This is a genomic window from Skermania sp. ID1734, assembly GCF_007489285.1.
In the GTDB taxonomy this organism is placed as follows: domain Bacteria; phylum Actinomycetota; class Actinomycetes; order Mycobacteriales; family Mycobacteriaceae; genus ID1734.
Map to the genome: position 1 here is coordinate 1 of NZ_VLIY01000024.1, position 56241 is coordinate 56241.

A 56241-nucleotide genomic window follows, 5' to 3' on the forward strand; every position below is an offset into this window, starting at 1 on the left:
ACTGTCGCACAACGGTTTACACGGATCGATGGGACGTGTCGGTGCGTGCGGCGACAACGCCGCCATGGAATCGTTTTTCGCCCTTCTGCAACGCAACGTGCTCGACCGGCAGCGCTGGTCAACTCGAGCCGAACTTCGCCTGGCGATCGTGTCCTGGATCGAGCGGACCTACCACCGACGCCGTAGGCAACGCGCGCTGGGCAGGCTCACCCCGATAGAGTTCGAACTGCTCCACACAGCAGTCGCAACCGCGGCCTGAAATTCACACCCCGCGAGCCAACTGAACTCGGGGCAGTCCCTTGGCTACTTTTGTTAGCTGTGTGGTCACGGGCGCCATCGTAAGTGAGTTGAAGCCTGACATTCGAGTGTGTTGTTCTTCACGCATACCGGGTCGAAAGTGCGTGAACAACAACACGATCAATCGCTAGTTGCCCTTGTCACCCCACGCGGCCGCTATCCAGATAGCGCGGATTGCATTCATGAGACGGTCGGGAGGCAGCGGCGTCCTGGCCATCCGCTGCTCGTAAAGCGCCCACACCGTCATGCCGACCAATGCGTGCGTAAGGGCCGGGATGTCCCGGCTGGCTGGATCTACCCGACCCGCATCACGCAACCTGGCGATGAAGGCAGCAAGCTTGTCCGACAGCTGCGAAACAAACCTGTCCCAGAGCTCCCGAAGCTGCGGATCGGAGGGCCGAGCCTGCAAGCAGGCATCCAGCAGCGGCGCATGTCGTTGCCATACCGCGATGGCGTTGCCGATCATTCGCTCACTGAAGACCTGCGGCGATTCAGCAAAATCGTATCCGGTCAGGTCCGCTGTGGCAGCGTCGAGTTCACTCCACACTTGCTCCAACGCCGCCGCGACGACGGCATATTTGGACTCGAAATAGAACCCTCGACCTCACGCTGCGCGCCGGCGACAAGCCGTGCCGCACGACTTTGCGCCTGGAAAGACTTGCCCCACACCGCGAGTACACCGTTCTGGGCGCGGTGTCAGACACCGTCACCGCGTCTGCGACCGGGACCGCGATGGTCACGATCGACCTGGGAGACAGAATCGATCTCCGGATCGCGCCGCACTGACCGCCTCACGAGCGCGATGAGAGTCTCGAGCGTTTCCAACTGTTGCTCGAACGGGCCGTCGACCTTTGCCAGCAGCATGTCGATACCCGCGTCCTGGTACAACCGAATTCGTTGCGCAATCAACTCCGGCGTGCCCAATAGATTTGTGTGACTGCCCAATTCGATCGGCACCGCCGCCCGAGCGGCAGTCTTGTCGCCCGCCTGCCAGAGCTCGGCCACCCGCGCAATCGCGTCGCCGAAGCCGAGACGAACAAAGGCGTCGTTGTAGAAGTTGCGTGCGCCGGCGCCCATCGACCCGATGGTGAACGCGTAGCCGTCGGCGTGCCGGCGGGCGGCCGCGGCGGCGTCGTCGGTGATTTCGACCGCGACGGGCGCTACCAACGTCAGGTCATCGAGGCTGCGCCCGGCGCGTTCGGCACCCTCGCGCAGCGGACCAAGAAAGACCTCCGCCGACTCCGGGATGAATGCGTTGCCGAGCCAGCCGTCGGCCACCTCACCGGTCAGACGCAGATTTGCCGGTCCCATCGCGGCGACGTACACCGGAACATGTTGCGGCGCAACCATCGGTCGCAGTGATCGGCCCGCACTGTCCGGCAGTGGCAGCGGATAGATCTCACCATCGTGTACCAACCGTTCGCCGCGGCTGACGGTTCGAGTGATTTCGATCGTTTCCCGCGTGCTCTGCACCGGTTTTCGGAACCGAACACCGTGCCAGCCTTCCATTACCGCAGGACCCGAGACGCCGATGCCCAAACGGAAGCGACCGCCGGAAAGCTGCTGCAGACTCAATGCGGACGTCGCCAGTAAGGCAGGCGAGCGCGAGCCGAGCTGCACCACAAACGTGCCCAACTCGATGGTGCTGGTCCGCGCAGCCAGGAAGGCCAGCCCGGTCAACGCGTCGTAACCCCACACCTCCGGCACCCACAGCGAGTCGACGCCGATTTGTTCTGCTTGCTGAGCGAATTCGACCGCCCCTGGCAGCCGCGGCTCGATGGCAACGCCAACCTTCATTCGACTATGCTAACTGCCATAATTTCCAGATCGGAAGGACCACATGCGCTACCGAGACTGCCCGACGGTGGAAGTGTCCAAGCGGATCGCCGGCGACCCAGCCGAGATCTGGCGCCTGATCACCGACATCACCACACCGACGCGCTTTTCCGCCGAGCTGCAGCGCGTGGAATGGCTTGAAGGCGACCACATCCGCGTCGGCGCGCGCTTCCGCGGCCACAACACGAACCCGGCGATCGGTGAGTGGCAGACCGAATGCGTTGTGACCGAGGTCGAGGACGGTCGCCGCTGGGTCTACGACGTCCAAGGCGGCGACGGCCGGGCCGCCGCGACCTGGGGCTGGGAGATCGATCCGGGACGTGATGCGGTGACGCTCCGGCACTGGGGACGAATGGGCCCAGGATCCTCTGGACTGAGCCACGCAATCGCCTCGATGCCCGAAAAGGAAGGCCGCATCGTGGCCCGACGACTCGGCGAATGGGAGCAGAATATGCGAGCCAACCTCGAAGGGATCGACGCGCTGATCGCGGGCTGATGCATTTCCCCCACAAGCGCCATCATGTGCGGCGGTCGAGCACGTATTCGACCACGGCCCCATAGGCGACGTGTGGAACGACATCAGAGATCCAGTCCTGCAGCCGCCACGTTCTGGGATCGCTGACTCCAAGCGCGGCCATTGGCACATCGGCGGCCGCCATCGCAGCCAGACCGGCACCGAGCGCGCCGGCAACCGTGTTCGGCCGACAGGCGACGCGGCGCGCGACCGCAGCGCCCAAGCCCACAGCCACACCGGCACCGATACCGGCCAGCGCCCCGAGTGCGGACAGGCGGGCCTGCCGAACCTCGCCCTCGCCGGGAATCTCAACGCCGAGTCGCTCGGCTATCGCCTCGACGACCTGCTCGGGTGCGCTGCTCGCCGGTCGGCCGCGAACCGCCATGTCGAGGTACGAGACGAGATTGAGAGCGGTAATACCGGCCGCCCCCGCGGCGAGTCCCGACGTAACTGGCGAGGTCATGGCCATGCTCCAATCCGTGCGACGTGATCTCACTGCAGACTTACCCCGACGACGACATAACTACCTCGGGCGAGTGGCCACAACGGTCTCGCAACGTCAATGAGCAGCAGATCTCCGGTTGCTGAAAGCATCCCTGGCAACGCTGGTTCTGCATTCCTCGAGCACCGCGACCTGCTCGGCTGCCCGACCGATCAACTCATCCAGTTGCTGCACGTCGAGCCGTGGTTCCTCGGCTGCCAACGTTTTCAGCGATCGCCATCCCGCTGCTTTGCCTTCCACGCCGAGCTGCATGCCTTCAAGTTCGATGACAGGGCCCACCTGTGACCGCTGAAACCACGTCTCGTTCGGTTTGACGCGGCCGAGCTTCTCGCCGATCCAGCCGGCGACGACCATGTACCGGCGACGCGGCACCTCGAGGCTCTGCATGATTGCGATGAGAGTTGTTCGGTCCTGGTCTATCTCGACAGCCAGGCGCTCGAGCCGCGCGCCCATATCGCCGTGGTGTCTGCCCGCAATCCGGCGCATGAGTTCTACGCCAGCGGTAGCGCCGGCAAGGTGGTCATTGAGGTAAGCCCCCAACGGGCCCAACGTCGGTAAACGCACAACTGTAGACATGGTGCACTCATTTCATCTGTTCGGTGGGCTATCGGCTCATGCCATGGCTGGCGAGGTACCCGCAGCCGATGCCGAGAAACGCGGTGTACATGTTGCGAACCCAGACCAAGTCACCCGCGAGTCGATGACTAATTTCCCGCTTTTTGGGGAATTAATTCCGGCATAACTGGCACACGCCAGACCCGTTCACCGGAAGGACTCCCCGTGATCATCGTCGGCATTATCTTGCTCATCCTCGGCTTCATCTTCCATATCTACATCCTGTGGATCATCGGGATCATCCTGCTCGTCATAGGGCTGATCTTGGCCCTGCTCGGCGCCATGGGCCGCGCCGTCGGCGGGCGAAGACACTACTTCTGACTTAGCGAAGGGGCGCTCGAAACGCCCCTTCCCCTCGTTTCCTTGTCGAACATCAGAGGGCTCGCCGTGGCGACCCGGCGTCTTCGTTTTGCTTCATGACAAACGATTGATTCGGCTCTCCGCGGGTATGGCTGCGGCTGCATTCGACGCCGACAAGAACAGGAGCTACCAATGGCAACCGGGGAAACGGGTTTCGACGATGTTGCTTTCGACTTGATTTCCGTGCAGTACCACTCGCTCAAAGCGGGCCACGACTACGGTCAGTATGTCCGTGACGCCAAGAACGCCGGACACGACGACATCGCGGCCTTCTTCGAGGAAGTGATGGCGCAAGATGCAGAACGGGCGCGACGTTGTCACGAACTCCTGGGTGCGCTTGCACCAGTCGCCACATCCGGAAGGCAGTGAACACTTAGCCTGAATCACGGAGCGCGGGTAGGCTTTACGGCCGACCCGCGCTTCGTCCGTCGGTTGACCGACGGTTCAGCCGCCGGCTTTGTCCGTCCCCGGCTCGCTCACATCGTGGCCTTTCATGATTCGTTGCCACCAGCTGGCAAGCGGGCTCGGCTCTGGCCAGATCACCGCGCCGTGGCGGCGTGCCGACGGCTGTGGGGAGGCGTCCTTATCGTGCTGGACCATTACGGCACCTTCTGGAGTCAATGGGAAAAATGTCCCGCCACCGCCTACCCCGGGAATCCAGACCGCAAACGCGGAAAGTACCGGTGAGCGGCTAACGCATCGGACGACTTCGAATCGGAATAGGCCCTGATCTGTAATTCACCTGATCTGTAATTCATTCGAGAGATAGTGCTCGCGGCGAGGGCTTATTTAGAGTCGGGCGTTACCGAAACGAAGGCCGAATGTTGCGGAACCGCTACCCCGGTTCGAGCCCTTTCGGCTTCTTTACAGAAAGGCAATCCCCATGTTGTTGTCGAACGTCCGTCGCGCCGCAACTTTTGCGTTGGTGCTCGCTGCCGGCGTAGTTAGCGGAAGCCCAGCGGCGTTTGCCGACAGCGGCAGTAGCAGCGGCAGTGCTGTAATCGATGGCGGCAGCAGCATCGCTCAAGGTTGTGTCCAGGACCCGGGCGGATGCGTAGGCGCAGTTCTCAACGGTGGTAGCAGCGTGCTCGGCACTGGTAGCCAGATTCTCGGCACCGGCAGTTTGTTGCTGCTGGGCTTGGGCGGTCCCGGTCAGAATGCGCCGGCGCAGGGGTGCGGAGCGTCGACCAAGTCCGGCCACGATGGCGTTACCACCACCGTGCACAATATTGGTCGCACCGGGCCCGTTTCGTTCAATTTGACCTATGACACCGAGGACGTCCCCGACCTCATCGATGTGTTCTACGAAGATCGTCAGATCGCCTCGACCGGATGGGTCGGAAATGCGATCAACAACGGTGTGGGCTCGCTGGTCGTACATGTACCGCCGGGTTCTGCCTCGGTGGTGGTTGTGCGGGTGACCGGCGGAACGTCGACGAACTGGGAGTACACCGTGAACTGCCCGTAGCAAGTGTCGCCCGCGCAAACTTCGCTGCGAGTGTTAGCGCCGGACACGACGAAACCTAGGATGACACTATGAGCGTCAAGGTGGATCTTGCACAGCTGGCCGACTCACTCGCCGACTTCGACTACGCGTACTTGGCTACCGTCGGTGACGATTACCGCGTTCACACCGTTGTTGTGAGCCCGGGTTTCACCGACGGAGCCCTCGAGGTCGGCGAGATCGGACGGCACACCCGCAACAACGTGACAAGCCACCGCGACGTCACCCTCATCTGGCCCCCACGTGCACCGGGGGGCTACACGTTGATCGTTGACGGCACCGGCATGCCCGCCGACGATTCGCTGCGAGTCATCCCCACGCGTGCGGTGCTGCACCGCCAGGCGACGGCCGAATCGACGTCGACAAGTGCCAGCTGCCTGCACGACTGTGTGCCTATCGAACAAGCGAAGTAGGACAACGCTTTTCAGCGTCCGACGCTCGCCGGCGCAAGGACGATGTCGAATCGTGCGCGTGACCAGCTGCGGGCACCGAGGTCGCGGTCGTCGGGCGTCGGCGAGCTGGCGGCTTGCCGTTCGAAGTCAGTGATCAGTGAGTCCTTGACACCGAACACGCAGTCACCGATAGCGAGTTGCGGATCGCCGGCGACGAAGATGTGGGTCACCAACGTGCGCAACCCGTCGGCGCTGACCATGAAGTGCAGGTGCGAGGCGCGCATGGGCGAGCGATTGACGGCAGCGAGCAATTTGCCGACGGGGCCGTCATGCGGGATCGGGTACGGCGTCGGGGTCAGCGCCCAGAATCGGTAGGCACCGGCGTCGTCGGTGAACAGGTGCGCGCGGCCCGCGACCCGACCGTCGGGATATTGCACGTCGTATCGGCCGCTCTCATCGGCTTCCCACACCTCGATGCGGGCTCCCGGAACCGGGTTGCCGTCGGTGTCGGTGACGGTGCCCTCGAGCCAGCACGGCTCGCCCGCTGCGCCGCCAGCGATGTCGCCGCCCAGCGGAATGCGCGGAGCGTGGTCGACGAAAAAGGGACCGAACACCGTTGCCTCCGTGGCGCCGCGGTATGCCTGGTTGTTCACGGCGATGGTTTGCATGGACGCACCGAGGACGTCGGAGAGCAAGATGAACTCTTGGCGCTTGTCATCGGTGATATGTCCGCAGGCGGTGAGAAACTCGATCGCGGTGTTCCATTCACCCTCGGTCAGCCGGACCTCGCGGATGAAGGAATGCATATGGCGGACCAGCGATTCCATCACCTCGCGCAGCCGCGGGTCGGGTGTGTTCGCGAAGGACGCGAGCACCGATTCGACCAACTCTCGCTCGATGGCTGTCTGTTCCGGTGTGACGGATTGCGTGGGGTTCGGGTCGTCGGTACAGGTGTGCTTGTTCATGGCTGACTTTCGATGGGCTGACTGATGGTGGCCGGGTCGCTGCCCCGACAGGCGGCGCGCAGCACGTGGCCGAGGTCCTCTGCGGTGACTTGGCGGGGATTGTTGTCGGGCACGCCGGGCAGGATGGCCGCCACGGCCTCGTCAATATCTGACTCCCGGAAACCGTAGTCGCTCAGTGCTTTCGGCGCATCGAGCTGGCGGCGCAGTCGTTGGAGCCCGTCGAGAGCGTCGGAGGCGCCGAGCGCGGCCGCGATCCGACGTTGGATGTGCGGAACCGCGGGCGCGTTGTAGGCGAGCACGTAGGGCAGCACGACCGCGTGGGTCTGCGCGTGGGGCAGGTTGTAGGCCCCGCCGAGGACGTGGCAGATCTTGTGATGCAGACCAGATCCGGCCGACGAGAACGCAGCGGCCGACAGATACGCGGCATACAGCACATGTTCGCGTCCGGCGAGATCGCGTGAATTTGCCGCGACCGCAGGCAGGCCGATCCACAGCGCACGAATCCCCTCCACCGCGAGCGCCTGATCGATCGGGTCGGCACGGGGTCCCCACATACCATCCACGCAGTGCGCCAACGCGTTCAGCCCTGACGCCACGCTCATGGCCACCGGGAGCGAGAGGGTGAGTTCGGCGTCGTAGACGATGGCCCGCGGCAGCACGCGCGCATCCACGCCGGTGGTCTTGCGCCCGTTGTCGGTCATCCCCCAGACGGTGGTCGCTTCGGAACCGGCATAGGTGGTCGGCACGGCAATGATCGGCAGCCCTGTTGCCAACGCGACGGCTTTGGCCAGCCCGATCGCCGAGCCCCCGCCGATGCAGACCAGCGCATCGACGTCGTGCCGGGCGGCGCACGCCCGAGCGTGCTCGGCGGCCTCCACCGGCACGTGCATCCGCACTTCGCTGTGGCGATGCGCGATCGGCAGGCCCGCGGTAATGGATCCGGCGCGTTCAGCCTCACGCGCCGACGCGATCAGCATCACCCGTTCCGCGGCGAGTCGCTCGACTTCGGCGGCGAGCAGCGTGCGGGCGCTACCGGACCCGAAACAGATCCGCTGCGTCAGGTTTTCATGCTCGAAGCGCAACTGGTGCACCCCTTCTCATGTTGCTCACCGAGTCCGCGATGTGTCGGCGGACAGGCGGTCGGCGAACCAGTCGGCAACCAGGTCGTTGCGTTCGTCGGCGTGGTTGTAGATGGTGTGTTCGCCGTCGTCCCAGACATGCAGTGTGGCATCGGTAGAGCCCGCACCGGCGAGGAACGGTTGTTGGTCGTCGAGTTCGACCAGCGGGTCCGCACCGCCGTGCAACACCAGCAGCGGGCAGCGGATCGTGTGCGTGTGCGGGTCGAAGCGCAGGCGGGCGAAGTTGGCGTTGATCGCTCCCTCGTCGGTCGTGCCGAGCATGGCCGCTGCTTGTTCGGTGAAGGTCCGGTACGGCAGCAATCGCGGTGCCGCAAAGGCGCCATTGACACAACACGCGCGAACGTCGGGATCGCGCGCGGCGGTAAGGGCAGCGAACAGTCCACCCACGCTGTTTCCCCAGATCCCGACCGGGGTTCCCGAGGATCCGGCAAACCGGACGAATTCACTGTAGGCGGCAGCAACGTCGACATCGAGGTAAATGCCGTAGCGCAAGCGGCTTTCTCCCTGACCCGGCCCCTCGGCCAGCACGGTAGCCAAGCCGCGCGCTGCCAGCGCATCAGCGTAGCGAAGATAGGTTGCCCCCCAGCCACTTTGGCCGCCGAAGACGATCACCGTGCCCTTCGGTGGGTCCTCGGGCAGCATGTGCCAGCCGACCAGCCGCCCACCGGCGAACGGGATCTCGATTCTGTGTAAACGGTTGGCGGAGACGGCGGCTACCTTCGCGACGGCGAGCGAGAATGCGTCGTACAGTTCGCGTTTGCGGTCGGTGTCGAAGTTGATGGCCATCTGCGCGAACAGGAAGTTCGCTGCGGCGGCGCGGAATACGTCGCACGCGGTGATGGTGTGCCCAGCCGTCAGGGCGGCCTCGGCCGCTGCCATGCGCTCGCGGCCCAGCGCTTCGGCGGCTTGGTCCCACGGCTGACCCGCCGCACTGCTGCGTTGCATCGCAACAATATCCGCATAACGCATCCCGCCATCAAGGAGTCGCGACACTGGCATGGCCCGCCAGTGTGCAGTATTCGCTACTGCCACCGCTTCGTCGGTGACGGTTCGGGCGGTCATTGCGCCACCAGATCCGCGTCCGCTGTCGACTCTTGCTGGAGAAACTCTCGCTGGAAAAACAGTGCGCTCCGCAGCGAGTCGACGAGATCGGGCAGTTGCGACAATGAGCCAGCGCCGTAGAGGTGGAAGTCCGGACGTGCGATGTATACCTCGATGCCGTTGACATTCAAGAACGTTCGGTAAGTATCGGCAACGTCGATGAACGAGCCTGGGCAATCTGGTTCCAGGGTGGCGATGATCGCTCCGAGTTCGGTCAGGAAGGACAGCTGGTCATCATCGAGAACTGTGCGCGGATCGCGCATTGTGACGACTGAGAACCCCCACCCGAGAACATCGTCGAAGCGTCCCACGCGTCCGTCCGCCGAGATGACGCCCTGCGGCGACAACGTTCCGGCCAGCGGCTGTGGCGAGCGGTCCGGTGCGGTGGCGATAACGCCTGCGGTGATCGTGGGAAACGATGGCAGGGGTGGAATCTCACCTCGCTGGAACGCGGCGTCGCGAGCCGCAGCCGCGGCGGGATCTTTGAGGTTTGCCACCTTCCCGAGTTCGACCGCGCAGTGCTGGATGACCTCGACGTGCGGTCGGCGTTCGGCTTCATAGGTGTCGAGTAGTTCATCGCCCGAGCGACCGGTCAACACCAAGTCGAGCTTCCACGCCAAAGTGATGCCGTCACGCATGCCCGAACACGCCCCCTGGCCCATGTACGGCGGCATGGTGTGCGCCGCGTCGCCGGCAAGGAGCACCCGGCCCTGCCGCCACGACTGTGCGGTACGCGCCGAGAACGTATAGATGATTTGCCGCAGAATGCGCAGATCGCTCGGTCCGAGGCCGTGCCGCTCCCGGAACCACTGCCACGCGAAGTCTTCGGTTTCCATTTCGTCGGCGTCGTCATCGGGCAGCACCGCGACCTCGAAACGCTGGCGGCTACGGCCAATTGGCATGAACATATTGGGCCGGGCGGGATCACAGAATTGCCGGGTAACCTCGAAATCCGGTCCGAGCGGGTGCAGGCATTCGGTGTCGAGGTTCAACCAGCGATCGTCGACGCCCAGATCGAGGCGTCCGATTCCGACAGCGTTGCGAACGGAACTGTTGGCGCCGTCAGCGCCTACGACGTATCGTGCGGTCACCTTGCGGTCCTGCGCACCAGCAGACCACTGCTCGTCGCGATCGCGCGACCACGGCCGAATAACCAGCGCGACGTGATCTGGCTCCGTCTCCACGGCCACCACCCCAACGCCCTGATTGATCTCCACGTTGGGGTAGCTGCGGACGCGTTGGTCGATCGCCGACTCGATGTCCGGCTGGTACATCGAGTAGTGCGCCGCGAATCCGCTCGACTCCCCCGACCAATCGACCGCGATCAACAAATCGCCCGCACCGTTGCGCCACTCGTAGCACTCTTTTGCCGACGCATCCCGCAACGCGAACTCCACGTCGCCGCAGGCTTGGACTATGCGCGCTGTTTCGCCGTCGATATGGGTCAACCGCGGCAGGCCGTAGAGACCCGGCCACCGTTCGAACACGGCGACCCGGTGCCCGGCCCTGCCCAGCAGGGATGACAGCACCAGCCCCGTCGGCCCGTACCCCACAACGGCAACATCGAAATCGGTGACCACGCCAGCTCCTTACTCGCAGGAATTTCTCGTGCCCTGACGCTAAGAAGGTGTGATCCACGTCGCTATCCGGGACGCGACAGGCTCAGCCGAAACGCGTCACCAGATTTGCCGGGCCACACGCCCGACCCTCGATGCCCGCCGCGTTACCCTGAAAGTTCCACCGGTCACGTCAGTGGGTGGACAACGTCGGTCGAGGTGGCTATGAGCAGTATCGATGCACAAAAGCACACGGGCAGGCGTTGATGAACAGCCCGTTGGCCGGACACCGGGTGCTTGCCACTGACGATGTCGATGAGTTCCGCCAGCAGGCCTCGAACCTACTGAGCGCGCACCAGATTCAGCCCGCCAGCACAACGGTTGCGGCGTCGTTTCGTGGCCATGTCAATGCCACCCGATTTGGCGACATCGACCTCGTCTACCTCGACCAAGGCGTCGACGTCGACGTCGACATCCTGGATCGCATCGACTACTACGACCTCATGCTGGCAATCGGGGGAACAAACAGGCTGGAGCTGACCGCCGGAGCCGACCACCGACAGGTCAGCAACGAGCGCGCTCGCCTCGACCACGTCACCGGAGCGCTTCTCTCACCGCGAATGCGCGCAGCTATGCACATGGACGCCAGCTACCGGCAGTTGCACCTACGTATCGAAAAGAGTGCTCTCGACCGGCGCGTCGAAGCCATGCTCGGCCGTCCGATACACGGGTCGATCGTCTTCGACCTTGCCGTGGACCTCACTACGCCCGTGATGGCCACCTGGCACTCGTCGCTCGATGTGCTGCTGCGCGATCTGGACAACGGCAGCGGCCTCACCCAACATCCGCTCGCGGCCTCGAGTTGGCAGGACACGCTGCTGACAGGACTGTTGCTTGCTCAACCGCACAACTTCCTGTCAGCACTGCGGGAACCCGCGGCCCCGGTCTACCACTCGACTATGCGGAGAGCGCTCGCTTACATCGACGAAAACCTCGATGCCCCAATAACTGTCGCTGATATCGCACAGCAGGTCGGGACCAGCGTGCGGTCGCTGCAACGAGCGTTCCAAGACAACATCGGCGCTACTCCGAAAGGTTATATTCAGTCACTGCGGCTCACCCGCGTCCGAGATGAACTCCTCGACGCCGGGACAACCGAAACGGTGACCGATATCGCCTACCGATGGGGCTTCGGCCATCTGTCACGCTTCGCCGCCGCATACCGCCACCGATACGGCGAAACACCCTCGCAAACCCGCGAAAGCGCGCTCAGGAGGTAGACGAGACGTTCAATCCGTTAGCGCCGCAACCACTTCGCTGTTGCGGCCGAGGAGCCGGGCGGCGGTAAGCGGGTCCATATAGTCGCGGTAGGAGACGATCTGCCCCTCGCTCACTCGGATCACGCCTACGGCACGGAAGCGGTACGACTCCCCTGTCACCAATGACCTTCCGTGGTGCTCGATTTCGGCAACGACGACTTCTGGATCGGTGGTGTCGTGAACGACAGCCTGCACGTCGACAATGTCGAACAGTTCGCGTGCGGACGGTGCAGCATCGAAATAGCTTCGGATCGCCTTCCGCCCTCTTAGCTCGTGTGGCTGACCAGGCAACGGAAACGGATATTCCAGCGTCCCGTCCTCGGCGAACAAGTCGGCAAAGACGACTCCCTCACCGGCGACCATGCGACACACCTGCTCCACCATCTCGCGTGGGCTGCGCACCATCGCTACCTCCTATAATCGGAACGGTGACTCCGCTTACACAATACGGAACGTGCGCTCCGGTTAGCAATGGTTAGCGACAGACCGCTGCGTGCAGACGCTCGACGCAACCGAGACCGGATTCTGGCCGCCGCTCGTGAGGCTTTCGCCGAATCCGGGTTCGCGGTACCCCTCGACGACATCGCCGCCCGCGCCGGCGTCGGGCCCGGAACTGTGTACCGGCACTTTCCCGACAAAAGCGCGCTGTTCGGGGCCGTCGTGACCGCCCGCGTAAGCGATCTCGTTTCCGAGGCTCGCCACCGCGCGAGCGATGACGAGCCCGGCGCGGCCTTCTTCGGATTCCTCACCCGCGTTGCCCAAGAAGCCGCGGCCAAGCGCGACCTACCCGATGCCATAGCCGTTCCGGGGCCGCTGCGAGAGGCGCTACACGAGGCGATGTCCGTGCTGCTCCACCGAGCGCAAGAGTGCTCGGCAGTACGCGGCGATATCACCACCGACGACCTCATCGCCTTACTCAAAAGCCTCGTGACCGCCGTGGCCGACTCACCGAGTCCGGGTCGTGCTGACCGCATCCTCGCCGTCGTTGTCGACGGGCTCCGCGCGTCTCCGCCCAAAAGATGAGGTGAGGCGTTCTACCACCGCGGCGCGGTTCCGTAGATGCCTCGGTAGTCGGCGGCAAAGGCACGACGGCCGGCAATTCGCCACAGGATCCGAATCGGCAGGGGCAACAAGGCCATGAGCAGTGCGCGCTGGGAGGGTGTAGCCGTGTAGAGCATGTAGCCGAGAAAGACCAGTCGACGGTTCTTCGGGATTGCGGAGTTGCCGCGCTCAGCGAGTGCCTGCCACTCGCCTCTCGTCATGTGGGTTTCGACGATCGGCAGGATGCGTTCTTCCTCCGCACGCAGATGCTCGTCGAGGACGAGATTCAATTCCGTGAGGGAGTTGGCGAGGTCGTCTCCGGCACCCTGGCTTCCGCTGTCAGCGAAGGCAGTCGACTGCTCGCGGACGACCGCCATCAACGACCCGATCCGACCGTGTTGCTCCTCCATCTGCAGGACGAGCGCGGTATCGGCCGGTGCGCGATTGGCCAGGATGGGCCACATGAGTTCGTCTTCTCCGGTGTGGTGATGATGGAGACCGTCGAGCAGTTCGGTCAGCCAGCAAACCAACACCTCTGCGCGCCGGCGATCACCGTCGGCAACGTTGCGAACGAGATTTGGCAATGCGCCGAGGTTGACGCGAAACACGTTGTGCACGATCACCATTTCGTCGGTGTCGGGCCGGCTTTGCGCTGTCAGTGTCATGGTCGCTCCAGTGTCTTGGCGTTCTTGGACGATTCACTCTGATCGACGCCACTTGGAAATCACTTGGAGCGGCCGTACCCGCTAGCTTGAGGCGAATTGCACGAAATGTCCTAAACTCGCCAGCGTCATGGTGCACCTGCGGATCCTTGGACCCTTCGACGCTGTTGACGTCGACGGGCGGTTCTTGGATCTCGGCGGCCCAAAGCAGCGTGCGGTTCTCGCGTTGCTGCTGGTAGCCCAAGGCCAAGTGGTGTCGGTCGATCGATTGTGCGAGGACCTCTGGGACGGTGAGCCACCGCGACGAGCCCTGGTTGCACTGCAGGCCTACGTCTCCAATCTCAGGAAGATTCTCGAACCGCATCGGCCGCCCAGGTCCCCCGCCACGGTCTTGGTCAGCCGGGCGCCCGGGTATGCGATCACGGCGTCGGCCGCCGACGTCAACGCCTGGCGGTTCGAGCAGATGGTCAGCGTCGCTACCGAAATCGCGGACCCTGCCAGTCGACGAAATCACCTTCGTGAAGCGATGACGCTGTGGCGTGGGCACGCTTTGGCCGACTTCGCTTCCACATCCTGGGCCGCGGCGGAGGCAGCCCGGCTGGAGGAGCTTCGCGTCGTCGCCAGCGAGCGACTCGTCCAGGCACTACTCGACTGCGACGAGGCACCTGAAGCGGTACTCGTCGGCCATCGATTGTGCAACGAACATCCGCTACGCGAGGAGTCGTGGCGGCTTTTTGCGCTCGCTCTTTACGCGAGCGGACGCCAGGGCGATGCGCTTGCCGCGATCCGGCGGGCACGCAACACGCTCGCCGACGAACTGGGCATCGATCCGGGGCCGGCATTGGCCCAACTCGAGGCAGATGTTCTGGCGCAGCGGATTCCGATTCGCGTTCGACAGAGCCCGATCACCACAGCCGACGGCAATGCCCCGCAGCCCCACCGCACCGACGGTCGAGCGCAGTTGCTCGGCCGTGCGGAACACATTGGTGCAGTGCTCAATTTGGCGGAACGTCGGCGTTCAAGCGTGTGTCTGATCAGCGGCTCGGCGGGTGTCGGAAAATCGGCCTTGCTCGCGCACCTGGCTGAATTCCTCACGGCACCGGCTCGACCGGCCCACGGCGAGGACTGGCTGGTAGCAACGGGACAATGTCCAGAGGACGATGGCGCCCCGGCCGCCTGGGCGTGGGTACAGGTAATTCGTAGCCTGTCCGCCACGCAGGTCGGCTTCGGCGCCGGACTCGACGTCTTCGTCGACAATGCGGTGACACCTCCGCTGCGTCAAGAAACGGACGAGTCACGGTTTCTGCTGCACCAGCGTCTTGTCCAGGATCTCGCCGACCTCGCGCGCATCCAACAGGTGGCGGTTTTCATCGACGATGCGCACCGAGCAGACGCCGAGACGCTCACCCTACTGACGACAGTGGCTTCGACGGCGCCAGTGCTGGTCGTGGTGTCGTATCGGCCCGAGGAGATTGGCAGGCACTTTGCGGGCGCCCTCGCGACGCTGGCGCCATTGGATCCATTGCGCATTGAACTGTCGGGTTTGCCCGTCGAGGACGCGACGCGGTTGGTGCAAGCGGAGTCAGGGGTCACCCCTGCCCCAGCAATCATGGAAACTTTGCTGGACCGCACCGGCGGCAATCCGTTCTACCTCCGGGAAAGCGCACGCCTGATGCGCAGCGAGGGCGCCCTGGTCGCGACATCGGCGGTACCCGCCGGCGTACGAGACGTCCTGCGCAGGCGGTTCCATCGACTGCCGGACATCGCTGTGTCGATTCTGCGCCTGACCGCACTGATCGGCCGCACGGCAGACATCGAGGTGGTGCTGCACGCAGCCGAGGTGAACGAAGAAGTCGTTTTCGACGCTCTCGACGCGGGCATGCTTGCCGGGTTGCTCGACATCTCCGACACCACTGTCACATTCACCCACTCGCTCGTGCGAGAGACATTGGTCGACGATATTCCCCGATTGCGCCGTATGCGTTGGCACCGTCGAATAGCCGACGCCGTGCACGCTGTGCATCCCGACGACGTGAGCGCGCTGGCTCATCATCACGGCCAGGCACTGACCCCCGTAAACGCCGAACAAGCCGTCGAATATGCGCTGGCGGCAGCCGATCTCGCGGCTACCAGATTCTCGCACGACGTCATCGCGGAGAATCTGCAGATCGCCGACCGCGCGCTTGCCCGAATGCCAGCAGCCGACACGGCAGCGCGCGTTCGGGTGCTGTGTCGGCTGAGCAGCGCACGGTTGGCCGATGGTTCACTCGAGGAGGCGCGTGCGACCCGTTTGCAGGCATTGAGCTTGGCCCGCGCGGCGGACCGCGCAGACCTGGTTGTCGAGGCTCTTCTTGCCTGGGAAACACCAACTCCGTGGATAACTCGGAGGTACGGAACCGTCGACGAATTCGTCGTCGATGCCGTGCAAGAATGCCTAGCCATTCCAGACCTACCCGTGGGCACCCGGTGCAGGTTGCTGGCCGTTCTGGTCGAGGAAACCTATGGCGAGCGAGACGAGGACGCTCGAGGTGCGGCCGTCGAGGCGGTTCGGCTGTCCGACGAGATTGCCGATCCGACCACCCGTGGGCTGGCCATCAATGCCTACCTGGCGCTGTCGCACAATCGCACTGCACGGGCGGAACGGTGCGCGCTCGCCGACGAACTCATTCGACTGTCCCCTCGTTGCGCCACCGAGGTCTTCGGGCTGATCGGCCATTTCGCACACGTACGCCTGGCCGCGGTTGTTGGGGACATCGAGACAGCGGCGGCTCATCTGTCGACGATGGACACCCTCGCCGACCGGTATCGATGGGGGCAGGCGCGGGCGGTCAATCTCATGGCGCATGCGATGCAGGCACACGTGCAGGGTGACACGGACCGCGCCGCGGCCACGTATGTGCAGGCGCATCAGCATTTCACTCTGGCCAACATGCACGACGCGGACGCCGTCCTGGGTTTGTCGATGTTCACCCTCGCCGTGACTACCGGCCGACTGGCGGATCTGGTCGGCCCCCTTACGGCGATCGTCTCCGATGCCGACGACGCGGTGAAAGATCCGCTAGCGCTGGCGATGTGTGCAGCGGGGCGCAGAGAAGAGGCACGTGCACTCCGTAGAGCCATTCGCCCGGTACGTCAGGACTTCTTTCATTCCCTGTTGCTGGCCGTTCGCGGGATGGCAGTCGTAGAACTCTGTGAAACTGCCGAGGCTGGTGAGGCTTTCGAGCGACTCGCGCACTACCGGGGCCAACTGGCCGGAGCGGACACCGGTTGCTTCGTTGTGGGACCGGTAGACACGGTGTTGGGAGATCTCGCTGCCTTGCTCGGGCGCCGTGGTGTCGCCCGCGAATTCCATGACGCGGCAGTAGTTTTGGCGGATCGATGCGGGAACACGGTCTGGTCCAACAGTGCACGCAGCCGACTTGATGCGAATCAGGCCATCGTCGAGTTCTAGGTGCTCGGCGGGTTCAGCAGATGTTCCAAGCGCTGAACATCTTCCTTGAGGAAGGCCAACGCGGAACCGACGGCACTCTCACCGTTGCTCGCGCGGTCGCTCAGCACGCCGCGGAGCGCGATGTCGGCGAGTTCCTCGGCGACCTGCGCCGGGCTGGCCGGCGCAGATTTTTGTTTCGGGTACCAGAAGGCGACCCAGTTCGCCACGCCCACAAGGGAAAACGCGGCCAATTCCGGATCGACCGGGCGGCAGGTTCCTTCCCCGATGGCTTGCGAGATCAGTTCCGAGAGCGCCTCCAACGTGGCGCGCCGGGCCTTGCGGTGCTGTTTGGCGAGCGGTTCGGGAAATGCCTCTTCACTGGTCAACAGCAGCCGAAACCGCTGTGGGTGCTCGGCGACCCTGGTGGCCATGGCGACCACGCCCTCACGCAGCCGCAGCGTCGCACTGCGATCGGTCTCGGTAGCCAGTTGCTGTAGGTGTTGAGCAGTGACCAGGGTGAAGCCGCGGACGAGTTGTTCGAGTAGTTCGTCTTTGCCGCTGATGTAGTGGTAGATGCCGGTTCGCGTCAATCCGACCGCGACACGAGTGGATCGCCCGCCATGACAACGCCTACATCGAGTAGCGGGACGGTCACCTTCCCGACACCGAACTACTGCCGGAGTTGGTGACAACAAGGTGTATGCGCGTGAGTGTGTTGTTGTTCAGGCTCACTGAGCCGGAAGTGCCTGAACAACAACACGATCAACCCGTCGCAATCTGTTAAAGGCCAGTTTGGCTGACGCCGAACTCGGCTTGTTGTCGCGTGAATCCCTCGTACATGAGCTGGTCGACCAACCCTGACCGGGAGAATGCCGACATGTCGAGGTAATCACGTGCCTTCTTCGCCGCTTGTTCGTTCCAATCCGCGTTCAGGCTGTCAGTCCCGTACACAGCATCCTCGGCCGAAAACCCTTCGTACTCCAACTGCTCGATCAGGCCCTTGCGGGAGAATGCCGACATGTCGAGGTAATCGCCTGCCTTCAAGCGCGCGTTCCGCTGGCTGGCGGTCTCCGCGCGGGCTGGGGATTCGACGACCGGCGACATCCGGCTGGATACGAGCGCGGATGCCTGCCGCCCGTCTGCGCTGGTGACAACCAGTTTTGTGCCAGGATCGAAAGCCGGGGCAGCTTCCGCAGTTGCCGCGCCGATCAGCGTGGACAAACACGCAGTTGCTATTGCGATTCCCACTTTGTTACGCATAGTTCTCGTCCTTCACATGTTGAGGTCGTTCATGTGCGGAAGATTCGTGCAGAAATTCCGGCCGGCTCCGCCCCCCGCCGCGGTGAGTAGCACCAACCGATTATCAATCGAAGGTAACGAGTTGTTACACCGTCGTTATGAGCGACGCGGACGCGGTCGAGACATAGTCCCCGCGCTCGATGACACAAGGCTTCAGTCGCCCAGCGCAGCCTAAAGAACGAGGCCAGTCTCGAGGTTTCCAACTGTTGTCTGCGCGGACTGTCGACTGTCGCAAGCGGTGTATCGATGCCCCCGTTACGGTAAAAGCGTTGTAATAAAATAGAATTCGCTCGGCGATCGAGTCAGTTGACCGCAAGAGGTTTGTGTGACTAGCCAGTTTGACAGCAGCCACCGTCCAGACGGCGGCGCAGAGTTTTGCCAGCAGAGGCGAAGTCACCCATTGGATGCTCAGCGATCGGCATCGTGACCAGGGTGCGCAAGCCCACCCAAAATCCGGTGCAGCGCTGCAAGATCCGCTTCGTCGAGTTCCGTCAGCGCAGCGGGGGCCGGGTCATCGATGGCCCGCACGATTGCGAGTAGTTCCCGCCCGGCCGCGGTCAGCGTGACGTTCTTGCAGCGACGATTGCCGGGATCGATCTCGCGGGTCACATAGCCGCGTGACTCGAGGTCGTTCACCGCGACCGTCGCCGCCGGCGCGTCGATGGTGGCCGCAGCGGCGAGGTCCTTCATCGAGAGCGGTCCCGGCAACAGTCTGCGTAACACGCGAATCCTGCTGAACGGCAGACCTGTTCGCTCGGTGACCGCGCGCCGCCAGGTGTCGCGGTTGTCCATCACCACGGCGATCATCATCCGCCACGTCTCGTCGGCGAGCCGGCGGTCGATACCGGCGGTTTCAGTCGACATTGCGTGCACCTCCCGCCATAGCTGGCACGTTCTCGGGTTCAGTCAACAGGTGAGCGATGCTTTCGGTGCTGCGGCGCGCCCAAGCCGAACGCGACAGTGCTCCGAGCCCCACGATCACCACGCCGAAACCGGCGACCATCCACCACAGCGGGTGCGTGGAGCCGGCGAACCCCGCGGCGAGGTGGCCGCCCATCGCGGCGCCGACCACGCTGCCGCACAGCGCCACGCCGAGGCTCACCCCGACCTGGCGACTGGTGGAGGCCACTGCCGACGCTGCACCCGCCCGGTCGACCGGCATCCCGCTGACCGCGGCGGTCGTGATGGGTGCGTTGACGAGACCGAAACCGATGCCGAAGACCCCGGTCATGACTGCCACCAGCACCAGCGGCGTCGCCGTGCCGAGAGACGTCAGCAGCAGCCCGGCGACGACGGTGATCGAACCGGCGGTTATCAGCGACGGTGCGATGCCGAACCTGCCGACCAGACGACCGGACAACGGCGAGCACACCAACGTGGCGCCGGCGAGTGGCAGGTAGAGCAGCCCGGTGCCGATGGCGCTCAGCCCCCGCACCTCCTGCAGGTACAGCGACATGATGAACAGGAAGGCACCGTACCCGGCGAACGCGACGACAGCGATCACCGTGGCCGAACTGAACGGCACGCTGCGGAAGAAACGTAGATCGATGAACGGGTCGTGGTGGCGGGCCTCGAATCGAATGAACGCGACGGCCGCCACGAGCGCGACCGCAAAAATCCCCAGCGTGCGCGCCGAACTCCAGCCCATGTCAGGTCCTTCGATGAGTCCGTACACCAGCGCGGCCATCGCGATGATGCCCAGCAGCTGTCCGATCGGGTCGAGGGTGCGCACCACCGCCGACCGTGACTCCGGCACGAACACCGCGGTCAATGCGATCGCCGCTGCGCATACCGGCAGATTGACCCAGAACACCGAGCGCCAGCCGATGGTGTCGATGAGAAGTCCGCCCAGCATGGGGCCCAGCGCCATCGAAATCCCGACGACCGCGCCCCAGACACCGACCGCCCTGGCCCGTTCTCGGCGTCCGGGGAACGCCTGCGTAATGATCGACATCGCAACGGGATTGAGCATCGACCCGCCGATCGCCTGAAACATCCGCGCTCCGATGAGGACCTGAATCGTGGGCGCCAGGCTACACATCAGCGAACCGGCGGCGAAGACCGCGAGCCCCACTTGGAACGTGCGACGGCGCCCGAATCGGTCGGCCGCGGCGCCGGACAGCAGCAGCAAACTGGCCAGCACCAGGGTGTAGATGTCGATCACCCATTGGAGCTGCGAAACCGAGGCGTGTAGTTCCCCGCGAATAGCCGGTAGCGCCACGTTCACGATCGTCGCGTCCATCGAGACGATCAGCAGGCTCAGGCAGCAGGTCGCGAGAATGATCATCTTGCGACGCTGGTCCAGCCCAGAGGGGGAAACGGTTGTAGACACACAACGATTGTAGATTTACAACAGTCTACTGGTCAATTGCGTCGGCACGTCGCGCCCAGGACCCGAGCCGGCGACGATATCGTCGGGCGATGACCAGCGGAGAGTGGCTTCTCGACGAATCCAACGGTGAGGTACTCATCCACACCGGTGTCGCGGGCCGGGCCGCAAAAATGGGTCACCGGCTCACCATCGCGATGGATAGCTGGCGGGCAACTCTGCGGTGGGTCGACGATCTACCGGCCGCCGCATCGTTGGTGGTCGACGTGAATTCGCTGCGGGTGTTGCGCGGGGAAGGCGGGCTCACCCCGCTGTCGGGGCCGGAGAAATCGGTTGTCCGCACCAACGCACTCAAATCCCTCGGCGCGCAACGCTTCCCGGAAATTCGTTTCACCGCAGAGGAGTTCGAGAGAATCGGCGACGGCCGCTACCGTGTGCACGGCACCGTCGAGATCCACGGCGCCACCAGTCACCGTGCGATCGACGTGCGCATCGAGGATGCCGGCGACGCCTGGCAATTGTCGGGACAAGCGGAGATCCGCCAAACGGACTTCGGTGTCAAGCCGTACTCACTGCTGGCCGGCACCCTCAAGGTGGTCGACGCGGTGACTGTATCGGTCCTCGCCCGTCGCGCTAAGGACTGACGCGCGGAACCTCACTCGCCCCAGGTCATCGAGAACACCTCGAACGACACCGCGTGGGTGACGCCCATCCGCGCTCCCGCCGGCCGCGACTGCGAGCCGAGGAACTGTGCCGGGTCGAAGTGCTCCCAGCCGAGCCCATCGATGTAGGTGCGATGCGCTTGCAATGAGGCCACGCCCAAATCGAAGGTGTCGGTGATGTCGACACCATGGGCCGACCGGGGCGAACCGGCTGCCCACACCTGTTTCACTCCGCCCCACGGCTCGAGTTCGTCGAGTTGCTCGGGAAAGATCCAGCGATTGCCTGCATCGCGAACAGCGTCGACCGTCGCCTTGCCCGTTGCAATGTGGTCCGCCTGATTGAGCGCAGCGCCTCCCCAGGTCTCGCGAAAGTTGCCGGTTACCACGATCTCCGGCCGGTGCCGACGTACCTCGGCGGAGATGAGCCGCCGCAGCGGAACACCGTACTCGAGGACGCCGTCGGGGCACCGCAGAAAGTCCACGGTGTCCACCCCGACGATGCGGGCCGACTCGACCTCCTCCGCTTCGCGGGCAGGACCGGCCTGGGTCGGAGCCATACCGTCGATGCCCGCCTCCCCGCTGGTCACCATGCAGTAGACGATGCGCTTGCCTTGGCGGGTCCATCGCGCGATGGCCGCGGACGCACCGAATTCCATGTCGTCGGGATGGGCAACCACGCAGAGCGCGCGTTCCCAGTCCTCGCGCAGCGGCTGCAAAGGGGTACCCGCGTCGGCTGTCATCGCCTCAGCATGTCATGACCAGAGAAATATGTTCAGAATCGTGTCATCTGGGCACTCCGGGAAGCATCAGACCTTCACGTCAACGGGAACAACCCATGACCCAGAACACCGCGCCAGTACCCACCCGGCGGCATACCAACAGCGCAATCCTCGACAGCGCCGAGGAAATCCTCGTCGCACTTCGCCGCTACGACGTCGAGCATGCCTTCAACGAACTTGTGCAAGCCGCGAAACGTCACCACGTTGCGGCGCTGAAGCTTGCCCGCGCACTCGTCGAGCTCACCGAAAACGCCGACGCCAGCGATCCGCATGCGAGCGCCGTCGCACATCACGAGTGGGGCCCGCTGCTGAAGCGCTGAAACATGATCGCCGACCCGCCGACCGCTTACTAGAATCGAAAACGCCAGGTAAGGGGTTGTGCTCGATCGGGCAAGGCGGTCAAGGATGGGTTCACCGAACGTATTGCTTCCCGGCCAAACCTTTGCCGGCTACGCCATCGATCGGGTGCTGGGCGTCGGTGGTATGGGCACCGTCTACCTCGCCGCGCATCCCCGGCTGCCGCGTCGGGTCGCGCTGAAGCTGTTGCACCGCAGTCAAACCGACAACGATTACGTCCGCTCGCGCTTCGAACAGGAAGCCGATCACGCCGCCCGGCTCGAGCATCCCAACATCGTGGCCGTCTATGACCGCGGCCGCGAAGAAGACCAGTTGTGGATAGCGATGCAATACATCGAGGGCACCGATTTGCACCAGGTGCTCAACGACGGACCGCTGGGCGCGGCGCGGGCCGTGCGAATCATCACCGACATTGCCAGCGCGCTCGATTACGCCCATGAGGCAGGCGTGCTGCACCGCGATGTCAAGCCCGCGAACATCCTCCTCGAGGACACCAGTGCCCGCCGTCCCGGAAAGCCCGGCCGCGTCCTGCTCACCGACTTCGGCATCGCCAAGGTCCTCGACGAGACCCAGCACCTCACCAAGACCGGCATGCTCGTCGCCAGCCTGCAATATGCCGCGCCCGAGCAGTTCACCAACACAGTCCTCGATGCCCGAGCAGATGAATACTCCTTGGGCTGCACGCTTTTTCGGATGCTTACCGGTCAGCAGCCCTACCCCGGCAGCACGGTGCCGCAGCTGATTCACGGCCACTTGAACATGCCCATCCCCCGTCCCAGTGAACTTCGGCCCGAGTTGCCGCGCGCGCTCGACGACGTCATCGCCCGGGCGATGGCCAAGGACCGTGCGGATCGCTTTACCACTTGCACCGAACTCGCCGAAGCAGCGCGCGACGCGCTCACCGAAACGGCCACACCCGCCACCGTCGTCTCCGCGACGCCGTCAACACCGGCCCCAGAGACGCCCACTCTTGCGCCGCCGATCTCGACCAACGGAAAGCCCGCCGCCGCGCCGACCGCGGCCCCTGCGCAACGTCGCACACCGTGGTGGCGTCGCAGATCCGCGATGGCAGCCGCCGCAGTCGGGGGCGTCGTGATCATCGTCGCGGCCACGGTCGCGGTGTCCGAGTGGGTGCGTCACGGGAGTTCGAACGAGGCACAGATCACCGTGCCCTTCACCGGGCTCGATCGCCCACGCGGCGTGGCGGTCGACGGTTCCGGCAACATTTATGTCGCCGACCACGGCAACCACCGGATCCTCGAGTTGGCCGCCGGATCGACCACGCCGATCGAACTGCCGTTCGGTGACCTCAATGATCCGGACGGCATCGCGGTGGACGGCAGCGGAAACGTCTATGCCACCGACCAATCCGGAAATCGAGTATTGAAGCTCCCGGTGGGAGCCGCCGCTGCGGCCACGCTTCCATTCACGAACCTGGACAGACCCACGGGGGTCGGGGTTGATCGCGGCGGCAATGTCTACGTTCTCGATTACGACAACACCCGAGTGGTCAGGCTGGCGGCCGGGTCCAATACGCAGTCCGCCGTTCAGTTCACTGCTCACAACGCACCCAATCGCGTTGTCGTTGGCGGCGGGGTCGCGGTCGACGACAACGGAAACGTCTATGTCACAGACAATTACCCGACGAACGTGGATCGCGTACTCGAACTCCCGGCGGGTTCGGACAAGCAATCCGTACTGCCGTTCACGGAATTGCGCTATCCCAATGGTGTGGCCGTCGACGGCCACGGCGACGTCTTCGTCACCGACCTGACCAATCGGGTACTCGAGTTGCCGGCCGGCGCGGACAGCGAGACCGAACTCCCCTTCACCGGATTGACCGGTCCGGACGGGGTGGCGGTCGGCCACAACGGCACCGTGTATGTCGCCGACACCAATTCCAACCGCGTGCTCGAACTGCCGGGCACCTGAATTGGGCCTGGCCTGCAAAGCACTTCCGCCGCCCGCGGATACGTCGTAAACTCCGGGCATGACGGGGGAACCGTCCACCCAGTCCTTGGTGGCCTCGGTTCTGGTGGTGCACACCAAGGATCACGTCTACCGCCTCCGCGCCGGTAGCGCGTATCAGATCGGCCGTGATCCGAGAGCAGACATCGTGTTGGCCGACCCGCGGGTGTCGGCAAGGCACGCTGTCCTCGAACTTCGTGACGACGGTTGGGAAATCGATGACGCCGGCAGTCGAAACGGTACGTTCCACGCCGGCCACCGGATTCATCGAATGGTGATCGACAGCGATCAAACCTTCCGACTCGGGCACTCGCGTGACGGCGAGGAATTAGCCTGCTCGGTGGTGCTGCCGCAAGGCCACGAACCAGGTGGTGACTCTGACACTGACCGCACCCGCGATCAGACCATCAGCAGCGCGGACCCTGGCCACGCACTCGACGACGAAGCAACCTTCACTCAGCTCGAGCCGACAGTGCCGCGGCGGGCCTTGCATTCGACGCGGCCGACCGGCGGAGCGAGCCAAAACATCCGAATCGCGCCGCAGGGGCTGCGCATCGGCCGCGCCGCCGACAACGATGTGTCGCTGGGCGATCTCCTGGTCTCCCGCCACCATGCCGAGGTACGCAGGACCGACGCCGGACGCTACAAGATCGTCGACCTGGGCAGCCACAACGGAACCTATGTCAACGGCTCGCGCGTGGAGACGGCGGAATTATCCGAATCCGACCTGATCGGAATCGGGCACACCACATTCCGGCTCGTTGGCGACGAGCTGCGCGAGTTCGTCGATACCGGCGACGTGTCGGTCTCGGTGCAGAACCTCACCGTCCGGACACCCGAGGGCAAAGTGCTGCTCGACGGCCTGGGCTTCCCCATTCCGCAGCGGTCCCTGGTCGGCGTGATCGGTCCCAGCGGCGCGGGCAAATCGACGCTGTTGGGCGCCGTCACCGGCCTGCGTCCGGCGACGGAAGGGACCGTGCGCTACGACGGGCGCGACCTGTACACCGATTACGACGAACTCCGCTACCGCATCGGCCTGGTACCGCAGGAAGACATCCTGCACACCCAACTCGCCACCCGCACCGCACTGTTGTACGCGGCCGAGTTGCGCTTCCCCGGAGACACCCGGAGCGCCGAACGAGAGCAACGCGTCGACGAGGTGCTGGCCGAACTCGGCCTGACCCGACACGCAAACACGAGAATCGATCGACTCTCGGGCGGCCAGCGCAAACGGGTAAGCGTGGCACTCGAGCTGTTGACCAAGCCGTCGCTGCTGTTCCTCGACGAACCGACCTCCGGCCTCGACCCGGGACTGGACAAGACTGTCATGGAGATGCTGGCCGAGCTGGCCCACGACGGACGGACCGTCATCGTCGTGACGCACAGCGTCGCAAACCTCGATTCCTGCGACCGCCTGCTGGTGTTGGTCCCGGGCGGCCGGCTCGCATACTACGGACCGCCGGAGGAGGGCCTGGAACATTTCGGTCAGCGCAGCTGGGCTTCGGTGTTCCAGTCGTTCGAAAACGAACCGGACCGCGATTGGGCGCGCGAGTTCCGCGACTCGCCTCGCTTCGATCGGTACGTCGCCGGCGGGCTGACCGACGACGTCGGACCGGGCAAGGTGGCCGCACCCGCGCCGCCACCGGCTCAGCAATCCAAGCTAACCCAGCTCAGCACGCTGTGCCGGCGCTACCTCGCGGTGATCGCTTCGGAGCGAAGTTATCTCGTCCTCCTCGGCGTCATGCCGATACTTCTCGGCGGCCTGGTGGCCGCAGTGCCATCAGGTAGCGGATTCACCGGTGCGCCGGGTACCAATTCGGACGCGCTGACAAAGCTCATGGTCATGGCGTTCGCGGCCTGTTTCATCGGCACGGGCAACGCGATTCGCGAAATCGTCAAGGAGCAGACCATCTATCGCAGAGAACGGGCGGCCGGCCTGTCTGCGGGCGTCTACCTCATGTCGAAGATGCTCGTGCTCGGCGTGATCACCACTGTCCAGGCGGCGGTGCTGGTAGTGATCGGCACCATCGGCGTGCAACTGCCGCCGAGCGGCACCTTCACCGCGCCGCTGCTGGAACTGATCCTGGCGATGGCGATGCTCGGCGTCGCGTCGCTGGCGCTGGGACTGCTGGTCTCGGCGTCGGTGAACAGTTCCGAGAAGACACTGCCGCTGCTGATCGTGCTGTCCATGGCGCAGCTGGTGCTCTCCGGCGGGCTGGTTCGGCTCGTCGGCACGCCGGGGCTTGCGCAGGTGTCCTGGTTCGCGCCGTCGCGGTGGGGGTTCGGCGCGGCAGCGTCAACAGTCGACCTCGACACCATCGCGCCCCACCCGGGAGTGGCAGAACCTATGTGGGCGCACTCGATCGGCACCTGGCTGATCGACATGGGCATCACCGCCGCGCTGGGACTCGTCTTCCTTGCGCTGGCCTGGTACCGCCTGCATCAGATGCGACCACGACGCCGCGGCGCGCGGCGGGGACGGCTCTGAACACCCGCTAAATGCCCGCCGAGTCCGCGATTTCGGTCGCCTTCTCGACGAGGGTGTCGATTCGTTCGACAGTCGGAGTGCCCGCAGCCGCTTTGTTCTGGGGTTCGTCCATCGCCCGCCGCATGACGCCCTCGGCGATGACCGCCAGCTTCCAGAGGCCGAGAACGTGCCAGTACTGCAGTGCCGCCGAGTCGCGCCCGGTCTCCTCCAGGTACAGCCGGGCCATCTCCGCCCGGTCGGGGAAGCCTTCGAGCGTCGAGGGCGCGAAGTCCCCGCCGGTCGTCTCACCCGCTTCTGGCCAGTAGGTGAGCAGGCTGCCCATGTCCGCGAGCGGATCACCGAGGGTGGAAAGCTCCCAGTCCAGCGTTGCTATCACCTCGCCGGATTCCCTAGAGGTGATCAAGTTGCGCAGGTGAAAGTCGCCGTGCACCAGCGTGGTTTCCCGTTGTTCGGGGATCGCCGCGACCAGTCGGCGGGTCAGCTCGTCGAGCGCAGGCAACTCGCGCGTCTTCGACAACTCCCATTGGCCGGCCCAGCGTTTGAGCTGACGCTGCGCGTACGGCTTGTGACTGGCCAGATCCGACAGGCCAACCTTGTCGAGGTCCACGGCATGAATCTTCGCGAGCGTCTTAGGCATCGACAGCGCGATGTCCCGACGGCGTTGCGGGCTCAGTCCTTCGGCGACCGCCATGGTGTCGACCACCACGCCGTCGACGAATTCCATTAACACCAGGGGAACCTCGGAGATGTCGGTATCTGTCGACACCCCGAGAATCCGCGGCGCCGGCACGTCGGTATCTTCGAGCGCCGCGATAATCCGCGCCTCACGCACCACATCATGCGCGGAGGCAAGCAGGTGCCCGAGCGGCGGACGTCGCAATACCCAGCGTCGATCAGCGGCGTCGGTCATCAGGTAGGTGAGATTGGATTGTCCGAGGCCGATCCTGGTGAACCGTAGCGGGCCAGTGAACTCGACGCCGAGCGCCGCAAGCCACCGCTCGATCGCGACCGGGTCGACCGCAACGACTTCGCTGACCTCAGGCACCGACCACCACTCCCGTCCGGAACGGCGCCGCATCGCCGAGGCGCTGGCCGCCGTCGATCACCAGCGTTTCGCCGGTGATCCAGCTCGCCGCGTCGGAGACGAGGAAGGCGATAGCGGACCCGACGTCTTCTGGCTCTCCGATGCGGGCCAGCGCGGTACTGGCAGTCAATTGATCCTCGTGTTCCTTCCACAGGGCCTCGGCAAGGCGGGTGCGCACCACACCGGGCGCCACCGCGTTCACCCTGATCTTGGGCGAAAGTTCCAGGGCCATTTGCTTTGTCAGGTGAATCAGCGCGGCCTTGGACGCGTTGTACAGGCCGAGGTTGGCCTCGAATCCCATGCCGCCGATGGAAGCGGTGTTGACCACGGCACCACCGTGCTCGCCCATCCATGCCTTGGTGGCCAGTGAGGTCCACAGGATCGGTGCCCATAGATTGACGTCGAAGGTCTTGGCGAACCGGGCGTGGTCCTGAGCTATCACCGGACCGAACGAGGGATTGGTGCCCGCGTTGTTCACCAGGATGTCGATGCTGCCGAAGCGTTCCAGCGTCGCATCGACGCAACGCTGGGCGGCCGCGTCGTCCACGGCATGCGCGGCGACACCGAGCGCACTACCTCCAACCTCGGCCGCCGCCGCATCCGCAGATTCCTGGGAGCGCGAGGTCAGCACGACGTTCCCGCCCGCGTTCGCGATCGCCTGCGCGGCAGCCAACCCGATGCCCCGGGAAGCGCCGGTGACGATGGCGGTTCGGCCCGTCAAATCGAGTCCGGTCATCGAGCCACCGCCACTTTCTGGCCGTCGGTGGACGCCGCGGCCGCATCGCGGTATTGACGCAGTTCTTGTTTGGCGATGGCGCGCTTGTGCACCTCGTCGGGCCCATCGGCAAGGCGAAGGGTGCGCAGGTGCGCCCATGCCATGGCGAGCGGGAAGTCGTCGGTGACCCCGCCCCCGCCATGCACCTGAATGGCCCTGTCGACGATCTTCAGCGCGATGTTGGGGGCCGCGACCTTGATCGCGGCAATCTCGGTGCGTGCCTCTTTGTTGCCGACGGTGTCCATCAGATACGCGGCCTTCAGCGTGAGCAGGCGAATCATTTCGATGTCGATGCGCGCCTCGGCAATCCAGTCCTGAATGTTGGCGTTCTCGCTGATCGGATTGCCGAACGTGGTGCGGGACTGCGCGCGCTTGCACATCAGCTCGAGCGCCCGCTCGGCCATCCCGATGGCACGCATGCAGTGATGGATGCGGCCGGGTCCGAGCCGGGCCTGGCTGATCGCAAAGCCCTCTCCTTCGCCCTTGAGCACGTCTTTGACCGGCACTCGGACGTCGTGGAAGTCGATCTCGGCGTGTCCCTCGCGGTCCTGGTAGCCGAACACGGGCAGCCCGCGCATCACGGTGACGCCGGGTGCGTCGATCGGTACGACCATCATCGACTGTTGCCGGTGCGGCGGCGCCGTGGGATCCGTCTTGCCCATCACGATCATGACCTTGCAATTTTGATGCAAGGCATTGGAGGCGAACCACTTACGGCCGTTGAGCACATATTCGTCACCGTCGCGCACCATGGACAGCTCGATGTTGGTGGCGTCAGAGCTGGCCACTCTCGGCTCCGTCATCGCGAACGCCGAGCGAATCTCCCCGTCCAGCAACGGCTTGAGGTACTTCTCCTTGTGCTCATCGGTGCCGAAAAGTGTGAGCACCTCCATGTTGCCGGTGTCCGGCGCGCTGCAGTTGCATGCCTCCGAGGCGATGTGGCTGCGCCCCATGATCTCCGCCAGCGGCGCGTACTCGAGGTTGGTCAGGCCCGGCCCCCACTCCGGGTGCGGGTGAAAGAGGTTCCACAGTCCGCGCTTTCGGGCTTCCGCCTTGAGCTCGTCCAAAACCGGCGGTTGGAAATGCGGGTCGCCGGACTCCCGCATCTGTTCCTCATACACCGCTTCGGCCGGATAGACGTGGGAATCCATGAACTCGAGCAGATCCGCCTGATACTTGCGGGCACGCTCGGACATGTCGAACAACGACATCGAAAAACTCCTTATGTGTAAGTGAAGTCAGCGCTCGGAGTGCAGCAGCGAGGACTGATAGCGCCGCATTCCGCTCAGCCAACGGTCGTAGTCGGCGCCCTTCTGCCGGTACATCTGCAGCACCTGTTCGTGCGGCAGGATCAGGAAGCGCTCGGCATCGATCGCTTCCAGGACGATGTCGGCTACTTGAGCGGGCTCGAGGACATCGCCCGCTGCCGTGACCGCACGGGTCGCGGCGCGGCCCAGTGGATCTCCGGAATCCGCACCGGCATACAGCAACTTGGTGTTCACGCCCATAGGGCACAGGCAACTGACGCGAATACCACGGTCGCCGTAAGTGATGTTGAGCCATTCGGCGAAACCGACGGCCGCATGCTTGGTGACGGAATACCCGGCCGAACCGATCTGCGTCAGCAGTCCAGCGGCAGACGCCGTCGCGACGAAATAGCCCTCGCCCTTGTCCAGCCAGCGTGGCACCAGCAACTGCGCCGCACGAATGTGCGCGCGCAGATTCACGTCGAGTACCAGATCCCAATCCTGCTCGGACAGCTCCAGCCCCGGCGGACCAGTGATTCCGGCATTCGCGAAATACAGATCGACCGAACCGAACTCGCTTTCGCACAGCTCGATGAGCCGCTGAATCTGCGCCGTATCGGACACGTCTCCGCCGGCACCGATGGCTGACTCCGCATGATCGGCATTGATATCGTCCGAAATGGCTTGTGCTGCAGTCTCGTCAAGATCGGCGACGACGACCTTGGCGCCTTCGGCTGCCAGCTTGGCGGCCAGCGCCGCCCCGATTCCGTTGCCGCCACCCGTGACGATAGCGGCCTTGTCTTTGACTTTCACCGTGCTCCTTTGTCTGCGCTGAAGGGTCGACGCTGAAGACTCAGCGCAAGGGTGCGCCCCACTGCACCTGCTCGCGCAGTCGGGCCTTCAGCAGCTTGCCGCCGGCATTGCGCGGCAGGGCCTCACGCACCACCGATGCGTATTGCGGCACCTTGAAGTCGGCGAGATGCTCACGGCAGTAGGCGATCACGGCGTCGATGTCCACGTCGCCCTGGTCGCCGTACAGCACCGCGCCCACCTTCTCCCCCATGACCTCGTCGGGCACCGCCAGCACGGCCGCGTCGACGACACCGGGCGCGGAGAGCAATACGGCTTCCACTTCGACGCTGGAAACGTTCTCCCCGCCGCGGATGATGATGTCCTTGATCCGGTCGACGATGTGGATCCGGCCGGCCTCATCGACACGCACCACGTCGCCGGTGTGCAGCCAGCCATCCACCACGGTCTCGGCCGTGGCCTCGGGCCGGTTCCAGTAGCCGTCGGTGACGTTTGCGCCGCGAGCGACCAGTTCCCCGAGGCTGCGGTCTTCGCCGATCGGCACGATGCCGAGGTCTACGGAAGGCACTGCGTAACCGACGGAGTCGGCATGCTCGACCGCGTCGCGGTCCGGCAACACGGTCATCAGTGACGCGGTCTCGGTCATGCCATAGCCGTTGAACACCGTTGCTTCCGGGAACGCCTTCTTGAGAGACAGGACCAGTGCGGGCGCAATCGGCGCCCCGCCGTAGCCGACCCAGCGCACTGTCGATACGTCGGCACCGGCAAAGCTGGGATGGCGCAACAGCAATGCGTAGACCGCGGGCACCGTCACGAGGAATGAAATTCGTTCTTCGCCCAGCGACGCGACAAGCCGCGGTAGGTCGAGCGCCGGCATGATCACCGCCGAGCCGCCTACGTAGGCCGCGGTCAACAGTTGCGAATTGCAGCCGGTCACGTGAAACAACGGCACCGAGATGAGGGTGCGCAGCTCTTCACCGGCGTTCAGCGGGACCTCGAGCGCCCGAATCATGTTCTCCGCGTTGGTAAGAAACGCCTCGTGAGTGGTGGGCACGCCCTTTGGCCGGCCGGTGGTACCGGAGGTGTAGAACAGTGCCGCAACATCGCCCAACGCGAGATCATCCACGACGAACGGCTCACCGTCCGGCAACTCCGTCTCAGCGCCGAGATCGACACGAACGCCGGCATCGTTGAGCACGAACTCGACTTCCGGCTGTGCCGAGCGGGTGTTGACGGCGACGGCGATACCGCCAGCCATCACCGTGCCCCAGAACGCCAGCACCCAATTAATTCCCGCCGGATAACGCACCGCGACGCGGTCACCACGCTCCAGCCCATCCGAGCGCAGGCCACCCGCCACGCGGGCAGCACGGTCCCACAGCTGCCGATAGGTCAGCCGTTCCCCGCCGAGTTCGACCACGGCCTCGCTGTCCGGTCGGCTGTCGACGTGGCTGCGCAGCAAGGCCAGCAACGATCCCGGCAACCCGTCGTAGTGTGGAACGCCCTGCGCATCCCGGGATACTCCCGCGGTGGCAAAGGGATTGCTCGAGCGTGGAATCTCGATGACGCCCGTCATTTCGTCGCCTCGAAGTAGCGGCGCGGGTTATCCACCAGCATCGTGGTGATCTGCTCTTCGGTGACCCCGCGATCCAGCAGTGCGGGCAGCACGTCGTCGCTGATGTGGGTGAAGTTCCAGTTCGGTACGGCCGCCGCCTTGCCCTCCTCGGAGAACCAGTCGATGAAACATGATGCGTCGTGGGCGAGCACCATCTTCTCCGCGTAGCCGCGCCGGGCGAGCTCCACGACGGTATTGACCCGATCCTCGAAGGGACACAGCACATCCAGGCCGAACCGGTCCATGCCGAGGTAGGAGCCGGCGTCGGCAACCGCGCACAGATAGTCAAGATCCGTCGAGTCACCCGAGTGGCCGATGACGACCTTGGTCAGATCGGCACCTTCCTCCTGCAGAACCCGCTGCGCGACCAGACCCGATTGCGTGTGCGGGTTGGTGTGCACGGTGATCGGCACCCCGGTTTCGACCTGGGCCTGCCCGACCGCGCGCATCACCCGCTCGACGCCGGGCGTCAGACCCTGCTCCTCGATGGCGCATTTGAGAAATGCCGCCTTTACGCCGGTATCAGCAATCCCCTCGCGGATGTCTTTGACGAACAGTTCGACCATCGGCTCCGGTACGTCGAAGAGCAGCCCCGGGCCGGTGTAGTGGAACTGAAACGGCACCTCGTTGTAGGTGTAAATGCCTGTCGCCGCAATGATATTGATGTCGACCTGCTCGTTGACCCGCTGGATGCGCGGAATGTAGCGACCGAGCCCAATGACCGTCGGGTCAACGATCGTGTCGATCCCGCGCGCCTTGCACTCGCGCAACTTCTCCACGGCGTCGGCCACCCGTGCGTCTTCGTCCCAATGGTTCGGATAGTCCGGGTAGTTGTCCCGAACCTCGGTGCCGAGCACGAAGACGTGTTCGTGCATAAGCACTTTGCCGAGCGCAGCGGTGTCGACGGGCCCGCGGACAGTTTCGACGGTGGTCATATGCGACTCCTTCGAGTTCGGCAGATCTGAAAGATTCGGTGGCCGTGAGGAAGCTCACGTGAGACACTTATCGAGTGTGTCTCAGCTACGTGCGGATGTCAACCGTTCCCGCGCCGGTTTGCGCCGACCGGCCCAAGCGTGCGGAGATAGCCCGGTGACCGAATCCGTCGAGCGGCGGCGGGCCATCGACGCCGCGACCAAGCTCTACCTCGAGGGAAAGCCCCTCGATATGTCCTCGCTGGCCTCCTCGCTCGGTATCGGACGGGCCACCCTCTACCGGCACGTCGGCAATCGCGACGAACTTCTCGCGACGGTGCTCGCCGAGGCGACGCAGCGCACCTATCGCAAGGCGATCTCCGCATCGAGCGGCGTCGGGCCAGCATTGATCTTGGACGCTCTCGAGCGTTTCCTTCATGCAGTCGACCGGTCGAAGCCGCTGCGCGCGCTGACCCAGCGGGAACCGGCGGTATTCATCCGCCTCGCGCTGATGCCGGGGGCTATCGAAGAGGTTTCGGCCCGGATGGTGGCCGAGATACTCGCCGAGCAGACCAGCCAGGGCCATCTCGAACTTGCACTGCCCGCGCAGGTGATGGCGGAGGCGATCGTGCGGATCTGCGATGTGCACCTGTATGCGCCGCTGCTCGGCGGTGACCGGGCCGAGATCGACACTGCGCTCGATCTGGTCGCGATCCTGCTGGGACAGCCACGGGTTCACGCGACCTGACTCGTCGCTCGCGATTTGCTGCGTAAAGCCCAAGCGTTCGGGGTACGTTCACCGACGCGAATGTCGGCCGGCATCTCGCGCAGCGACCTGAGGAGCGCCGCAATGTCCACCGTCCGCCGCTGGGCCTGCTTCGCCGCCGCGTTAATCGTGACCGCACTGATCACCGCCGGATGTAGCGGTGCCGACAACGATTCGCGCAGCACCGGCGAAATCAGCAATTCCGCCAAGGCGGGCATCACCTCCGAGAAGTCGAAAGCGAATGCCACGGTGTCGGCCGCGAAATCCTCGCAAGTGGCTGCACCGACCCAACCGTTCGGTAGCAAGGTGACGCCGGAGTCTCCCAACCCGGCCGGAACGGCTAACGGCCACCTCCCCGTCTCCGGCCAGATACTGGACAAATACAACTCACTCGGCGGCGCACACGGCGTTCTCGGCGCGCCGACCGGTCCTCAGCAGCCGACTCCCGGCGACGGAACCTACCAAGACTTCACCGGCGGAACGATCTATCGCAGCGACAGCACCGGCGCGCACGCCGTTCTCGGTGCGATTAGAACGGCGTATCAGGATGCGGGCGGGCCCGGCGGCAAGCTCGGCTTCCCGACCAGCGACGAAACCGACACGGACAGCGGCAAGAAGAGCACCTTCCAGCACGGCACCATCACCTGGAACAGCAGCGACGGCAAGACGCAGGTCAGCGAAAGCTGATCAGGCCAGGTATTTGCCGTACCAAGCGATCACCCGTTTCCAGGCGTCGTCAGCGGCCGCTTGGTTGTATCGCGCGCCGGTGTCGTTGAAGAACGCGTGATCGGCGTCAGGTTCGGTCACGATTTCGTGGACAAGTCCGGCCTTGGCCAACGCGGCTGCGGCGGCGTCCCGGGTCGCATCCACTCGCGAATCGAGCGCAGCATAGATGGCGAGCACCGCCGCTTTGGAACCGCTGAAGTCCGGGTTCGCTGGGAGCGGGCCGTAGAACGGGGTCGCGGCCGCCAACCGCGGTTCCCCCGATGCCAATAGCAGCCACACCAGGCCGCCACCCATACAGAACCCGGTCGTGCCGAGTTTCGCGTTCGGGGATCGCCGCTGAAGTTCGGTCAACCCGGCCTTCATGTCGGCGACGAACCGCTCCGGCGGAACCTTGGACAGTGCGGCAGTGGCCTGCGCCGGATCACTGAACGTCGCGGTACCGCCCTCTTGCGAGAGCAGGTCGATCGCCAGCGCCGAATACCCAGCACCCGCGAATCGCCCTGCCACTGAACGGATATGGTCGGTGAGACCCTTGTTCTCGTGAATCACGAGTACCGCGCCGCGCGGGTGGTTCGCCCCTGCCCAGGCGGCCTGCAGCTGTCCCTGCGGCCCCGCGAACGTGATCGCCTCGGTCGGCTTTGCGCCGGCCAGGCCGGGTGGAGCGGCCGACGAACTCGCCGCAGTGCCGGCGGAAGCCGCAGTGCCGGTTGAAGTTGAGGAGGCAGCGGTGGACCCGCCGCCCGACGAGCACGCGGCCAGCAGACTGGAAGCTGCCGCCGCGCCGAGCCCTAACAGCCCGAGTCGGCGCAGCGCCTCTCGCCGCGTCAGTAAGCCGTCGGCGTGGTCGACGGCGATCTCTTCTGCGATATAGCGCCGGAACGTCATGACCTCGCCTCCACAACACACCTCGGAATTTGTTTACTGCGACACTGAGTAACGGTAAAATCGGACGTATAAGCCAGCGTGGGCTTATCGCCGAGTCGGTCAGGAGTAACGATGCCGGATATCTCCCCAGCACCCATGGATTCGATCCCTCCGCTCAAGGCGCGCCGCGTCAAATTCGCCTATCCAACGGGAACACGCCGACAGCACTACGTCAACGACGAGCTGGTGCTCAGCCATCTGGTGGCAGTGCTATCGGCGATGTTCCCGGAGGGCGAGGACTTCTTCATCCGTTCCGTCCGGAATTACCGGGACCGGGTCACGGATCCGCAGCTCGCCGAGGCGGTCAAGGGGTTCATCGCGCAGGAGGCCACCCATCGCCACCAGCACCGGTTGCTGAACGAGCGGTTGCAGGACATGGGGTATCCGACGGCCCGGGTTGACCGACACGTCAAGGAACTGCTGAGTCTGGTCGAGAAGATCGTCCCGAAGAAGATGTCGCTCGCCGCGACCGCCGCCTTGGAGCACTACACCGCAACTTTCGCGGAAATCCTGCTGACCAGCCAGCGAGCCCAAGCGCTGCTTGGCGACTCCGAAGTGCGCACGATGCTGCTGTGGCACGCCTTGGAAGAGTCCGAGCACAAGGCCGTCGCCTTCGACGTGTATCGCACCGCGGATGGACCAGAGTGGATGCGCATTCTCACCATGGAGATCGCCTCGGCGATCTTCTGGGCCGAGGTCGGGTTGCAGACCGGGCGCTCGTTGCTGCGCGACCCGGCCGCGTACAACCCCGTGCGTTTGGTGCGGAGCCTCAACGACCTGCGGAAGTCACCGTTCTTCAGCTGGAAGGCGGTGCGGCGCTACAACTCGTACAACCGGCCGGGCTTCCACCCGAACGAATGGGATGCTCGGGACGTCACCGCACGCTGGGCAGCGGAACTCTTCGGCGAGGACCCTGCGACCATTTGATCGTTTGACCCGGTTCGGGGCCGGGTAGGCCCGATGCCATGAGTACCATCACCGAATCCGTCGACGTCCACGCTCCGGTGAGCACCGTATACAACCAGTGGACCCAGTTCGAAGAGTTCCCGATCTTCATGGACGGCGTCGAGGAAGTGAAACAGCTCGATGACACGCACCTGCATTGGGTGGTCAAAGTGGGTACTGGCCGCCGCGAGTTCGATGCCACGATCACCGAGCAGAACCCCGACGAGCGCGTGGCATGGCATTCCGACAACGGTCCGAACCACGGCGGAGTTGTGACGTTCCACCGGCTCGACGCCTCGACTACCCGCGTCACCGCGCAAATGGATATCGACCCGGACGGTTTCGTCGAAAAGGCCGCCGACAAGCTAGGAATCCTGAATCTGCGCGTCAAGGGTGATCTGGATCGGTTCCGTCACTTCCTCGAAGAGCGTGACAACGAGAGCGGCGCGTGGCGCGGCAACGTGGACCGGACCGAACCGTGAAAGCTTTGCGCGCGGTAGCGCGACCGATGCTGGCGTCGATGTTCGTCGTCGGCGGCCTGGACACGTTACTGCACCCGGAACGCGTTGCGCCGGTTGCCGAACCGATAACGCGGCCGGTCAGCGAACGAGTGGGACTGCTGCCGGACCGCACCGAGCAACTCGTGCAACTCAACGGTGCCGTGCAACTCGGAGCCGGTGCGCTGCTCGGCGTCGGCGTACTGCCGCGCCTGTCGGCGCTGGCGATAGCAGCGACGCTTGTGCCCACAACTCTTGCCGGACACCGATTCTGGGAATCCGAAGATGAGGGCCAGCGGATGCAGCAACGGATCCACTTTCTCAAGAACGTCTCGATGTTGGGCGGCCTCCTGAACGTCGTCAGCGGGTGAATCCTCGCGACTAGCTGCTTAATACAGCGCACCAATCGTCGCGCATCCTGATGACAGTCCATCCTGACGCGCAGCATCCCGCCGTTAGTCCTTGGCCAGGAACTTGTGCAGCGCCTCCACGGCATGGTCGATCGTGAAACTCGCCGGCTCGTGCCGCGGCGGGAATTCCTTGAAGGTTTCCAGGAACGCGGTGGCGAAGGCCGACGCGTACAAGACGAAGTACTCGTGACGCAGCGACCACTCGTAATAGGTGTTCGACGTGATGTCGGCGTACTCGAACGGGTCGATGCGCAGGTTGAAGAGCTTGGGCACCCGCAGCGGCACAAACGGCTCGGCCCAAATCCGCAAGGTGCCTTGGCAACGTTGCTCCATGAAGACGATCTTCCAGTTCTCGAACCTCAGCCCGAGCACGTCGCCGTCATCGGAGAAGTAGACGAAACCCCGTCGTGGGCTTTCGGATACCTCCCCCGTCAGATACGGCAGTAGGTTGAAGCCGTCGATGTGAACCCGGAAATCCTTGCCCGCTGCCCGGTGACCCTTTTTGAGTTTCTCGACGATATCGGGTTCGCCGGCCGCAGCCAACAGCGTCGGTAGCCAATCATGATGTTGGACAATCTCGTTGGAGACCACACCGGCAGGTATCTTGCCGGGCCAGCGGATCATCTCCGGCACCCGGAAGGCGCCCTCCCAGTTGGTGTCCTTCTCGCTGCGAAACGGCGTGGTTCCAGCATCGGGCCACGTATTGCGGTGCGGGCCATTGTCCGTGGAGTAGATGACGATCGTGTCCTCGGTGATACCGAGCTCGTCGAGGCAGTCCAACACCTGTCCGACATTGCGATCGTGATCGATCATCGCGTCGTGGTATCTGGACTGCCACAGCCCGGCTTGGCCAATACTTTCCGGCTTCACATGGGTGTAGAGGTGCATGTGCGTGGTGTTCATCCAGACGAAGAACGGTGTACCGACGTCGTGCTGGCGCGTTATGTATTCAATGGTGGCCGCGGTGATCTCGTCATCGATCGTCTCCATTCGCTTGGTGTCCAGCGCCCCGGTGTCCTCGATCGTCTGTTTGCCGACGGGACCGAACTTGGGATCGTCCGGCTCGCTGGAATCGTCCTCGGTCGCCTTGCATTTCAGGACACCGCGGGGAAGGGCCAGTTGGTGCAACCTCGGGAACTGATCGGCGTGGGGATAGTCAAACTGCTCCGGTTCTTCCTCGGCATTCAGGTGGTAGAGATTGCCGAAAAATTCATCGAAACCGTGCACCGTCGGCAGGTATTTGTTCAGATCGCCGAAGTGATTCTTGCCGAACTGTCCGGTGGCATAGCCGAGCGGTTTGAGAAGTTCGGCGATCGTGGGATCTTCGGCGGCCCAACCAATGTCAGCCCCGGGCACACCGACCTTGCTCATCCCGGTGCGATACACGCTTTGGCCGCTGATGAACGCCGCTCGCCCGGCGGTGCAACTCTGCTCGCCGTAGGAGTCGGTGAATCGCATTCCCTCGTTGGCGAGCCGGTCGATGTTCGGGGTGCGGTACCCCATGAGGCCGTCGCTGTAGCAACTGAGATTGGTGATGCCGATGTCATCGCCCCAGATCACCAAGATGTTCGGCTTACCCTCGGGCATGTCGCCCCCTCCGACGTGTGGGCAGATCCGAGCCCGATGCTACGACTGGAGGCGGGAAAGCGGACAGATATAGACGACAATTCACCCGAAACGGGCGAGGTCAGCGGCGCGGCACCGGGCATGCATCAGCGGCCTCGGCGACCACCTGGGGCTCGGTTGGCAGCGGCGGACGTTCCCCCACCTCCCAGTCGGCACCGGTCAGTGGCGGCGCCTCCGCGAGCGATCGCAGTTCCGGATCGGTGAACGATCGGCCACGGCTGAGGAATCGCATGCCTTCCGGCGCTTCCAAACTGAAGCCGGAACCGCGGCCTGGGACGGTGTCGAGGATCAGTTGAGTGTGTTTCCACGTCTCGTACTGCGGACCGGATATCCACACCTGAACAGCGTCGGAACCTTCGGGCAGCGATTCGGGTACCTCCCCGGTGCCCAGACGCAGGTCCAGTAACCCAAGCAGCACATCCCGGTCGCCAACGATGAATTCGCCTGCCGGATAACACATCGGCGACGACCCATCGCAACATCCGCCGGACTGATGAATCATCAGCGCACCGTGGAGCCCGCCGAGGCGACGGAGTAGCTCCATCGCCCCGGCGGTGGCTATCACGCGCGCGGGCGCAGTGTTCATTGCTGGGCCCGCACCATCAGAAGAAGCCCTGCGCCTTCGCGGCGTACGACACCAACAGGTTCTTGGTCTGCTGGTAGTGCTCGAGCATCATCTTGTGGTTCTCGCGGCCGATGCCGGACTGCTTGTAGCCGCCGAAGGCCGCGTGGGCCGGGTACTGGTGGTAGGTGTTGGTCCACACCCGGCCGGCCTTGATGTCGCGTCCAGCCCGGTACGCGGTCTCACCGTCGCGCGACCACACGCCAGCACCAAGGCCGTACAGGGTGTCGTTAGCGATCTCGATGGCCTCGTCGTAATCCTTGAACGACGTGACCGAGACAACGGGTCCGAAGATCTCCTCCTGGAAGATCCGCATCTTGTTATTGCCGGTGAAGATGGTCGGCTGCACGAAGTACCCGCCACTGAGGTCGCCGCCGAGTTCGGCACGCTCACCGCCGGTCACGACGGTCGCGCCCTCCCCCTTACCGATCTCAATGTAGGACAGGATCTTCTCCAGCTGGTCGTTGGACGCCTGCGCACCGATCATGGTGTCGGTGTCTAGCGGATCTCCTTGCCGCACAGCCTTGGTCCGGATCGCGGCCAGTGCGAGGAACTCGTCGAAGATGTCGGCCTGGATCAACGACCGCGACGGGCAGGTGCACACCTCGCCCTGGTTGAGCGCGAACATGGTGAAGCCCTCGAGCGCCTTGTCCTGGTAATCGTCGTTGGCGCGCAACACATCCGAGAAGAAGATGTTCGGGCTCTTACCACCCAGCTCCAGCGTGACGGGGATCAGGTTCTGCGACGCGTACTGCATGATCAGTCGGCCGGTGGTGGTTTCGCCGGTGAACGCGATCTTCGCGATCCGGTTGCTCGACGCCAGCGGCTTACCGGCCTCGACGCCGAAGCCGTTGACGATGTTCACCACACCGGGCGGCAGCAGGTCGCCGATGATGCTGAACAGGTACAGGATCGATGCCGGAGTCTGCTCGGCGGGCTTGAGCACCACGGCGTTTCCGGCCGCCAGCGCCGGCGCAAGCTTCCAGGTCGCCATCAGAATCGGGAAGTTCCACGGGATGATCTGACCGACCACACCGAGCGGTTCGTGGAAGTGGTAGGCCACCGTGTCGTGGTCGATCTCCGAAAGTGAACCCTCTTGTGCCCGAATGGCTCCCGCGAAGTAGCGGAAGTGGTCGACGGCGAGCGGGATGTCGGCGTTTAGTGTCTCGCGGATGGGCTTGCCGTTGTCCCAGGCCTCAGCGAGTGCGATCGATTCGAGGTTCTCTTCGATGCGGTCGGCGATCTTGTTCAAGATCAGGGCGCGCTCCGCGGCCGATGTCTTGCCCCAGGCGGGCGCGGCGGCGTGTGCGGCATCGAGGGCCAGTTCGATGTCTTCGGCGGTGGACCGGGCAACCTCGCAGAACGGCTGACCGGTGACGGGCGTCGGGTTCTCGAAGTACTGACCCTTGACCGGCGGCACCCACTGCCCGCCGATCCAGTTGTCGTAGCGGGATTCGAAGGACATCTTGGCGTCGGGCGATCCCGGCCGGGCGTAAACGGTCATCGATAACTCTCCTTGGTGGTGAACCTTGGCTGTGATTCAGAACACTAGGAGGAACAACGTTGCAACTACGTTGCGTGGCGCGTCAGCGCTATCGGTACCTGCGGTCGAGCAAATCGATGCGCGCCTTGACCTGCGAATACAACGGAGACTTGGGATCCAGAGTGCGCAGGTAGGCCGTCCACGCGGTCGCGTCTTCGCGTCCCTCGACCGATGTGGTCCACCGGGCCAGCAACCGGGGGTCACCGGCGCGCAGCAGCGCGGCCCGCATCCGCGTCCGCAGCTCGTCGCGAATATCCGCCACCCCTGGCGAGTCCGACCCAGGCAATAGCGGGCCGGTATAGAGCGACATTGCGGTGGACACGTCCCCGCGATCGAGGGCGTGGCGTAGGTCGGCGATATCGGACGTCAGTTCCGTCGACAGCCGATACGGGCGAGAGGTGATGTTGGCGGCACCGACCACCCGCCGCAGCCGTGAGACTTCGGCCCGGATGGTCACCGCATCGAGTTCGGATTCGTCGAGCAGCACGGCGAGTTGGTCCGACGCGAGGCCCTCCGGGTGCTCGCTCAGCAGCAGCAAGATTTCAGCGTGCCTGCGAGACAGGTCGCTACGCTCGGCTCCGCGAACCAGACCTGGGTTCGTTCCGCCGAGCACTTCCAGTCGCGGCGCCTCGGCCCCGAGGTTTGCGGCGTTGAGCAGATGGAATCGCAGTTCGGACTCTGCGGCCGCCACCGTCGCGCGGATCAGCGACAAGACTTCGGGAACGGCGACGCGCGGGCCGCCGGTGATGTCGATGGCACCCAGAATCCGTCCGGTGTTCGGATCGTGCACCGGCGCAGCCGAGCAACTCCACTGATGCACCGTGCTGTTGAAATGTTCGGCACCGAAGATCTGGACGCAATGGTCGAGGGCCAGCGCCGTTCCCGGCGCATTGGTGCCGGCTTGGCCTTCGCTCCAGTCGACGCCTTCGGCGAAGTTCATTTCAAGCGCGCGGTCTTTGGCATCGGAGTCGCCCTCGACCCAGAGCAGCCGGCCGTGTTCGTCGCTGATTGCCACGAGCAGTCCGGTGTCGGCCGCGTCTTCCACCAGCAGGTTCTGCACGACGGGCCGAATGAGCGCCATCGGGTGAGACGAGCGATATTTCTCGAGTTCGACGCCCGCTAACGCTATTGCGTTGGTTGCCCGGTCCGGGTCGACACCGTTGGCGCGACTGCGCAGCCACGAATCCAGAACAACGGATCTGATGCCGGCCGGTTCAGCGCGGTTCAGGAAGGACTCCCGGGCCGTCGCAACCTGTTGCGCACGCATGTCGATATCGAGGCCCGGGTACAGGGCCACCCATGGATTCACGTGCGTAATCGGCTTCATCGGCCTTTGCTAGGGCTGCGGTCTCTGTCCCCCACTGTAATGCCCGTCACGCGGTTCGGTTCAGATCGCGCCGAGAACCAGGCGGGCGACCCCGTCGGTGCCCGCTCGGTTCGGGTGGTATGGGATCGGTGGTGCGAAACCCACCATCCATGGTTCGGCAGAACAGACCGTATGTGCCGCAGCGGCTTTCGACGCCCGAACGAGTTTAGCGCCGGTGGCTTGTGCCGCACGCGCTGTCGCTGCGATCAGGTGCTTATAGATGCGGATGGTGGCCACAGCGTCCGACTTGGATAGCGGTAGCGCACGACAGCCGGTGGCGTGGTCGTCCACTACTGGCGGGTAGTCGACGAGGAGGACGTCCGCATGCGGCGCGCGGTGCTGGACTGCTTTGACGACATCGCCAATTGCGTGCTCGACCGCGGTAAAGTCGGCCGCCTTCGGTTCGTTGGCTACGGTCGCGCCCCGATCACATATGCGTGCCGCAACGAAAGCGAGGCCTTGCGGAGCGGCATGCGTACAGCTGAGCCCGATCAGTCGGCCGATGTAGCCGATGTCGTTTCCGCCGATGGTGATCGTCACGAGTCTCGTGTCAGTGGTTACGGCATCGAGTTGCGGCACTGTTGCTTGCGGCCGTTGCGGCGTCCGCAAGATGTTGGCGGTCGTGGCACCGGAACACGTGACATCTACGAGTCGGAGATGCCGGGCGGCCGCCACTTGGTGTGGATAGTCGTTGGCTGACCGCAGGCATGCGACGTCCGCGATGGGCATGACGTCGGGACCGGCCGCATACGAGCTGCCCAGCGCGACGTACGTGCCGGGCGAATCCGCCGAAGCGGTTGCCGTCGCCACGGTTGCGGTCGTGGTGAGCACAACCGCTGCGGTAACGCCGAGCGCGCGAATCATCCGCCCAGGGTAAGTTGGCCGTCCCATCAGAACGGTGGTGGTTCGTCGTCGGGTTCGGGTGGGGGTTTCTGTTTGAGTGGTCCGTTGCCGATGGTGGGGGTGAGTTGTTGTGGCGGAGCGGTGATTCCGGCGCCGGCGGGCAGGGTGAGGTAGGTGTCGCCGTAGCTGTTGGTCCAGGCGATGACGGCGCCGGGCAGCATTCGGGCGTGCCAGAGTTTCATGGTTTTGAGCATGTGATGCTGCAGGCATAGTGCCTGCAGGTTGGTCACGGTGGTCAGTCCACCGGCTAGCGGGTTGTCGTGGCGGAAGGGCTCGACGTGGTCGAGTTGGCAGGCCGCGGCGGGTCGGCGGCAGCCGGGGAAGCGGCAGTGCCGGTCGCGGGCGCGCACGATGGCGGCGGTGTCGGCGTCGGGCCGGTAGATCAACGCACGTGGGGGTGGTGGCCCGCCCCCGGTGCCCGGTGCGGTGGTGAGCAGGTCGGGGTTGTCGGCCAGGGCGCGGGTGATCAGCTCGGTGAGCCCGGCGGTGCCCAGCACCGGCGCGGCGGGGGTGGTGAACGCGGTGACGGTGCCGGGTTCGGGCAGCCAGCCGGCGCGGTGGCGGGTGCCGCGGGCGTGGAAGATGCTGCCGGACAACCGGTTGATCGCCGCGGCCAACTGCGTCGACGGTGTCGGTGGGTGCTCGGGCAGGTCGCTGTCGGCGGAGTCGGGCGATACCGAGTCGGCGGCCGTGTCGTCGAGGCGGGGTTCGGGGGTTTCGGCGGGCGGGTCGTCGGTGTCCGGCGTTTTGGGCTCGTCACCCGAATCTGCCGGCTCGTCACCTGCGCCGGAATCGCCGTCAGCGTTGTCACCACCCTCACCGGGGTTGACGACCGCACCGTCGTGACCGGTGATCTCGGGATCTACCAGCACGGCGTCGAGGTTCGCCGCTGATTCGTCGGCACCCGCAGACTGCTTCTGCTCACCGGAATCGGCGTGTTCGACAAGATCGTCGGAATCAGCGCGACCGTTCTCGACACCCGCGGTGTCGTCGGTGTCGGTGTCGTCCTGGTCGCGCTCGCCGTCGGTGTCCGTGCTGATGAGGCCGAGTTGGGTGGCCAGGTCGTAGGCCTGGGTGAGCATGGCTTGCCAGGTGCCGTCGCTGGCGAGTTGGCGGGCCAACTCGGCGTCGATGGGTCCGTGCCCGTGCAGGTAGGCGGGGTTGGACAGCAGTCCGAGCAGGGTGGCCACGTCGATGCTGATCTGCACCAGGGGTTTACGTCGCAGGCTCGGTACGGGTTGGCCGGCCACCGCGCAGTCCTCGCGCCCGCAGGTGCACTCGAGGGCGGTTTCACCGTGCATGATGGCGGTGAACGCGTCGGTGAGGCGGTATTGGCGGGCGCGGCGGTCATACCGGCACACGGTGTCGGCGACCTCGCACACCCGCTGCCAGGCGGCTTCGGCTTCGTCGGGTTCCAGATCCACCTGCAACCGGGCCATGTCGCCGAGGGCGCGTTTGCTGATCTTGCGGAACATCTTGGTGTCGGCGCGCAGTTCGGCGTATTCGTCGGGGGCGGTGCGCATCAAGATGGCGTCGATCTCGCTGCCCAACGGCCCCGGCGACAGGGCGCGGTGTCGAGGCTGAATCCGCACATCCGCCCGGCCGCGGCCGCGACCCTAGCCTGATCCAACTCGCCGGCCGCGAACGCTGCCCGCAACCGTGGGTAGCGCAACCGCAGATCCATCCCGAGCGCGGCGGTGTTCTCGGCGATGGTGCGTGAACAGCCCAACCGCAGCCCGATCTCGGCCAGCGCGTTGTTGCCGCAGTCGTGGAAATCGCCGTTGCCCAGTTGCACGTCGCGTTCGATCCAGGCCTCCCACAATCCCGCACAGGCGGTCACCTTCCGGTAGGCGGCCCGATTCTCGGTGACCGCGTCGGCCGCCAACTCGGCCAACACCACCCGATCGGCCGCGGTGGCCGCCGTCGAAGAAGTCCCCCTACCCCACATACCAAGATCATACCCGAACAAACGTTCGAGTGCTAGCGCATAGGGCCTGCCGCTCGACTACTCGCCACACGTCGCAGATTAAGTTGAATGCAATGAACACGCTAACGAGGATTTCGATCCTGTCGGTTGTGTGCGCTGCGTTGGTTTGGCTGTATGTACTTCCGCAAGTGGTAACCACCGGATTGATCGAACCAGGACCGCTTCTCGGCGTGATGGTGGTACTCCCGTTTCCGATAGGGCTGATCGCCGCGCTGATCGGTGCCGGCGCTGGCGTCGCCCGATTCGTTGAACGCGCCAATCGAACGTGGGCCGTCGGGTTGATGATGCTCGGGCATATCGTGACCTGGATTCTGGCTATCTGGATCGCGGTGTGGGCGACGAACTGGGGTTCCACCGGTTGGGAACTGTTGACGCTGCCGGCATCGCTGATGGTGGGCCAACTCGTGGTCGCAGCTGGACTGGTCGCGGCGATCGCCAGTCACAGGTCGCCGAACGGCCAGACCGGTGGCCCCTTAGCTCCGAATTGACGAGTGATGTCGGTACGCAATCCTTGGACCGAAGACCAACTGGTCTGGCACATCCCCATGTTCGACAAGGCCTCAACGCCGGATGGGAATCCGACGTTCGACCCACCCGCGGCATGGGTCCGTGCCCTGGAGGCGGTTGCGCACGATCTTCGATATCTGCGCTACGGACGCAACGTGCGGATCGACCGCTTGACGTGGGAATTCGGTATCGATACCAACTATTCCGTCCACATTGGCTGGGACGGAAGAGACGGCATCGGCGGGTTCGGGCTGTGCGAAGGACTTTCGATGGACGCCCCCTTTGCCGAGGCGGCGGTTTGGGTGGCCGAGACAGTCCAATGGGATTTAGCCGGTTACGAATTCGTGCAGTGGCCATCCCGGGGACATCATCTGTTGATCCCCCGGTTGCGTGCGGGGACGGCGGTCTGGATCAATCCACACGCAGATGTCACGGTCGCACGTGTCGGTGAGCTGTCTGCGAACGTCACCGGCTTTGACTGACCGACCTCACCAAACCCCCGGAATTAACCGCCTCGTCTCCTGCATATACCGCGCGTACTCATCGCCCAGTCCGACGAGCAACACTCGCTCCTCGACCCGAATCCGATACAGGACACCGATTGAAATGCAGGCGACGTACGCGACGATCGATCCGATGTTTGCGAAGGTCACCGCCAGAGCGATCAAAGCGACCAGTAATCCTGCATACGAGGGATGGCGCAACACCCGGTACGGACCGCTCCGGACCACCCGGTGGCCCTGCTGAATGTGGACGATCCCACGGAAGTACCTGCCCAAACTGATGATCGCCCACAGCCGAAACCCGATGCCAGCCCACGCGACCACCAGAAGGACGACATAGACCGGCCGAGACAGCGAAAAGTCCAGTCCCGGAAAATGTTTGCGTATCACGCCCGCGACAATGCCGGCAGCGACGGCCGTGATGACGATCGCGCCGAGGCTGCCCCACTCCCTCGTCGACGCCCGCTCGCCACGCAGAAACTGCACCGTCTGCAAGACGACTTCGGCGCCTAGCCACACCACCAGCGTCGTCGTATAGGCAAGGTGGATTGTCATTACACGATGCTAGGTCCGTCGCCACCACAACGATCGCGCTGACGCCGAATGGCAAACATCACCTTCGCCACGCCGGGCGGATAACGCCACGAATGGGGTCACACATCGCAGAATGCGTGTCTGCCAACCGAACGCAGTGGAGAAACCAAGTGCCCGAAGGTTTTCTGATCGCCAAGCTCAGCATGCGTCTCGTCGCCGTTGGCGCGGCCCTGCTCGCCGCCACGGGTTGCGCACCTTCCGCGGCGGCCCCGATGTCCGCGTCAACTTCGCACGCGGTGCTGTCCGCAGGGCCCGGGCCGACCCACTACACCGTGCAACCGCAACCGGCTGCGGGATCGTGCCACTACCGGTACACGAGCGCCAATCAACCATTACCGGACGCGGCATGCACCCCCGGCGCCGTCAATCCGCGAGTGAACCAGGCCGATATCGCATCAACGATTTGCCGATCGGGCTACACCAGTTCAATCCGTCCGCCAGCGGAAATCACGGACCGTGAGAAGCGCGCGAACGCTGCGTCATATCGATACGCCGGCACTCTCCGCGATGCGGAGTATGACCACCTGGTTTCGCTGGAACTCGGCGGTGACCCCAATGCCGAACAGAACCTGTGGGTCGAGCCGCCGAGCCCGGGGCACAGATCCGGCAGCGGCCCGGAAAACCCCAAGGATCAGGTCGAAGACCGACTGCACTCGCTGGTCTGCGCGGGTCAGGTGCCGCTGGCCAGTGCGCAGGAGGCGATCGCCAAAGATTGGACCACCGCTCTCACCGTCGTTGGCCATCCGGGCACCGGCTAACGGCGCTCGGCGCGCTCGGCGAGTCGAGTCAGGGATGCCTGCAGCCTGTCAGCGGTGGTGTCCCGGGCCCGCGGCAACCGCTTCTCATCGGTTAGCTGTGACCAGTCGTAGGTATGGGTGACGTGGGTCCGGCCGTCCGCCGCGGGTTCCAGTTCCCAGCGCCACAGGTGGCCCGGTGGCTTCCTGCCCACTTCTGCAGGGCGCCAGGCGATCCGGCGGCCTTCGGCGAATTCCACTACATGATTTTCACGAACCATGCCGTTACTCAGTCTCATGACGAAGACATCGCCCACCTGACGTACGCGCTGGCCATCGGCGGCTTCGGCGAGATTGTCGTTACCTTCCCAGGACGGCTGCTGCGCCGGGTCAGCAATCAACTCGAAAATCTCGGTAGCCGGCGCCGCGATGTCCAGGCTTGCGGAGACAACACGGGGAAGGTCCTGCGCCTCTGTCATCACCCGATCGAATCATGCGGCCGCAAAATTCACCAGGTAAATGAGAAGCTGCCCAAGAACGGATTCGACGAGGAGGAGGGCCCATTTCATGGCCGCACCGGAGGACGAGAGCTACGACTTCATCGTTGTCGGATCCGGCGCGGGCGGCGGCCCGCTCGCTGCGAACCTGGCCCTGGCTGGCCATCGCGTACTGCTGCTCGAGGCCGGTGACGATCACTCCTGCCGGTACTACAGCATCCCGATCATGCAGGCATATGCCAGCGAGGACGCGGATATGCGCTGGGACTTCTACGTTCGCCACTGGGACGACGCTACCCAGCAAGCCCGGGACTCGAAGTTCGTCCCGGACCGAGACGGCATCTGGTATCCCCGGGGTAGCACGCTCGGCGGCAGCACCGCGATCAGCGCGATGGTCACTATCTATCCGCACCCGAGCGACTGGGATCGACTCGCTGACCTCACCGGTGACCCATCATGGGGAGCCGCCGCCATGCGGGAGCACTTCCGGCGAATCGAGCGTTGGCGCGGCAAGGACGCCGAACCCATGCCCGGCCAGAACGAGGCTGACCGCGACGAACGTGCGGCACACGGATACGACGGCTGGCTGGGAACCACCCGAGCGCGGCCCGACATCGGCGGCCGTGAGCCGATGTTCCTTGACATCATCGGCGCAATCGAGGAAACGGCACGGGAACGCCTCGGCATCAGCGAAGACGTGCCACTCCCCCGCGACCCGAACGCATTGGATGCGGTCAACGGCGGATTCGAGGGAATGGCGTTCATTCCGGTTGCGGTCGCAGATGGCGAACGCAATGGCAGCCGGGAACGGATCCGCCAGGCGCTCGACGACGCACCCGGCAAACTTACGGTGGCGCTGAATTGCCTTGCCACTCGTGTCCTTTTCGACGGCATGACCGCAGTGGGGGTGGAATACATTGAAGGCCAGAACCTTTACCGAGCACAGCCGAAAAGTGTGCATACCGAGTCACTTCCGCCGACACGGACGGTCCATGCACGCGTCGAAGTAATCCTCGCGGGCGGCGCATACAACACCCCGCAGCTTCTCATGTTGTCCGGTGTGGGACCGCGAGCGGAACTGGAGTCCCTGGGCGTGAAAGTGATTCACAACCTGCCCGGCGTCGGCCGCAACCTGCACGATCGATACGAGGTCTCCGTGGTGACCGAACTCAGCAGTGACTACCCGATATTCGAAGATTCGTCGTTGGACGTGCCCGTCGACGCATCCGACGCCGACGCGCTCTTCGTCGAGTGGCGCGACCACCGGGACGGTCCGTACACCACAAACGGCAGCCTGGCCGCACTGATCGCCCGCTCGAGCGTCGCCACCGACGACCCCGACCTCATCGTGTTCGCGCTGCCGATCGACTTCCGGGGCTATTACCCCGGCTATTCCCGCGCTGCCGTCGCGCACAAGAACCGACTGTCGATCTTGGTGCTCAAGGGACACACGACCAATCGGGCGGGCACGGTCACGTTGCGATCAGCTGATCCGCGCGATGCGCCCGAGATCCGATTCCACTATTTCGATGAGGGCACCGCTGGGTTCGAGGCCGACGTTGCCGGGGTCGTGGATGGCATTGAAATCGCCCGAGACATCGCCGGTCGTCTCGGCGCCGCCGTCGCGGCCGAGCTGATTCCCGGCCCGGACGCTTCGACGCGCGACGATCTGGCCGACTTCGTGCGCGATGAGGCCTGGGGTCATCACGCGTGCGGGACCACCAAGATCGGCAGCTCCGACGACCCGATGGCCGTCGTCGACGGAGACTTTCGCGTCTACGGCGTCAACCGGTTGCGGGTCGTCGATGCGGGCGTGTTTCCGGACATTCCAGGATTCTTCATCGCCTCTGCCGTGTACATGATCAGCGAGAAAGCCAGCGAGTTGCTCATTCGGAGTTATGCTGAAAACGCCTGACCAGATGCCTACCTGACCCGAATACGCCTGACAAGCGAACCCCGATGGCTGAGTCTGAATTGCCACCCACACAGCGTCATCCGGCTGCGGATATCGTGGCGGAACTACAGATCGAAGGGTTCGAGAACGCCGAGGAAATCGGCAAGGGTGGATTCGGCATCGTCTACCGGTGCGACCAGCCGGAACTGGATCGGACGGTTGCCGTCAAGGTCCTGACAGCCAGTCTCGATGAAGAGAGCATGGAGCGGTTCGCTCGCGAGCAGCATGCGATGGGCCGCCTGTCGGGGCATCCGCACATTGTGCCGATTTTCCAGATCGGGACCACCAACAACGGCCGGCCGTTCATCGTCATGCAGTATCACGGCCAGGGCTCGCTCGAGTCCCACATCCGCGGCACCGGACCACTCAGTTGGGTCGAGACCCTCCGGCTGGGCGTCAAGATGGCAGGCGCACTGGAAGCCGCCCATCGGGTCGGCACTCTCCATCGCGACGTCAAGCCGGGCAACATCCTCCTGACCGACTACGGCGAACCGCAGCTGACCGATTTCGGCATCGCCCGCGTCGTCGGCGGGTTCGAGACCGGCACGGGAGTGATCACCGGCTCCCCCGGATTCACCGCGCCCGAGGTGCTCGACGGCGCCTCGCCCACGATCAGTTCAGACGTCTACAGCCTTGGCGCGACCTTGTTCTGCGCGCTCACCGGACACGCCGCGTACGAACGCCGCAGCGGTGAGCAGATCATGGCGCAGTTCCTGCGCGTCGCCGCTCAACCCGTACCGGACCTGCGCAAGGAAGGAATGCCCGACGACGTCGCGGCCGCCATCGAATGGGCAATGGCGGCGCAGGCCTCCGACCGGCCGACCGCAGCAGTGGCTTTCGGCAACGAACTGCGTGACATTCAGCGCCGCAACGGCATCCCGGTCGATGAGATGGCCGTACCCGGCCAGCAGGTCGCGACGCAACGTAAACCTGCGGCATCGCGACCCGGCAGCAGCCGTACCAGTGTGCGATCGACCATGCCACCGACCCCCGCGACGAAATACCGCCCGCCCCCACCGGCACGAAACCTGGTCCGCCGCGACCGACTGCTCGACACGCTGCGCGCCGGGCGTCGTAAGCGGCTCAGCCTGATTCACGCGCCGAGCGGGTTTGGCAAAACCACGCTGGCCACCCAGTGGCGCGACGAATTGATCGGCGGCGGCATTGCAGTCGCGTGGCTGTCGATCGACGACGATGACAACAATGTCACCTGGTTCCTTGCGCATCTCATCGAATCGATCCGCAATATTCGCCCGAAACTTGCCGGCGAACTCGACGAGGTCCTCGAAGCGCACCCCGACGCCGCCCAACGACACCTCCTCACATCGCTGATCAACGAACTGCACAACGCCGATGACCGGGTGGTGGTCATCATCGACGACTGGCACCACGTCACGGACAAGGCGACGCGCGCGGCGCTCGGCTTCCTTCTCGACAACGGATGCCATCATCTGCCGATGGTCGTCACCAGCGACGCCCGCGCCAGACTTGCCTTGAGCCGCTTGCGAATCAGCGACGAAGTCATCGATATCGGTACCGAGGCCCTGCGCTTCGACTCCGGCGAGCTACGGGCATTTTTTGCCGGTGAGAGTGCACTGGCGTTGTCGGACACCGATATCGAGGCGTTGTCCGACGCAACCGACGGGTGGGGAGCCGCGCTGCAACTGGCGATCTTGGCGCTTCGCACTGGCGCCGAGCCGCAACGCCTGATCGGCCACATGTCCGGCCATGACGACATCGGCGAGTTCCTCGCCGAAAACGTCGTCGACGCGCTCGATCCAGAACTTCTGAACTTTCTGGTGACGACGTCGATAACCGAGCAGGTATGTGCTGGACTCGCGTCCGCCCTGACCCGCACGGCACGCAGCCAGTCGATTCTCGAGGAAATCGAGGACCGGGGACTGTTCCTGCACCGGGTCGACGAGAAACGCGAATGGTTCCGCTATCACCCACTGTTCGCCGAGTACCTACGTCGCAGACTCGATCGTGACAACCCCGAGCGGATCGAAGAACTGCACAACCGAGCGTCAGCGTGGTTCGCCGAGCACAACATGCTCAACGAAGCGGTCGATCACGCACTCGCTGCCGGAAGCCCAGAGCACGCCATAGATCTGGTCGAACAAGGCGAAGCCTTCCTACTCGAGCGGTCGAAGATGACAACGCTGCTCGGTATCTTGGCGAAGCTGCCGCCGCGGTTGGTGGTGTCCCGCCCGCGCATCCAACTCCTGCTCGCGTGGATAAACATTCTCCTGCAGCGCCTGGTTCCCACCCACACTGCGCTGAATCGGTTCGAATTGGCATGCGACAAGGCGGTACTCACCGAAGCCGAGAAAGCCGACCTGCGTGCGGAAGCTGACGTGGTGCGCGCCGTCGAGGCGATCTTCGCCGACCGTGTCGACACTGCGGACAGTCTGGTTCAGGATGCGTTGTCGCGACCGGATTCCTTCCCCCCGAGAGTGTCCGGGGTAGCGGGCAACATCGCGTCGTTTGTGGCGATCTACCGTTTCGACTTCGACGCCGCCCGACGGTGGCAAGAGTGGGCCGCGCCCTATCACGAGCTGATGGGACCGTTCGCGACCATTTACGGTCGTTGCTTTGCGGGCCTGGCAGCCAAGGAGCAACTTGACATCGCGGCAGCGTCAACGGCGTTTCAGGACGCATACGACATCGCGGTCAGGCTCGCCGGACAGCACTCGCACGCGGCTCGGCTCGCGGGCGCGCTGCTCGGTGAGCTCCTCTACGAGCAGGGCGATCTCGCGGCGGCCACGACGCTGCTGGATGAAAGCTATGAAATCGGTAACGCAAGCGGCGGCGTCGATTTCATGATCGCGACATACACGACCGGAGCGCGTCTACTGATCGCAAAGGGCGACCTGGACGCCGCCGCCCAACGATTGGCAGCCGGACTGAAGACGGCACACGAGTTGGCCCTACCCCGCCTGGCCGCGCGCGTTCTGAACGAGCAGATCAGGCTGGGACACGACATCGGCCCGCTCGACACCGAGCGGCTCCTGACACCGCGGATTCTGCAGCATCCCGACGGAATCGCCACGATCACCGCCGAATTCGACGAGGGCTCGGCGGTTCGGCTGCTGTTGGCCAGCGCCGACCCGGATTCTCACGCACAGGCCTGCGAGCGTGCGCGTGCCTTGGCCGATGGGATCGACAGCAGGCGCCGCCCGCTGGCGGCACTGCGCGCGAAACTGCTTGTGGGTATGGCGCTGTCGGCCGCAGGCCGGAGTGAGGGCGCCGCGGAATTGGCTGCGGCCGCGGCGATCTGCACGCGGACCGGACTGGTCCGACTGGCGGCCGACGCGGCGCCGGGAATTGCCCTGCCGTAGCGGATCAGGAGTCGAGGAACAGGTCGAGTTCCAACTCACCCTCCCCCGGTACTACGCGGTACTTGTCGAAGTCGTTGATGCCCTTGGCCGCCAGCACCTCATCATCGATGAAGAAATTTCCGGTTGTCTCGCTACCCGGTGAGGTCAGCACCGCGTAGGCGGCGTCGGCCATGATGTCCGGGGTGCGCGAATTTGCGACCATCTCTTCGCCGCCGAGGACGTTGCGGACGGCCGCGCTGGCGATGGTGGTGTGCGGCCACAACGAGTTCACACCGATGCCGTCGGGCTTCAGCTCCTCCGCAAAACCCAAAGTGGTGAGTGACATTCCGTACTTGGCGATGGTGTAGGCGAGCATCCGGCCCGCCCAGCGCGGGTTCAGATTCAGTGGTGGGGACAGCGTCAAAATGTGCGGGTTGCGTCCCGCCCGCGCCGATTCGCGCAGGGCCGGCAGGCAGAGTTTGGCAAGCAGGAAGCTGCCGCGGCAGTTGATGTCCTGCATCAGGTCGTACTTCTTCATCGAAATCGTGTCCGTATCGGCGAGATCTATCGCCGACGCGTTGTTGACGACGATGTCGATGCCGCCGAACCGGTCGATGGTCTGCTCGACAGCGTGCTCCACTTGGATGTCCATGCGGACGTCCCCGACGAACTTCAGTACCTTGCCGCCGACTTCTTCCAGTTCGGCCGCGGCGGTGTGAATGGTGCCAGGCAACTTTGGGTGCGGCGCGTCGGTCTTGGCGATCAGCGTGATGTTGGCGCCGTCGGCGGCGGCGCGCTTGGCTATTTCCAGGCCTATGCCGCGGCTTCCGCCGGACATGATCATGGTTCTGTCGGCGAGTGGTTTGTTGGTGGTCATCTGAATCTCCCTCTTCAGGTCAGCTCGTGATCAGGCCGGCAGGTCGACGTCCAGTTCGGTGTCTGGTACAGCAGAGCGCAGAAACGCGCTAACGACGGGTGCAAGTTCGGCCGCGTTCAGCACCAGATCGATATGGCCGCCCGGATGCACATGCATGGTGGAATGCGGTAAAAGTCGATTCATGATGTGTGCGTTGACAAGTGGAATGATCGGATCGTCAACGCCCGCGATGATGAGGGTGTCCTGGCGAATCATCGGCAACAAGGCGACACTGCTCCACACCGCTCCGGCGAGCAGTTGATGCAAATAGCCGATGCGAGACCCGGCGCGCAACTGGCCGCGAAACAGCTCGGCGACGTTGCCTTCATGATGGCGAACCGAGCCACCGTAGATTTCCCTGGCGATCGAAGCAGCGTAGTCGGGATCGGAAAACCTGCGCGGCGTCAGCATCTTCGACAAAACGTGCGGGCGGCCGGGCACCATGAACACGCCCGGACAGGTTGCGGCCAGAATCAGCCGACGGCATCGCCGCGGATTCTGAAAGGCGAACTGTTGCGCCAGTCCCCCGCCCCAGGACAACCCGAGCACGTCCACCACGCCGAACCCGAGTTTGTCCAGCACCCGGCCCAGCACCCAGGCGAGGTATGGAAATCCATAGGGCGCAATGGACGTCGGCGAGCCACCGGTGCCGGGCGCATCGAAACGGATCACCGTCAGCGCGGGGTCGAGCTCGTCGACGAGCGGGTCAAGTACCTCGAGGCTCGCCCCAATTCCGTTGCAGAGCACCAGCGGTACGGAGTTGCCGGCTCGGCCGAATCCTGGCCGGACATGCACCCGCATCCGCTGCCCACCCGCGGCCACGTAGGTATCGGTTAACTGTGTCGGGGCGAAAACACGGGTGGACATTGGCACTCCCTTACTTCTGCAGGACGTAGGTTCCGGGGGCAGGCGCCAACGGCGGGTAGCCTTCGGCGCCCAGTACCTGTGGGGCATCGACATCGTCACCACTGCGTTCTGCCAACCAGGCCGCGTAATCGACCCACCAGGAGTCAGGGCACTTTTCGGCCGAAGCCAGCCAGTCCTCGGCCCGTTCCGGACCAACCGGTGCGGTGCGGAAGGACGCCTTGGGATTGCCTGGCGGGTTGACCAGCGCGGCGATGTGTCCGCTGGTGGAAAGGACGTATTTGTTGTCCTTGCTCCCGAGCAACCGGGCGCTACGGTACGTCGCCTGCCACGGGCAGATATGGTCGGCGACGCCGCCGACCACATACGAGTCGCAGGTGATCTTCGACAGGTCCACGGGAGTGCCGAGCATGCTCACCGCGCCCGGCGTGGTCAACGAATTCTGCAAACCCATCATGATCATGTCCCGGTGCAGCGCGG

58 protein-coding genes (1 of these 58 only partly in view) are annotated in these 56241 nt (G+C 64.4%); 23 read left to right on the top strand and 35 right to left on the bottom strand.

From position 1 onward, the window contains the following. On the top strand, positions 1-259 hold a 259-nt coding region (locus tag FOS14_RS22430; protein ID WP_143768172.1), incomplete at its 5' end, for an integrase core domain-containing protein. A gap of 165 nt (positions 260-424) precedes the next feature. Here FOS14_RS22430 and FOS14_RS22435 read toward each other — a convergent pair. Then, entirely contained in the window at positions 425-763 is a 339-nt protein-coding gene (locus FOS14_RS22435) for a hypothetical protein (protein WP_143773086.1), read from the bottom strand. A gap of 230 nt (positions 764-993) precedes the next feature. After that, complete coding sequence (locus FOS14_RS22440) at positions 994-2094, bottom strand: LLM class flavin-dependent oxidoreductase (protein WP_143773087.1); 1101 nt, start codon at positions 2092-2094, stop codon at positions 994-996. Positions 2095-2137: 43 nt separating this feature from the next. On the opposite strand from FOS14_RS22440, the gene FOS14_RS22445 reads away from it, so the two are divergent. Further along, positions 2138-2629, top strand: a complete 492-nt coding sequence (locus FOS14_RS22445) for an SRPBCC family protein (RefSeq protein WP_143773088.1) — start codon at positions 2138-2140, stop codon at positions 2627-2629. 22 nt (positions 2630-2651) lie between these two features. Here the strand turns inward: FOS14_RS22445 and FOS14_RS22450 are convergent, their stop codons facing one another. Both FOS14_RS22450 and FOS14_RS22455 read right to left on the bottom strand, forming a co-directional pair. Beyond that, positions 2652-3110 carry a hypothetical protein gene (locus tag FOS14_RS22450; protein ID WP_221936756.1) on the bottom strand — a complete coding sequence of 153 codons (459 nt, stop codon included), beginning with the start codon at positions 3108-3110 and terminating at the stop codon, positions 2652-2654. 96 nt (positions 3111-3206) lie between these two features. Beyond that, positions 3207-3725 (bottom strand): hypothetical protein, encoded by a 519-nt coding sequence (locus tag FOS14_RS22455; RefSeq protein WP_143773090.1) that lies wholly within the window; start codon positions 3723-3725, stop codon positions 3207-3209. A 204-nt stretch (positions 3726-3929) separates the two neighbouring features. Here FOS14_RS22455 and FOS14_RS24880 point away from each other — a divergent pair, with 204 nt between their 5' ends. Together FOS14_RS24880 and FOS14_RS22460 are read left to right on the top strand one after the other, a co-directional pair. After that, the gene (locus FOS14_RS24880; RefSeq protein WP_185981899.1) at positions 3930-4085 is read left to right on the top strand and encodes a DUF6131 family protein; all 156 of its coding nucleotides are present in this window, start codon (positions 3930-3932) and stop codon (positions 4083-4085) included. 171 nt (positions 4086-4256) lie between these two features. Next, on the top strand, positions 4257-4493 hold the full coding sequence (locus FOS14_RS22460; RefSeq protein WP_143773091.1) for an acyl carrier protein: 237 nt from the start codon (positions 4257-4259) through the stop codon (positions 4491-4493). A gap of 75 nt (positions 4494-4568) precedes the next feature. On the opposite strand, the gene FOS14_RS24885 is transcribed toward FOS14_RS22460, so the two are convergent. Next, complete coding sequence (locus FOS14_RS24885) at positions 4569-4724, bottom strand: hypothetical protein (RefSeq protein WP_185981900.1); 156 nt, start codon at positions 4722-4724, stop codon at positions 4569-4571. Between the two features lie 283 nt (positions 4725-5007). Between FOS14_RS24885 and FOS14_RS22465 the strand changes: the two genes are divergently transcribed. Further along, entirely contained in the window at positions 5008-5592 is a 585-nt protein-coding gene (locus tag FOS14_RS22465) for a hypothetical protein (RefSeq protein WP_143773092.1), read from the top strand. A 68-nt stretch (positions 5593-5660) separates the two neighbouring features. After that, complete coding sequence (locus tag FOS14_RS22470) at positions 5661-6041, top strand: pyridoxamine 5'-phosphate oxidase family protein (RefSeq protein ID WP_143773093.1); 381 nt, start codon at positions 5661-5663, stop codon at positions 6039-6041. 11 nt (positions 6042-6052) lie between these two features. Here the strand turns inward: FOS14_RS22470 and FOS14_RS22475 are convergent, their stop codons facing one another. Genes FOS14_RS22475 through FOS14_RS22490 form a run of 4 tightly spaced genes read right to left on the bottom strand, consistent with a single transcriptional unit; the run spans position 6053 to position 10805 of the window. Continuing rightward, the gene (locus FOS14_RS22475; protein ID WP_143773094.1) at positions 6053-6985 is read right to left on the bottom strand and encodes a dioxygenase; all 933 of its coding nucleotides are present in this window, start codon (positions 6983-6985) and stop codon (positions 6053-6055) included. Then, a complete protein-coding gene (locus FOS14_RS22480) occupies positions 6982-8076 on the bottom strand; it encodes a maleylacetate reductase (protein ID WP_255450529.1) in 1095 nt (364 codons plus the stop codon). The genes FOS14_RS22475 and FOS14_RS22480 overlap by 4 nt, the downstream gene beginning before the upstream one ends. 15 nt (positions 8077-8091) lie before the next feature. After that, entirely contained in the window at positions 8092-9186 is a 1095-nt protein-coding gene (locus tag FOS14_RS22485) for an alpha/beta hydrolase (RefSeq protein ID WP_143773095.1), read from the bottom strand. Further along, a complete protein-coding gene (locus FOS14_RS22490) occupies positions 9183-10805 on the bottom strand; it encodes a bifunctional 3-(3-hydroxy-phenyl)propionate/3-hydroxycinnamic acid hydroxylase (RefSeq protein ID WP_143773096.1) in 1623 nt (540 codons plus the stop codon). Before FOS14_RS22490 ends, FOS14_RS22485 begins: the two co-directional genes overlap by 4 nt. Positions 10806-11047: 242 nt before the next feature. Between FOS14_RS22490 and FOS14_RS22495 the strand changes: the two genes are divergently transcribed. Then, entirely contained in the window at positions 11048-12061 is a 1014-nt protein-coding gene (locus tag FOS14_RS22495) for an AraC family transcriptional regulator (protein WP_143773097.1), read from the top strand. 9 nt (positions 12062-12070) lie between these two features. Here the strand turns inward: FOS14_RS22495 and FOS14_RS22500 are convergent, their stop codons facing one another. Beyond that, the gene (locus FOS14_RS22500; protein WP_143773098.1) at positions 12071-12505 is read right to left on the bottom strand and encodes a nuclear transport factor 2 family protein; all 435 of its coding nucleotides are present in this window, start codon (positions 12503-12505) and stop codon (positions 12071-12073) included. Positions 12506-12571: 66 nt separating this feature from the next. Between FOS14_RS22500 and FOS14_RS22505 the strand changes: the two genes are divergently transcribed. Further along, entirely contained in the window at positions 12572-13123 is a 552-nt protein-coding gene (locus FOS14_RS22505) for a TetR/AcrR family transcriptional regulator (protein WP_143773099.1), read from the top strand. 11 nt (positions 13124-13134) lie between these two features. On the opposite strand, the gene FOS14_RS22510 is transcribed toward FOS14_RS22505, so the two are convergent. Then, complete coding sequence (locus tag FOS14_RS22510) at positions 13135-13806, bottom strand: hemerythrin domain-containing protein (RefSeq protein ID WP_255450530.1); 672 nt, start codon at positions 13804-13806, stop codon at positions 13135-13137. A gap of 127 nt (positions 13807-13933) precedes the next feature. Between FOS14_RS22510 and FOS14_RS22515 the strand changes: the two genes are divergently transcribed. Beyond that, the gene (locus FOS14_RS22515) at positions 13934-17254 is read left to right on the top strand and encodes a BTAD domain-containing putative transcriptional regulator (protein ID WP_143773100.1); all 3321 of its coding nucleotides are present in this window, start codon (positions 13934-13936) and stop codon (positions 17252-17254) included. Here the strand turns inward: FOS14_RS22515 and FOS14_RS22520 are convergent. From FOS14_RS22520 to FOS14_RS22535, 4 genes are all read right to left on the bottom strand, one after another. Continuing rightward, positions 17251-17823 carry a TetR/AcrR family transcriptional regulator C-terminal domain-containing protein gene (locus tag FOS14_RS22520; protein ID WP_143773101.1) on the bottom strand — a complete coding sequence of 191 codons (573 nt, stop codon included), beginning with the start codon at positions 17821-17823 and terminating at the stop codon, positions 17251-17253. The two genes, FOS14_RS22515 and FOS14_RS22520, sit on opposite strands and share 4 nt — an antisense overlap. 190 nt (positions 17824-18013) lie before the next feature. Continuing rightward, on the bottom strand, positions 18014-18454 hold the full coding sequence (locus FOS14_RS22525; protein WP_255450531.1) for an Ltp family lipoprotein: 441 nt from the start codon (positions 18452-18454) through the stop codon (positions 18014-18016). A gap of 486 nt (positions 18455-18940) precedes the next feature. Further along, the gene (locus tag FOS14_RS22530; RefSeq protein ID WP_143773103.1) at positions 18941-19396 is read right to left on the bottom strand and encodes a MarR family winged helix-turn-helix transcriptional regulator; all 456 of its coding nucleotides are present in this window, start codon (positions 19394-19396) and stop codon (positions 18941-18943) included. Continuing rightward, on the bottom strand, positions 19386-20819 hold the full coding sequence (locus FOS14_RS22535; protein ID WP_143773143.1) for an MFS transporter: 1434 nt from the start codon (positions 20817-20819) through the stop codon (positions 19386-19388). The genes FOS14_RS22530 and FOS14_RS22535 overlap by 11 nt, the downstream gene beginning before the upstream one ends. 134 nt (positions 20820-20953) lie before the next feature. On the opposite strand from FOS14_RS22535, the gene FOS14_RS22540 reads away from it, so the two are divergent. Continuing rightward, a complete protein-coding gene (locus FOS14_RS22540; RefSeq protein ID WP_143773104.1) occupies positions 20954-21505 on the top strand; it encodes a YceI family protein in 552 nt (183 codons plus the stop codon). A gap of 11 nt (positions 21506-21516) precedes the next feature. Here FOS14_RS22540 and FOS14_RS22545 read toward each other — a convergent pair whose 3' ends face one another. After that, positions 21517-22263, bottom strand: coding sequence for a PIG-L deacetylase family protein (locus tag FOS14_RS22545; RefSeq protein ID WP_143773105.1), 747 nt, complete (start codon positions 22261-22263; stop codon positions 21517-21519). A gap of 95 nt (positions 22264-22358) precedes the next feature. Here FOS14_RS22545 and FOS14_RS22550 point away from each other — a divergent pair, with 95 nt between their 5' ends. The 3 genes from FOS14_RS22550 to FOS14_RS22560 all read left to right on the top strand — a co-directional run bounded on the left by FOS14_RS22550 (position 22359) and on the right by FOS14_RS22560 (position 27115). Then, a complete protein-coding gene (locus tag FOS14_RS22550; RefSeq protein ID WP_143773106.1) occupies positions 22359-22622 on the top strand; it encodes a transcription antitermination regulator in 264 nt (87 codons plus the stop codon). Between the two features lie 85 nt (positions 22623-22707). Beyond that, positions 22708-24591 carry a serine/threonine-protein kinase PknD gene (locus FOS14_RS22555; protein ID WP_143773107.1) on the top strand — a complete coding sequence of 628 codons (1884 nt, stop codon included), beginning with the start codon at positions 22708-22710 and terminating at the stop codon, positions 24589-24591. Positions 24592-24649: 58 nt separating this feature from the next. Further along, complete coding sequence (locus FOS14_RS22560) at positions 24650-27115, top strand: FHA domain-containing protein (RefSeq protein ID WP_143773108.1); 2466 nt, start codon at positions 24650-24652, stop codon at positions 27113-27115. 7 nt (positions 27116-27122) lie between these two features. Here the strand turns inward: FOS14_RS22560 and FOS14_RS22565 are convergent, their stop codons facing one another. The 6 genes from FOS14_RS22565 to FOS14_RS22590 are packed head-to-tail and all read right to left on the bottom strand — an operon-like array spanning position 27123 to position 33581. Next, positions 27123-28193 carry a phosphotransferase family protein gene (locus FOS14_RS22565; RefSeq protein ID WP_143773109.1) on the bottom strand — a complete coding sequence of 357 codons (1071 nt, stop codon included), beginning with the start codon at positions 28191-28193 and terminating at the stop codon, positions 27123-27125. Beyond that, a complete protein-coding gene (locus FOS14_RS22570) occupies positions 28153-28935 on the bottom strand; it encodes an SDR family oxidoreductase (RefSeq protein WP_143773110.1) in 783 nt (260 codons plus the stop codon). Before FOS14_RS22570 ends, FOS14_RS22565 begins: the two co-directional genes overlap by 41 nt. Continuing rightward, positions 28932-30185, bottom strand: coding sequence for an acyl-CoA dehydrogenase family protein (locus tag FOS14_RS22575; protein ID WP_143773111.1), 1254 nt, complete (start codon positions 30183-30185; stop codon positions 28932-28934). The genes FOS14_RS22570 and FOS14_RS22575 overlap by 4 nt, the downstream gene beginning before the upstream one ends. A gap of 27 nt (positions 30186-30212) precedes the next feature. After that, positions 30213-31034 carry an SDR family oxidoreductase gene (locus tag FOS14_RS22580; RefSeq protein WP_143773112.1) on the bottom strand — a complete coding sequence of 274 codons (822 nt, stop codon included), beginning with the start codon at positions 31032-31034 and terminating at the stop codon, positions 30213-30215. Between the two features lie 40 nt (positions 31035-31074). Further along, positions 31075-32607 (bottom strand): class I adenylate-forming enzyme family protein, encoded by a 1533-nt coding sequence (locus FOS14_RS22585; RefSeq protein ID WP_143773113.1) that lies wholly within the window; start codon positions 32605-32607, stop codon positions 31075-31077. Then, complete coding sequence (locus FOS14_RS22590; protein ID WP_143773114.1) at positions 32604-33581, bottom strand: phosphotriesterase; 978 nt, start codon at positions 33579-33581, stop codon at positions 32604-32606. Before FOS14_RS22590 ends, FOS14_RS22585 begins: the two co-directional genes overlap by 4 nt. Before the next feature lie 154 nt (positions 33582-33735). Here FOS14_RS22590 and FOS14_RS22595 point away from each other — a divergent pair, with 154 nt between their 5' ends. Together FOS14_RS22595 and FOS14_RS22600 are read left to right on the top strand one after the other, a co-directional pair. Next, positions 33736-34305 carry a QsdR family transcriptional regulator gene (locus tag FOS14_RS22595; protein WP_143773115.1) on the top strand — a complete coding sequence of 190 codons (570 nt, stop codon included), beginning with the start codon at positions 33736-33738 and terminating at the stop codon, positions 34303-34305. A 102-nt stretch (positions 34306-34407) separates the two neighbouring features. Next, positions 34408-35010, top strand: a complete 603-nt coding sequence (locus tag FOS14_RS22600; protein WP_185981901.1) for an LGFP repeat-containing protein — start codon at positions 34408-34410, stop codon at positions 35008-35010. Here FOS14_RS22600 and FOS14_RS22605 read toward each other — a convergent pair whose 3' ends face one another. After that, positions 35011-35934, bottom strand: coding sequence for a dienelactone hydrolase family protein (locus FOS14_RS22605; RefSeq protein ID WP_143773117.1), 924 nt, complete (start codon positions 35932-35934; stop codon positions 35011-35013). A gap of 111 nt (positions 35935-36045) precedes the next feature. On the opposite strand from FOS14_RS22605, the gene FOS14_RS22610 reads away from it, so the two are divergent. The 3 genes from FOS14_RS22610 to FOS14_RS22620 are packed head-to-tail and all read left to right on the top strand — an operon-like array spanning position 36046 to position 37786. Then, positions 36046-36900, top strand: coding sequence for a metal-dependent hydrolase (locus FOS14_RS22610; RefSeq protein WP_143773118.1), 855 nt, complete (start codon positions 36046-36048; stop codon positions 36898-36900). A gap of 38 nt (positions 36901-36938) precedes the next feature. Beyond that, positions 36939-37400: an SRPBCC family protein gene (locus tag FOS14_RS22615; protein WP_143773119.1), complete on the top strand. Its 462-nt coding sequence runs from the start codon at positions 36939-36941 to the stop codon at positions 37398-37400. Continuing rightward, positions 37397-37786 (top strand): DoxX family protein, encoded by a 390-nt coding sequence (locus FOS14_RS22620; RefSeq protein ID WP_185981902.1) that lies wholly within the window; start codon positions 37397-37399, stop codon positions 37784-37786. Before FOS14_RS22615 ends, FOS14_RS22620 begins: the two co-directional genes overlap by 4 nt. 84 nt (positions 37787-37870) lie before the next feature. Here the strand turns inward: FOS14_RS22620 and FOS14_RS22625 are convergent, their stop codons facing one another. The 7 genes from FOS14_RS22625 to FOS14_RS22655 form a co-directional block, all read right to left on the bottom strand. Then, positions 37871-39412, bottom strand: coding sequence for an arylsulfatase (locus tag FOS14_RS22625; protein ID WP_143773120.1), 1542 nt, complete (start codon positions 39410-39412; stop codon positions 37871-37873). Positions 39413-39512: 100 nt separating this feature from the next. Continuing rightward, positions 39513-40037 carry a DUF779 domain-containing protein gene (locus tag FOS14_RS22630; protein ID WP_255450533.1) on the bottom strand — a complete coding sequence of 175 codons (525 nt, stop codon included), beginning with the start codon at positions 40035-40037 and terminating at the stop codon, positions 39513-39515. A 16-nt stretch (positions 40038-40053) separates the two neighbouring features. After that, positions 40054-41577, bottom strand: coding sequence for an aldehyde dehydrogenase (gene adh / locus FOS14_RS22635; RefSeq protein WP_143773121.1), 1524 nt, complete (start codon positions 41575-41577; stop codon positions 40054-40056). Between the two features lie 88 nt (positions 41578-41665). Beyond that, positions 41666-42943, bottom strand: coding sequence for a helix-turn-helix domain-containing protein (locus FOS14_RS22640; RefSeq protein WP_143773122.1), 1278 nt, complete (start codon positions 42941-42943; stop codon positions 41666-41668). A 60-nt stretch (positions 42944-43003) separates the two neighbouring features. Next, positions 43004-43846: an SGNH/GDSL hydrolase family protein gene (locus FOS14_RS22645; RefSeq protein WP_255450534.1), complete on the bottom strand. Its 843-nt coding sequence runs from the start codon at positions 43844-43846 to the stop codon at positions 43004-43006. A gap of 26 nt (positions 43847-43872) precedes the next feature. After that, on the bottom strand, positions 43873-45435 hold the full coding sequence (locus FOS14_RS22650; protein WP_221936757.1) for a hypothetical protein: 1563 nt from the start codon (positions 45433-45435) through the stop codon (positions 43873-43875). Further along, positions 45408-45833, bottom strand: coding sequence for a hypothetical protein (locus FOS14_RS22655; protein WP_143773125.1), 426 nt, complete (start codon positions 45831-45833; stop codon positions 45408-45410). The genes FOS14_RS22650 and FOS14_RS22655 overlap by 28 nt, the downstream gene beginning before the upstream one ends. Before the next feature lie 92 nt (positions 45834-45925). Between FOS14_RS22655 and FOS14_RS22660 the strand changes: the two genes are divergently transcribed. Beyond that, entirely contained in the window at positions 45926-46360 is a 435-nt protein-coding gene (locus FOS14_RS22660; RefSeq protein ID WP_143773126.1) for a hypothetical protein, read from the top strand. 6 nt (positions 46361-46366) lie between these two features. After that, on the top strand, positions 46367-46861 hold the full coding sequence (locus FOS14_RS22665; RefSeq protein ID WP_143773127.1) for a hypothetical protein: 495 nt from the start codon (positions 46367-46369) through the stop codon (positions 46859-46861). A gap of 6 nt (positions 46862-46867) precedes the next feature. Here the strand turns inward: FOS14_RS22665 and FOS14_RS22670 are convergent, their stop codons facing one another. Further along, complete coding sequence (locus FOS14_RS22670) at positions 46868-47437, bottom strand: isoprenylcysteine carboxylmethyltransferase family protein (RefSeq protein WP_143773128.1); 570 nt, start codon at positions 47435-47437, stop codon at positions 46868-46870. A 149-nt stretch (positions 47438-47586) separates the two neighbouring features. Here FOS14_RS22670 and FOS14_RS22675 point away from each other — a divergent pair, with 149 nt between their 5' ends. Next, on the top strand, positions 47587-48234 hold the full coding sequence (locus tag FOS14_RS22675; protein WP_255450535.1) for a hypothetical protein: 648 nt from the start codon (positions 47587-47589) through the stop codon (positions 48232-48234). On the opposite strand, the gene FOS14_RS22680 is transcribed toward FOS14_RS22675, so the two are convergent. Then, the gene (locus FOS14_RS22680; protein ID WP_143773129.1) at positions 48231-48689 is read right to left on the bottom strand and encodes an SRPBCC family protein; all 459 of its coding nucleotides are present in this window, start codon (positions 48687-48689) and stop codon (positions 48231-48233) included. The genes FOS14_RS22675 and FOS14_RS22680 overlap by 4 nt on opposite strands. 88 nt (positions 48690-48777) lie before the next feature. On the opposite strand from FOS14_RS22680, the gene FOS14_RS22685 reads away from it, so the two are divergent. Further along, positions 48778-50622, top strand: a complete 1845-nt coding sequence (locus FOS14_RS22685; RefSeq protein ID WP_143773130.1) for a GMC family oxidoreductase — start codon at positions 48778-48780, stop codon at positions 50620-50622. Positions 50623-50666: 44 nt separating this feature from the next. Next, positions 50667-54002, top strand: a complete 3336-nt coding sequence (locus FOS14_RS22690) for a serine/threonine-protein kinase (protein WP_143773131.1) — start codon at positions 50667-50669, stop codon at positions 54000-54002. Positions 54003-54006: 4 nt separating this feature from the next. Here FOS14_RS22690 and FOS14_RS22695 read toward each other — a convergent pair whose 3' ends face one another. The 3 genes in view from FOS14_RS22695 to FOS14_RS22705 are tightly spaced (at most 30 nt apart) and all read right to left on the bottom strand, a layout consistent with a single transcriptional unit that may run on beyond the window. After that, positions 54007-54858 (bottom strand): NAD(P)-dependent oxidoreductase, encoded by an 852-nt coding sequence (locus FOS14_RS22695; RefSeq protein ID WP_143773132.1) that lies wholly within the window; start codon positions 54856-54858, stop codon positions 54007-54009. A gap of 30 nt (positions 54859-54888) precedes the next feature. Then, entirely contained in the window at positions 54889-55764 is an 876-nt protein-coding gene (gene phaZ / locus FOS14_RS22700) for a poly(3-hydroxyalkanoate) depolymerase (RefSeq protein WP_143773133.1), read from the bottom strand. A 10-nt stretch (positions 55765-55774) separates the two neighbouring features. Continuing rightward, positions 55775-56241, bottom strand: partial view of an alpha/beta hydrolase gene (locus FOS14_RS22705; RefSeq protein WP_143773134.1) — the 3' portion only. Its footprint extends 1219 nt past the window's final position; the window shows 467 of its 1686 coding nt (coding positions 1220-1686); the start codon falls outside the window, past its right edge; its stop codon occupies positions 55775-55777.

Coding starts and splice junctions, on each gene's coding strand:
- FOS14_RS22435 (WP_143773086.1), bottom strand. CDS start 763: ATGATCGGCAACGCCATCGCGGTATGGCAACGACATGCGCCGCTGCTG.
- FOS14_RS22440 (WP_143773087.1), bottom strand. CDS start 2,094: ATGAAGGTTGGCGTTGCCATCGAGCCGCGGCTGCCAGGGGCGGTCGAA.
- FOS14_RS22445 (WP_143773088.1), top strand. CDS start 2,138: ATGCGCTACCGAGACTGCCCGACGGTGGAAGTGTCCAAGCGGATCGCC.
- FOS14_RS22450 (WP_221936756.1), bottom strand. CDS start 3,110: ATGACCTCGCCAGTTACGTCGGGACTCGCCGCGGGGGCGGCCGGTATT.
- FOS14_RS22455 (WP_143773090.1), bottom strand. CDS start 3,725: ATGTCTACAGTTGTGCGTTTACCGACGTTGGGCCCGTTGGGGGCTTAC.
- FOS14_RS22460 (WP_143773091.1), top strand. CDS start 4,257: ATGGCAACCGGGGAAACGGGTTTCGACGATGTTGCTTTCGACTTGATT.
- FOS14_RS24885 (WP_185981900.1), bottom strand. CDS start 4,724: ATGGTCCAGCACGATAAGGACGCCTCCCCACAGCCGTCGGCACGCCGC.
- FOS14_RS22465 (WP_143773092.1), top strand. CDS start 5,008: ATGTTGTTGTCGAACGTCCGTCGCGCCGCAACTTTTGCGTTGGTGCTC.
- FOS14_RS22470 (WP_143773093.1), top strand. CDS start 5,661: ATGAGCGTCAAGGTGGATCTTGCACAGCTGGCCGACTCACTCGCCGAC.
- FOS14_RS22475 (WP_143773094.1), bottom strand. CDS start 6,985: ATGAACAAGCACACCTGTACCGACGACCCGAACCCCACGCAATCCGTC.
- FOS14_RS22485 (WP_143773095.1), bottom strand. CDS start 9,186: ATGACCGCCCGAACCGTCACCGACGAAGCGGTGGCAGTAGCGAATACT.
- FOS14_RS22495 (WP_143773097.1), top strand. CDS start 11,048: ATGAACAGCCCGTTGGCCGGACACCGGGTGCTTGCCACTGACGATGTC.
- FOS14_RS22500 (WP_143773098.1), bottom strand. CDS start 12,505: ATGGTGCGCAGCCCACGCGAGATGGTGGAGCAGGTGTGTCGCATGGTC.
- FOS14_RS22505 (WP_143773099.1), top strand. CDS start 12,572: ATGGTTAGCGACAGACCGCTGCGTGCAGACGCTCGACGCAACCGAGAC.
- FOS14_RS22510 (WP_255450530.1), bottom strand. CDS start 13,806: ATGACACTGACAGCGCAAAGCCGGCCCGACACCGACGAAATGGTGATC.
- FOS14_RS22515 (WP_143773100.1), top strand. CDS start 13,934: ATGGTGCACCTGCGGATCCTTGGACCCTTCGACGCTGTTGACGTCGAC.
- FOS14_RS22530 (WP_143773103.1), bottom strand. CDS start 19,396: ATGTCGACTGAAACCGCCGGTATCGACCGCCGGCTCGCCGACGAGACG.
- FOS14_RS22535 (WP_143773143.1), bottom strand. CDS start 20,819: ATGATCATTCTCGCGACCTGCTGCCTGAGCCTGCTGATCGTCTCGATG.
- FOS14_RS22540 (WP_143773104.1), top strand. CDS start 20,954: ATGACCAGCGGAGAGTGGCTTCTCGACGAATCCAACGGTGAGGTACTC.
- FOS14_RS22545 (WP_143773105.1), bottom strand. CDS start 22,263: ATGACAGCCGACGCGGGTACCCCTTTGCAGCCGCTGCGCGAGGACTGG.
- FOS14_RS22550 (WP_143773106.1), top strand. CDS start 22,359: ATGACCCAGAACACCGCGCCAGTACCCACCCGGCGGCATACCAACAGC.
- FOS14_RS22555 (WP_143773107.1), top strand. CDS start 22,708: ATGGGTTCACCGAACGTATTGCTTCCCGGCCAAACCTTTGCCGGCTAC.
- FOS14_RS22560 (WP_143773108.1), top strand. CDS start 24,650: ATGACGGGGGAACCGTCCACCCAGTCCTTGGTGGCCTCGGTTCTGGTG.
- FOS14_RS22565 (WP_143773109.1), bottom strand. CDS start 28,193: ATGCGGCGCCGTTCCGGACGGGAGTGGTGGTCGGTGCCTGAGGTCAGC.
- FOS14_RS22570 (WP_143773110.1), bottom strand. CDS start 28,935: ATGACCGGACTCGATTTGACGGGCCGAACCGCCATCGTCACCGGCGCT.
- FOS14_RS22575 (WP_143773111.1), bottom strand. CDS start 30,185: ATGTCGTTGTTCGACATGTCCGAGCGTGCCCGCAAGTATCAGGCGGAT.
- FOS14_RS22585 (WP_143773113.1), bottom strand. CDS start 32,607: ATGACGGGCGTCATCGAGATTCCACGCTCGAGCAATCCCTTTGCCACC.
- FOS14_RS22590 (WP_143773114.1), bottom strand. CDS start 33,581: ATGACCACCGTCGAAACTGTCCGCGGGCCCGTCGACACCGCTGCGCTC.
- FOS14_RS22600 (WP_185981901.1), top strand. CDS start 34,408: ATGTCCACCGTCCGCCGCTGGGCCTGCTTCGCCGCCGCGTTAATCGTG.
- FOS14_RS22605 (WP_143773117.1), bottom strand. CDS start 35,934: ATGACGTTCCGGCGCTATATCGCAGAAGAGATCGCCGTCGACCACGCC.
- FOS14_RS22610 (WP_143773118.1), top strand. CDS start 36,046: ATGCCGGATATCTCCCCAGCACCCATGGATTCGATCCCTCCGCTCAAG.
- FOS14_RS22615 (WP_143773119.1), top strand. CDS start 36,939: ATGAGTACCATCACCGAATCCGTCGACGTCCACGCTCCGGTGAGCACC.
- FOS14_RS22625 (WP_143773120.1), bottom strand. CDS start 39,412: ATGCCCGAGGGTAAGCCGAACATCTTGGTGATCTGGGGCGATGACATC.
- FOS14_RS22630 (WP_255450533.1), bottom strand. CDS start 40,037: ATGAACACTGCGCCCGCGCGCGTGATAGCCACCGCCGGGGCGATGGAG.
- adh (WP_143773121.1), bottom strand. CDS start 41,577: ATGACCGTTTACGCCCGGCCGGGATCGCCCGACGCCAAGATGTCCTTC.
- FOS14_RS22640 (WP_143773122.1), bottom strand. CDS start 42,943: ATGAAGCCGATTACGCACGTGAATCCATGGGTGGCCCTGTACCCGGGC.
- FOS14_RS22645 (WP_255450534.1), bottom strand. CDS start 43,846: ATGATTCGCGCGCTCGGCGTTACCGCAGCGGTTGTGCTCACCACGACC.
- FOS14_RS22655 (WP_143773125.1), bottom strand. CDS start 45,833: ATGTGGGGTAGGGGGACTTCTTCGACGGCGGCCACCGCGGCCGATCGG.
- FOS14_RS22660 (WP_143773126.1), top strand. CDS start 45,926: ATGAACACGCTAACGAGGATTTCGATCCTGTCGGTTGTGTGCGCTGCG.
- FOS14_RS22665 (WP_143773127.1), top strand. CDS start 46,367: ATGTCGGTACGCAATCCTTGGACCGAAGACCAACTGGTCTGGCACATC.
- FOS14_RS22670 (WP_143773128.1), bottom strand. CDS start 47,437: ATGACAATCCACCTTGCCTATACGACGACGCTGGTGGTGTGGCTAGGC.
- FOS14_RS22680 (WP_143773129.1), bottom strand. CDS start 48,689: ATGACAGAGGCGCAGGACCTTCCCCGTGTTGTCTCCGCAAGCCTGGAC.
- FOS14_RS22685 (WP_143773130.1), top strand. CDS start 48,778: ATGGCCGCACCGGAGGACGAGAGCTACGACTTCATCGTTGTCGGATCC.
- FOS14_RS22690 (WP_143773131.1), top strand. CDS start 50,667: ATGGCTGAGTCTGAATTGCCACCCACACAGCGTCATCCGGCTGCGGAT.
- FOS14_RS22695 (WP_143773132.1), bottom strand. CDS start 54,858: ATGACCACCAACAAACCACTCGCCGACAGAACCATGATCATGTCCGGC.
- phaZ (WP_143773133.1), bottom strand. CDS start 55,764: ATGTCCACCCGTGTTTTCGCCCCGACACAGTTAACCGATACCTACGTG.